This window comes from Mycobacterium sp. (assembly GCF_044223235.1).
In the GTDB taxonomy this organism is placed as follows: domain Bacteria; phylum Actinomycetota; class Actinomycetes; order Mycobacteriales; family Mycobacteriaceae; genus Mycobacterium.
Genome location: NZ_JBGAME010000015.1, coordinates 1 through 56,140, shown reverse-complemented (window position 1 = coordinate 56,140; position 56,140 = coordinate 1). Strand labels below are relative to the sequence as shown.

Sequence of the window (56,140 nt, the reverse complement as noted above, 5' to 3'; positions counted from 1 at the left end):
GAGTTCAGCAGTCCCTTCGTGTACGGATGCTTGGGGTTGGCGAAAACCTCGGCCACCGTGCCCGTTTCGACGATGTTGCCGGCGTACATGATCGCGACCCGGTCGGCCTCCTCGGCGACCAGCGCGAGGTCGTGGGTGATCAGAACGACCGCCATGTCGTACTCCGCCCGCAGGTCGCGCAGCAGCGCCATGATCTGCGCCTGCACCGTCACGTCCAGTGCCGTCGTGGGTTCGTCGGCGATCAGCACACTGGGGTTGAGCGCAACCGCCATCGCGATCAGGAGCCGCTGCCGCATACCGCCGGAGAACTGGTGCGGGTAGGAGTTCATGCGGCTCTCGGGCTGCGGGATCCCCACGCGGGCCATGAGTTCCACCGCCTTGCGTTTGGCCTTACTCGCCTTCATGCCCTGGTGGATCCGGAACGGTTCGGCGAGCTGGGTGCCCACGGTGTAGAGCGGGTTGAGGGCGGTCAGCGCATCCTGGAACACGATGGCCAGTTCCGTTCCCGCCAACTCCCTCCGCTTCTTGCGGCCGGCGGCGACGAGGTCGGTGTCGGCCAGCACCGCCGAGCCGCCGGAGATGTGCGCGATCGGTTCGAGCAACCCGACCAGCGCTGTTGCGGTCATGGACTTGCCGCACCCGGATTCGCCGAGCAGGGCCAGAGTTTCACCGCGGTGCGCCTCGAACGACACCCCGTTGACGGCACGCACGGTGCCTTTGATGGTGCGGATGTCGACGGTCAGGCCGTCGACCCGAAGCGCGGGATCGCAGGCGACGTTGACGTCCGTCGGGTCGCTTGCGGGCGTGTGATCGGCGAGAACAGTCATCGGAGGGCCTTCATGGTCTTGGTGAAACGGGACAGGCGCTTTTGCGGGATGGTCAGCCGCCATCGCTGCGCGGGATCGGTGGCGATCCGGGCCCAGGCCGCCAGGATGGTGGCCGAGACCGTGGTGATGACGATGGCGAGTCCCGGGAAGAACGACAGCCACCACGCCGTGTTCAGGTAGGTACGGCCCTGGGACACCATCAGACCCCAGCTGATGTCCGGCGGCTGGATGCCGATGCCGAGAAAACTCAGCGAGCTCTCCGCCAGCATGACGTAGCAGAAGTCCAGCGTGGCGACGGTGAGCAGGGTCGGAAGAACCACTGGGACGACATGGCGCATGATGATCGACGTCGAGCTGGCACCGAAAGTGCGCGCGGCGTCGACGAACACCCGGGTGGACAGCTCCGCCGATTCGGCGCGGGCGGTGCGCAAGTAGACCGGGATACGCGTGATTGCAAGCACCGCAACGATATTGGCCGCACTCGGGGAGAACACATAGAGCACCACCACCGCCAACAGCAGCGAAGGGAAGCTCATGATCACGTCGGCGACGCGCATCGCCAGCGTCTCGCGCCAGCCGCGGTAATAGCCGGCCCACATCCCGATCAGGGATCCGACGACCGCGCTGATCACCACCGCGGGGATGGCGACCGACAGCGTCGTGGCGCTGGCGACGATCAACCGGGCAAGCATGCTGCGGCCGAGCGGATCGGTGCCGAGCACGTTGACCCAGCCGTGGGCGAGGGTGAACGGGGGCTGATTGGAATTGTTGAGGTCGATGTGGGTGGCGAGGTTGCCCACCAGCATCGGACCGACGAGGGCGGTGAGGAATACCAGCCCGAGGATCGCGGCCGCCACCGCTGCCACCCGGTCGTTGACCAGGAGGCGGAACCACACGGCGCGGTCGCGCCGTCTGGCGGTGGCGGTCTCGGCCGCGCCCACGACGGCGGTCGTCGGCTTGGCCGGGACCAGATCGATTTGCGTGCTCATTGCTTCGCTCCTGTCAGACTCGTGCCGGTTCCCGCACCCGCGCGTCGAGCAGCGCGTAGCAGGCGTCGATGAAGATGTTGAGCACGAAGATCGACACCGCGGTGAGCAGAACCGCAGCCTGCAGTACCGCGAAATCGCGCTGCAGGATGGCGTCGATCATCAGTTTGCCGATGCCGGGCCAGCCGAAGATGGCCTCGACCACGACGGCGCCGTTGATCAATCCGACGGCCAGGTCGCCTGCGACGGTGAGGGCCGGGGCGGCTGCGTTGCGCAGCGCGTGGTGGGTGACGACGCGGACGTCGCCGGCCCCCTTGCTCCGTGCCAGCCGGACGTAGGGCGCCGACAGCGCGGAAACCATGGCACCCCTGACCACCTGGGTCAGGACTCCCAGTGGGCGGATCATCAGTGTGGCGATGGGCAGTATCCAGGACAGCGCACCGTCGACGCCAGAGGTCGGCAGGATGCCCAGCAGCACCGAGAACAGCCAGACGCCGGTGATCGCGAACCAGAAGTCCGGAATGCTGGCCGCGGTCATCGACAGCAGGCTGGAGAATCGGTCGGCCAGCGAGTTCGGCCGGTAGGCCGCCCAGCAGCCGATGACAACCGCCCCGATGATCGCCAGAAGCATTGTGGTGAATGCCAATTGGAGCGTGGCCGGGAAGGCGCGCAACGCCATCTCGGCGGCCGACTCACCCGTGCGCAGCGATGTGCCGAAGTCCAGATGCACGACGCCCTTGAAATAATCGACCAGCTGGGAGAACAGCGGCTGGTCGAGACCGTTGGCCCTGGCGAACTCCGCACGCTGGGCCTCGGTCGCCGATTCGGGCAGATACAGGTTGGTGGGGTCGCCGGTGAGCCGGGCGAGGAAGAACACGCCGAGCAGCACGATGATCAACGGCACTGCGCTGGTGTACATCCGGCGCCGGACGAATGAGAACATGACGGTCGGTCTCCTCTGAACAGGCTGGTGGTCAGGAGTGGTCGGTCGGGGCTGCGCTGTCGCCGGCCGGCGTCATCTCGGCCAGCCGCATCTCGTCACCGGTCGCCGAGTTGGGTTCGTAGCTCACCCTGGACGACTTGCCGAGAATGCCTTTCATGTGGGCGAGGTAGACCATCTGCATGATCTCCTGCGGTTCCGCGGCGAACAGCTTGGCGAACGCATCCTGGCGGGGTTGTCCGGTCAGCGCCTCGGCCGCTCTGATCTTGCGGTCGAATTCGGGCGTGCCATAGGCATTCTGGGGACCGTCGCTGAGCATGTACTGATCCATCGAGAATGCGGCGTCACCGGCCTGATTGCCGTGCTGGATCATCAGCAGGTAGGGACCGGGGTTCTGCGGGAACGGTCGCAGCTGGTACTGCAACTGGGCAGCGGTGTCCATCATCTCGATCTTGACGTTCAGGCCGATATCGGCGAGTTCACTCTGGATGACCTCGATGGTTTCGCTGATCTTCGGAAACTGCGCGGTGCGGCCGATCAGCCTGATCTGCGCGTCCACCGGGACCCCGTCGGCCCTGGCGTCGTCGATCAACTGCCTGGCGCGGTCGGGGTCATAGGGCCACAACGGCAACTCGGCGTAATAACCAACCACCCCGGACGGGATCAGTTGCGCCGCAGGTTCTCCCAGCCCCCGGAACAGCGCCTTGACGATGCCGGGCCGGTTCACCGCGTAGTTGATGGCCTGACGGACCCGCATATCGTCCAGCGGCGGTTCGGTCGCCTGCAGGCGTAGTGCCGTGGTCTCGTTGTTCTGGAACGGCACCCCGAGATCGCCCGCACCGTCTTCGGGCCCCAGCGAGATCGCGATGTCGGTCTCGTCGTTGGTGATCATCGCGGCTCGCACGCTGCCCTCGCTTCGCCACTGATACTCGGCGCGGGCGAATGCGGGGGCTGGACCCCAGTAGGTGTCGTTGCGCTGCAGCAGCAGCTTCTGGCCGTACTCCCAGTCGGCGATGGCGTAGGGGCCGGTGCCGATGGGCTCGCGCACCTTCTCGGTGGAACTGGTGCTGCGCGGCACGATTTCGACGAATGAGATTCGCAGCGGCAGAATGGGATCCGGATTGGTCGTGCCGACGACAAGGGTGCGGTCGTCGGGGGTGGCGATGGCCAGCTTCTCGTCGCCGAACACATAACCGTCGACGTTGCACTGCAGGTCGGAGTTGACCGCCCTGTCGACGGAGAACGCCGCATCCGCCGCGGTGAACGGGGCGCCGTCGGAGAAGGTGACGCCGTCGCGGATGTCGAACGTCCACTCGGTGGGCGAGGTCTGACGCCAACCGGTCGACAGCAGGGGCAGCAGATCGCCGGTGTTGGGGTCACGCTCGACCAGCGGCTCGGTGATGTTGGACCGCACCACGATTCCGGTCGAGGTCAGCGAGCTCTCGCACGGTTCGAGGGTGGGCGGTTCCTGCGACAAGACGATCCGCAGCGTGTCGGGGTCGTAGCCGCCGTGGCCGGAATTGGCGACGGTGCAGCCCGTGGCGGATACGCACACGGCGGACAGGGCCACGGCCAGCACCCGGAACATCGGCGGCGGTAGGTGGCTCATGATGATTCCTCCAGGACAGAAGATCTGTGTGACGTCCACATATGTAGATGCAGTTTGTGATCGCAGACACACGGTACGAGCGGTCAAAATCAGCCGTCAACTCGAAAAATGGCCACAGAAGGCCCATTTCGGGCGAGGCGCCCGAAGCCGAAGGCGCGCACGAGAATCGTTCGCATCGTCCTGAACTGGGACTTTCCGCGAGAACGGCGACCAGCGCCGGGGAATCCAGATCCGGATTTCCCTACTGATTCGCATTGAGCATGAACCGATGCTATTTCCGTGTTGGACAGGTACCTCCGATCACACTTACCGTGCGTGTATGACCGCCATTTCCCGTGTCCTCCAGGTCGGCCCGCTCAAGCAGTCGCTGACCGACACACTGGCCGGCACGTATGACGCACTCCTGCTGCCGACCGACCAGCCGGAGCGGGACGCCTTCCTTTCCGAGCACGGCACGGCGGTCACCGTCGCGGTCACGTCCGGCCGCACCGGTGTCGACGCGGCGTTGATGGCCGCGCTGCCCCGGCTCGCGGCGATCGTGCACTTCGGCGTCGGCTACGACACCACCGACATCGATGCGGCAGCGGCCCGCGGTATCGCCGTGAGCAACACCCCCGACGTCCTGACGGACTGTGTGGCCGATACCGCCGTCGGGCTGATGATCGATACGCTGCGCCAGTTCTCGGCGTCCGACCGCTACGTGCGGGCGGGGCAGTGGCCGACGGCGGGCAACTATCCACTGACCCGCCAGGTCTCCGGCTGCCGAGTTGGCATCCTCGGCCTTGGCCGCATCGGCGGCGCGATCGCCAGCCGCCTGACGGCGTTCGGGTGCCCGATCTGGTATCACAACCGCAGGCCCGTGGCGGGCTCGCCGTTCACCTACGTCGCCTCACCCGCCGAATTGGCCAGGGCTGTAGACGTTCTCGTTGTCGCCGCCGCTGGGGGCAGCGGCACCCGGCACCTCATCGACTCCGACGTGATCGCCGCGCTGGGCCCGGACGGTTACCTCATCAACGTCGCCCGCGGCAGCGTGGTGGACGAGGCGGCCCTCGTCGACGCATTGGCCGGCGGCAGGCTCGCCGGGGCGGGCCTGGACGTGTTCGTCGACGAGCCCAATGTGCCCGAGGCGCTGCTCAGCCTGGACAACGTCGTGCTGCTGCCCCATGTGGCCAGCGGAACGGTGCAGACACGGGCGGCGATGGAGGCCCTCACGCTGAGCAACCTGGACGCCTTCCTGGCCTCCGGCGAGCTGGTCACCGCTATCCCGATGCCGATACCGGCCTCGGGATAGCGGGTCGGCCGCGGTTTCACCTCACGTTGCAGCCGCTACCCATGTTGTGACAATGGCCACCGGCGTTGCAGCCTCCGCAATGGCATCCGCACGCGACTTTGGCCTGCGGCCGCGGCCGCGGCGGTGGCTGTGCGATGTACACGTCGTGGTCATGGTCTCGCTCGGGACGGTCACGGCGGGGCATGTCGACTCCCTAGAACGATTCAATCTGTATCCCTGCAGCGTAATCCCGTCGGAGCCGTGGAAATTCGGAACCGGCGAACCGATGCCGGTTACCCGACGACCTCTTCCACCAGGTCGTCGGTGGTCCACTCGCGAGTGGGCAGTACGTCGCGAAGTAGCCGCAGCAACGCGGGATTGGTGCTGTCGGGGCGCCACACGGCATCGAGCTCGACGGGCCGCTCCCGGAAGGCGCCGATCGTGCGGAACACCACGCCCTCGGGATGCAGCGTCGCCGCCGAGGCGGGTACCAGGGCGATCCCCATCCCCGACCGCACCAGCACGAGCATGGTGTGCACCTGTGTCACGTACTGGACGTAGCGCGGGGTTGCGCCCGCGATGGTGAACGTGCTGATCAGCAGTTCGTAGAAATAGCGGGCCTCCACCCGCGAATACATCACGATGTCCTGGTCGTCCAGGTCGGTCAGCGTCAGCTGGCGGCCCAGCTCGGTCAGCGGGTGCGCCACGGGCAGCGCGGCGACCAACTGCTCGTGCAGTAGCGGCCTGGACACCAGGCCCGGTCGCTTCAGCGGGGGACGCGCCATGCCCAGGTCCAGCTCACCGGTCATCAACCGTTCGATCTGTGCCGCCGTCACCATCTCGCGCAGTTCGAGCCTCACGTCGGGCAGCTGTTCACGGGCACGATCGAGCAACCTGGGCAGCACGGCATGCGCGGAGGCCGCGGTGAATCCGACCGCGACGGTCCCCATCTCCCCGGCGGGCACCCGTTTCACCGTCAGCGCCGCGCCCTCCGCAAGCTGCAGGATGCGACGGGCGTCGGGCAGAAACGCCACACCGGCCGGGGTGAGGGTGACCATGCGGGTCGTGCGGTCGATGAGCTGCACACCGAGTTCGGTCTCCAGCTGCTGGATCTGGCGCGACAGCGGCGGCTGCGTCATGTGAAGACGCTCGGCCGCGCGACCGAAGTGCAGCTCTTCGGCCACCGCGATGAAGCATGACAACCGTGAGAGCGAGAACACCGATGCACTCCTTGCATCGCCGGGCACCTGTGGTGCCCATGAGGCATGAGTCTAGCTACCAGCGGGGGCTGAGAGCCTCGAAGTCGGGATTGATGCTCTGCATATACCCGGTGTCGTCGCGGTCACGGATCCCGCAACGCAGGTACTGCTCATGCAACTCCGACAGCGCGTCGTCGTCGATTTCGACACCCAGTCCCGGTGTGGTCGGCACTGCCACCGAGCCGCCGTGGATCTCGAGGACACCCGGCTTGACGATCTCCTCAGTCTTCCACGGCCAATGTGTGTCGCAGGCGTAGGTGAGATTCGGGGTAGCCGAGGCCAGGTGGACCATCGCGGCCAGGCTGATGCCCAGATGCGAATTTGAATGCATCGACAGGCCCAGACCGAAGGTGTCGCAGATCCCCGCGAGCAGGCGAGAACGCTGCAGCCCTCCCCAGTAATGGTGGTCGGACAACACCACCCGCACCGCCTGCGCGGCGATGGCGGGTGCGAGGTGGTCGAACGCCACCACGCACATGTTGGTGGCCAGCGGCATGGGCGCCTGCTGGGCGACCTCGGCCATCCCGTCGATGTCGGGGGTCGGGTCTTCGAGGTACTCGAGGACACCGGCCAGTCCCGACGCCACCTTGATCGAGGTCTGCGGGGTCCACGCGGCGTTCGGGTCCAGTCGGAGCGGATGATCGGGGAACGCTGCGCGCAGCGCCTCGATCGCGGCCATCTCCTCCTCGGGAGGGAACACACCGCCCTTGAGTTTGATTGCGGTGAAACCGTATTCGGAGATCATCCGCTGCGCCTGCGCGACGATTCCCGTTGGGTCCAGCGCCTCGCCCCAGGAGTCGGGTTGCCCGCCGGGATGCTCGGCCCACTTGTAGAAGAGGTAGGCGCTGAACGGCACGGCGTCGCGGACCTTGCCGCCGAGCAGATCGGACACCGGCCGGCCGGTGGCGTGTCCCTGGACATCCAGGCAGGCCACCTCGAACGGGGAGAACACCCGGTCGACGACGCTGGCCGAGGTGATCATGCCCGCCAGCCCCGATCCGTCACCGGTCGTGTCACCGCCAAGTCGCTGGAGGATGGCGGCACGAATCTCGTTGAGCGCGAACACATCCAGCCCCGTGATAGCCTCCGCGGCGGCGCGTAGTCGCTCGAGGTGCACGTCGTCGGCGTAGGTCTCCCCCAGACCCACCAGCCCCGCGTCGGTGTCGAGCTGGATGATGGCGCGCAGTGCGAACGGCTGATGGACACCGACGGTGTTCAGCAGCGGCGGGTCGACGAAGGCGACCGGGGTGATGCGGGCGCCGGCGATCCGGATTCGCCCGGTCATCAGTGCACCGCCTCCACTGCCAACTCGTTGGCGACGACGGCGCGGCCGGCCTTGATGATCGCGGCGAGCTGGGCCAGATCCCGCTCCGAAGGCATCACCAGCGGGGGCCGCACCGGGCCCGCGTCGATGCCTTCCAACGTCACGCCCGCCTTGATGAGCGCCACCGCGTAACCGGGGACGGTGTCGCGCAATCGCACCAGCGGGTGGAAGAATTCCCGCAGCAGCGCGGCGACCACCGCGTCGTCCTCACGCTCGAGCGCGTTGTAGAACGCCAGTGCCAGTTCGGGGGCAAACGCGAAGGTCGCCGACGAGTACAGCGGGACGCCGATCGCACGGTAGGCCTGCTGGGAGACCTCTGCGGTCGGCAGACCGTTGAAGAACTGGAAGGGCTTGCCCTCGGCGGCAAGCTCATCGGTCACGGCGCGCACGATCCGGGCGACCTGGTCCACGTCGCCGGTGCCGTCCTTGAAGCCCACCACGTTCGGGATCCGGGCCACGGCGACGGCGGAGGCCTCCGTGAAGCGGGCATTGGCCCGGTTGTACACGATCACCGGCAGGGTGGTGGCCTCGGCAACGGCGCGGGTGTAAGCGATCAGGCCGTCCTGCGGCATGCCGACGAGGTATGGCGGAAGGAGCAGCAACCCGTCGGCGCCGGCATCCTCGGCCCCCTTGGCGAAGATCTTCGCCTGCGCCACCGCGCCGCCTGCGCCCGCGTACACGGGTACCCGGCCCGCCACCGCTTCGACGGCCCTGCGCACGACCCGGGTGAACTCGCCGGGTTCCAGGGCGTGGAACTCGCCGGTGCCGCAGGCGACGAAGACGCCACCGGGGCCGGCGTCCACCCCCTTGGCGATGTGGGCGGCGAGGAGGTCGAGGTCGACCTCGCCGGCCGCGGTGAACGGGGTTACCGGGAAGAACAGAACGCCGTCAAGCATGGTGGCTCCTTGAGATCGTTGCGGGTGGTCAGTCTTGGGTGAGGTGGCCATCGACACGGCGCCACAGGTGACCGGGATTTCCGTCGGCAATCGCACTGGGAAGTAGCGACTTCGGTACGTCCTGATAGGCGACGGGACGCAGGAAGCGTTCGATCGCGCGCGCTCCGACGGAGGTCGTGCGGGAATCGGATGTCGCCGGGTACGGCCCGCCGTGCACCATCGCGTATCCGACCTCGACACCGGTCGGCCAGCCGTTGAACAGGATGCGCCCGGCCTTGAGTTCCAGCACCGGTAGCAGTCGGGCGGCCTGGTCGAGGTCGGCGTCCGTGGCGTGCACAGTCGCCGTCAGCTGGCCTTCCAGACGGCCCGCGACGGACAGCAGTTCGTCGATGTCGGCGCAGCGGACCACCAGGCTCGAGGCACCGAACACCTCGGACTGCAGTACTTCGGAGGAGACGAAGCTGGCCGCCTCGGCGCTGAAGAGCGCGGCACGGCAGCTGGTCGGATTCTCGTCGGCGACGCCCCGCGCAACGACCTCGGCCTCCGCGCCGAGCGCGGTGACGCCGTCACCGTAGGCGGCCGCGATGTTCGGGGTGAGCATGGGCGTGGCCGCGGCCCCTTCAAGGGCCTGGCGCGCGGATGCGACGAACGCGTCGAGCAGGGGTCCGTCGACCGCGATGACAAGGCCGGGATTGGTGCAGAACTGGCCCGATCCCATCGTCAGCGAACCGACGAAGGCGGTGCCGAGTTCGGCGGCGCTTTCGGCCAGCGCACCGTCCAGCAGGAACACCGGGTTGATCGAGCTCATCTCGGCGTAGACGGGGATGGGTTCGGGGCGAGACGCCGCGGCGGCGACCAGAGCCGTTCCACCTGACCGTGACCCGGTGAAGCCGACGGCCTTGATCCGCGGGTCGGTCACCAGTGCGGTACCAAGGACGCGGCCAGAGCCGAAGAGCAGGGAGAAGGTCCCGGCCGGCATTCCCGCGGAAGCGACCGCATCGGCGATTGCGCGGCCGACGATCTCCGAAGTGCCCGGGTGTGCGTCGTGTGCCTTCACGACGACCGGGCAGCCGGCGGCCAGTGCGGAGGCGGTGTCGCCTCCGGCCACCGAGAACGCGAGCGGGAAGTTGCTGGCACCGAACACCACAACGGGCCCCAGCGGAATCGATCGCTGACGGATATCGGCCCGCGGCAACGGCTTTCGCTCGGGTTGCGGGGGGTCGATGCGGGCTTCGTTCCAACTGCCCTCGCGCAGGACTGCGGCGAACAACCGCAGCTGACCCGTCGTGCGGCCGACCTCTCCGGCGATCCGGGCTGCCGGGAGTCCCGTTTCGGCGACCACACGGGGTATCAGGGTGTCGGCGACGGCTTCGATGTTGGCGGCGATCGCCTCCAGGAACGTCGCACGCTGCTCCGACGTCGTGGCGCGGTACGCACCGAAGGCCCCGGCAGCGGCGGCGCACGCCGCCTCGACGTGGCTCTCGTCGCCGTGCCGGTAGGCCGGTTCCAGTACGGTTCCTGCGGACGGATCGAATCCGCGGATCTCGGTACCGGTGCCTGCCGCCGGCGTTCCGGCGATGATCATCTGTCCGGTCAGCACCGTACTGCTCGTGGAATGAATCGCGGTTACTGTCACGCCGATCACGTTATGGCGCGCCATCAATTCATGTCCAAGACCGATTTGCACTTCTGCAATTCAACAATTGAATCGCTACCCGGTGCCGGACGTGAGCTGCGCCATCCGATCGAGTCAGGGGCGCACGACGGGCTCAGAACACGACGGTCTGGTTTCCGTACCGGATGACGCGATCCTCGCAGTGCCAGAGCACCGCGCGCGAGAGCACCACCCGCTCGACGTCGGCGCCCAGCCGCATCAGGTCCTCGACGGCGTGCCGATGATCGACCCGCACGACGTCCTGCTCGATGATGGGACCGTCATCGAGCTCCTCGGTGACATAGTGCGCGGTCGCGCCGACCAGCTTGACCCCGCGCTCCTTTGCCCTTCGATAGGGCGCGGCACCGATGAAGGCGGGGAGGAACGAATGGTGGATGTTGATCATCGGGCAGCCGACTTCGTCGAGGAACCGCGAGGTCAGAATCTGCATGTAGCGCGCCAGCACCACCAGGTCCACATTCCCCCGCAGCAGGTCCAGCTGACGCTGTTCGGCGTCGGCGCGATTGTGCTTGCTCGCCGGAACGTGCAGAAACGGCACACCGAATGCACGCACCTGGTCGGCGAGATCCGGATGATTCGACACCACCATCGCGACGGACATGTCGAGCTCACCGCGGCGATTCCGCCACAGCAGGTCGAGAAGACAGTGGTCTTCCTTCGACGCCATGATCGCAACGCGTTTGGGCTTTGCCGCCTCGGTCAACCGGAAGTCGATGTCGAACGGCGTCGCCACGCGCTCGCGGAACTCGCGCTCGAGGTCGTCGCGGGCCGCCGTCAGACCTGCCAGATGGAAGATCGTGCGCTGCATAAAGATGCCGCCGGACTGCTCGGTCGAATGTTGATCCAGCGACACGATGTTGGCACCGGCGCCGGCAAGGAACGTGCTGACCGCCGCTACCAGCCCGGGACGATCCGCGCATCGCAACAGTAGCCGCCCGACGTCCCTGACCGGCAGCTTTCCGGAGCTGGCCCGGGGATATTCGTCCTCCACGGTTGTTCAGATTCTCATCTCGGCGGACCGCCCGCGGCAGGAACACCTGTTGCCGACTGCGATCAGATCCCTACAGCAAACCATCTCGACGTCGCCGGGCAACGCCCTTCCTGGTGCAGAAACCGCCAAAACGGACCCCCCGGACGTCCGTCAGGAGCCGCTCGCTTAGGCCGCCCAGGCGGTTGCCGCGGCGTCGTCGTCGTGCGCCTTGGACCCTCCCGTGGACCGCGGGTCGGCACCCACACAGGCGCAATCATGCTCATCCTCGCACACGCATTCGACATTCGCGGCGGTGTTCGCGCCTCACTCGGGCGGTGACCAGCAAAAGCCCCCGTCGCCCACCCGCGGACCGACGGGAACGGCGGCTCGTAGCGCCCAGAGTTAGCTAGTTGGTCAAATAATCGGCACAAACAGGTAAGACAATCGTTGGCACGATAGCCAACTTCCGAGGTCGGCTGTGTCGGACATCACTTGACAACGCAAGCGATGGGTGCCGTCGGCGCAAACCTGGAGAAGATTCTTCAGCTAGCTGGAATTACTGGGAGCTCGGGCGTGATACTCGTCCTAGGTCAGGCACTCCCCCGCCTAAATGCATGCCAAGGAGCCGTGACAACCCCCGTTGTCCGGCTCCCCCGACGAATGGACAAGTATGACGGTTCCCCAGCTCCACGCCCCCACAACGACGACTCTCTGCCTAGAGGATAACCCCAGTTGGTGGGATCCCGACAGCGGCTGCACGATCGTCATCGCGCGACCGAAGACCGAACCCACGCTGTGGGAGGACTATGTTCGCGGCGCAGAACATAGCTACCGCAGACACGGAGTTGAATCCGCGCTTGACGTTGACGCTCTGCGCCGGGGAGATGACACTCTCCTGTTCTGTGCGGGGGTGAACCAGGCTGGACGAGTCGTGGGTGGCCTGCGCGCAAAAGGCCCCTACCGCTCCGCCGAGGAGTGCCATGCCATCAGGGAGTGGGCCGGGCAACCCGGTGAAAGCGCGGTGCGCAAGATGGTCACAGACCGAATACCGTTCGGCGTGATCGAGATGAAAACTGCGTGGGTGAACTCGGAGCTCGATGAGAGTGGGGCGTTGACCGACACCATGGCGCGCTCCTCCTTTCATTCGATGGCGCTGCTCGATATCAACTTCATCGTCGCTACCGCGGCGTCTTACGTCCTGAACCGCTGGCTGAGCTCCGGTGGCGTGATGGCGAAAATTCCGGCCACACCGTATCCGGACCACCGCTATCAGACGAAGATGATGTGGTGGGATCGGCAGACCATTGCCAAGAATGCCGACCCAAAGCAGCTTTCGAAGTTTTTGGCCGAGCTTGAAAGAATAAAGCCGCGTCGCCCCTTGACCACCGTTCCCGATCTGGCTCTAGAAATGGCGTAGTGGCGTCGATTCCCACCATTCCAATGCGATGATCCCCGCATCAGCGGGCCGCACGAGGGACACGCGGGAAAGGAATATGACCCGCGAGAAGGAGCGCGGTCACCCGAGACTGCCACACCTCCCCGGTCACCGGTTCGTCTGCCCAGCTCAGGCGTCTCCCCGTCGGCCGCCGGCCCCGCTTACCAACGCGGGTTCACGGTGCGCGATCGCCACGCCAGCGGCCTTCCATCACGCCGGCAGCGTAGCCTTCGCTGACCCCGAGCTCAGCAGCGGCCTGTGTGATCGCGCCGTCGGTATCCCGGTAGAGCGCGACCGCGTCACGTGAACTCACCTGAAAAATTGTTCTTTGCTGTCGGGGCGGATCATTTCGCTTCCCCAGGGAGATGCCGGGATTGAGCGTGTCCAACACACGGGGGCAAGGTCCGACCCAACCCGGGTCTACCTCAAACGTGTTGCACGATCTGCAATACAATCTTCGCAAGTTCACTCGCACTTTCACCGGAATATCCACCTCGCTGGTGCTAAACCTGTCGATGGCACCGCCGCCGTCTGTGCGCAGCCAACGCCGAGCATTCGAGACTGCAATGTCGCGACAATCGCGAGGCATGAACGGGAGGGACCTGTGGCCCGAAGCCTTGAACTCGTCGTGACATCCGTCGCGACGCAGCTGATGGCGGTCAATGCGGCCACGTCGGTCGAGGTGAGTCAGCGGGTGCTCGCCGAGCTGGTGTCGTACTTCGACGTCGACGTCAGCTTCCTGCGCCACAACGACCACCGCATCCGCGCCACCAGGCTGGTCGCGGAGTGGCCGCCGCGACCAGAGACAGCCGAGCCCGATCCGCTTGCCCTGATCTACTTCGCGGACGCCGATCCGGTGTTCGCAATGGCCGAGCACGGCAAGGAGCCCGTGGTTTTCCGTCCCGAGCCGGCGACCGATGACTATCAGCGGACGATCAGCGAGGGACGTCACGTCCCGACCACCTCGATGGCCTGCGTGCCATTGTTGTCGGGGCACCTCACCACGGGCGTCCTGGGCTTCGTGAAGTTCGGTGACCGCGAATGGAACCGCGCCGAACTCAACGCGCTGAAGGCGATCGCCTCGCTGTTCGCCCAGGTGCAGGCTCGCATCGCCGCCGAGGACCAGCTGCGCTATCTGGCCGAGCACGACGACCTCACCGGACTGCACAACCGGCGGGCATTGCTCGCGCACCTCGACGCGCGACTGGCTCCGGGCCAACCGGGCCCGGTGTCGGTACTGTTCTTCGATCTCGACCGCCTGAAGGCGATCAACGACTACCTCGGGCACACGGCTGGAGACTGGTTCATCCGGATCCTGGCCGAACGCCTGCAGCAGGGGCAGGAACGCCCCGATGTGATTGCCCGGCTGGGCGGAGACGAATTCGTCGTCGTCCCACCTGCGCCTCTGACCAGCGCCGCAGCCGAGGAACTCGCGCAACGACTGCAGGCGATTCTGCGCGAGCGGGTGTCGATCGACGGCGAGAACCTGACCCGGACGGTCAGCATCGGTGTTGCGCATGGGCTTCCCGGCCGCGACACCACGTCCGATCTGCTCAGCCGCGCCGACCAGGCCGTCCTTGCCGCTAAGGCCGCAGGCGGAAACCAGGTGGCGGTGTTCTCCGACGAGATGGCCATGGAGAGCGAGTTTCGCAACGATATCGAGCTGCACCTGCAGAGCGTCATCGAGACCGGTTCGCTCATCCTGCACTATCTGCCCGAGGTCGACATGCGGACGGGCGAGGTGCTGGCCTGCGAAGCTCTGGTGCGCTGGCAGCACCCGACGCGGGGGCTGCTGTCACCGGATTCCTTCATCGGCGTGGCCGAGTCCATCAACTTGGCCGGCGAACTCGGTCGGTGGGTGATGAGAACGGCGTGCGGAGAGTTCGCCCGGTGGCGGTCGAACGGTGTGGGCCGTGACACCGTGCTGCGGATCAATGTGTCGCCGGTTCAACTGGTGACCGACGGGTTTGTCAGCTCGGTCGCCGACATCATCAACGAGTTCGGGCTCGAGGGCGGGTCGGTATGCCTGGAGATCACCGAAAGCGTTGTGGTGCAAGATATCGAAACCACCCGCATCACGCTGGCCGGCCTACACGAGGCGGGCGTGCAGGTCGCCATCGACGATTTCGGCACAGGTTACAGCGTGCTATCCCTGTTGAAGTCGCTGCCCGTGGATACGCTGAAGATCGACAGGGGTTTCGTGCGCGATCTCGGTTCCAGTCCCGGCGATCTGGCGATCGTGCGTGCCATCATTGCCCTGGCCGAGGCGTTCGGCCTCAGCCTGGTCGCCGAGGGTGTCGAAACTGAGGAAGCCGCGATCACGCTGTTGCACCACGGATGTCATCGTGCGCAGGGTTTCCTGCTGTCCCGGCCCATTCCCAGTGCCGAGATGGAGGCATTACTGACGGTAGGGCGGGTACCCGTGCACTTCTCGACTGCGCCGCGCCTTTAGCCTGGCGGGCTGCTTGGTCTCGTGGAGTGAATCGTGCAGTTGGCGATTTGTCGCGCAGTACGCGGGTTTGGGAAGCGCTTCGACAGCCTCTCGGGTGAGCAGTTCGACGCGGCCGAACCGACTGGCGTTCTGGCTGACGAGACAGACGTCGATCGGACCCTCGCCGATGCGCAACGGCCCGGGAATTATGGAGGAGTCCACCGGTAGTCCGATGGTGACCGCGATTCCCCGGCGCGCCCGCACGGCGAAGGGGCCATCGGGCGTCGCGAACACGGCGCCCACCGCCTCGCCCTCCTCGAACACGATTCGCTGGAGAGGGCTGTCGTCACGGATGTCGATCGCCCGGCAGCGGGCTTGAGTCCGAAGCCATTCGATGAGAGCGCCGCGGGCATCCCGTCCGGTTTCGAACTGAAAGGATCCGATGACAGTGACCTCGATCGCCTCGCCCGTCCGCGTCCGCATGGTGGTCGTATCCGGTCCGGCGACACGGGTGTGCATGAATCCGTAGGGCGAGACGAGGCACCGCGCCGCCCAGTCGCGAAGGCGCGCACCGAAGAACGGCTCGACACGCTCTTTTCGCTTCCTTTCGGCCGCTGGCTGATCGCGGACCACCCGAACCGAGACCTCCGCGTCGCGTGCGGACGCGCGAAGGAGTCCGACGTCACCGGTCACCGCGCTGAAATACTCATTCGTTTCCGGATCCGGCACCTCGGCGTCGAGCCACGCATGCGTCCGTTCCGCGGGCACACCGCCCGTCTCCACCAGCTCCTGCGCCCGGGTGCCGGTCACAAAGACTTCCCACCCGGCATCCACGGCTGCGATCGCACTGGCCAGCCCGCCCGCGCCCGCCCCGACGCAAACGACGTCAACCTCAACGTTCCACATGTGCTAATTACCTATGAATTGCTTGATATGCACATCAGCCGACGAAATTAGCTGAAGCCGACCGACATGCCAGGCAGCCCTCAACGCGTTATCCACAGCGAAACCCCCACATCCCTAATGACTTATTGCCAGCCGACGCGCAGTACTTCGAAATATAATCCGGGTCGCCATAGCCTGGGGCGGAAATACGAGGGGTTTGCCAGCGCAGGCTATGGCAACGCTGCGACAATACCACTGCGCCGGCCCAATCGGGCGTGCGCCCTCGCGCGGCGCGCTTTTGCCACCCCGACCCTCACCTCCCTTGGCGTCCTCCCCGACCCAAAACCAAGAGTTATCACGGTAGGAACCTTACATACCTTTTGAATGATCGGGACGCAGTCGAATGACTTCGAGTATCCACCACGCGATCATGTTGCCTGCCGCGGCGTTCGTCAATGCGACCTGTTACGACTGCGCTGGGAGTAAACGGATGGGACAATCTCCCGGTCGATTTCCGGCACCGCGAGCGCGTTGCACACCTTGCGCCACGCCGGCGCACAGATCCGAGGTTCATCGGTGACCGAACAGCTCGACCGAAAAGCCGACACCACACGGCAGCAGATCCTGCGCGCGGCATCGCACCAATTCGCTCGCCGGCCGTACAGCCTGGTCAGCCTCGACGACATCCTGGCCGACGCTGCGGTCACCAAGGGTGCAATGTACTTCCATTTCCGGTCCAAACATGCCCTGGCCTCCGAGATCATCGAGCAGAACGCCCGTGACGGCCGAGCGAGGGTCGACGAAGTCCTCGCGCGTGGCCTGTCAGGGATGGAGACTCTCATCGATGCCATCTACGGTCTCGCGATCGAGGACCTTTCCGACGACGTCGCCAGGGCGGGCTTCAACCTGCTCGAATCGATCGGACGGAGCGAGGGGCTTCATGCTCGGGTGGTCGGCGCCATGGTCTCGGACTTCACGTCGATCGCCGCGCGGGCAATCCATGAGAAAGATGTGATCGAGGGTCTCGATCCCGAGGATGTCGCCAGGCTGCTGGTGGCGCTGTATCTGGGCATTCGCCAGGCGAGCGATATCGACGCCCCCGAACGGTTGCTCCACGACCTCGAGAAGGCATGGAGCCTCGCACTGCCCGGGTTCGCCAACCCGGACCGGCTGGGCTACCTGACGCAGTTCCTCCGACGAAGGACCGGCCTGGCCATCCGCAGGACGACCGCGCGGAAGGCCGAATGATCTATGATCCGCGTTCGGGACAGTCGTCAACCCGCCCGGCAGCACGCAACCCCGGAGGAACGCGGACATGGTGCGCCAAGCCCGATCCGAACTCACCCGGCGCAGGATCCTCCACTCCGCTGTCGAGGTGTTCAGCGAAATCGGTTATCCCGCTGCAGGTCTGGGTGACATCATCGACCGCGCCGAGATGACCAAGGGCGCCCTCTACTATCATTTCGAATCCAAGGAGGCGCTGGCGACCGCCATCATCGCCGAAAGTAGCGCCAACCTGGTGAACGTGTTCCGCACTATCAGCGAATCATCCTCGCCCGCAATGGAGAGCGTCATCCACGGCACCCTCGCTATCGCCGATGTCCTCGAGACCGACCAGCAGGCGCGTGTCGGCGTACAGCTCCTACGGGCGCTGGCTGGGTCCAACAAGGCGGCCGACGACACCTATGCCTCATGGCTCGAGTCGATCGTCGAGATCCTCCGCCAGGCGGGCGCCGAGGAGGATACCCGCCCCGACCTCGATTCCGTCGCCGCCGCCGAAGTGGTCCTCGGGACCCTGCTGGGCGCCGAGCTGCTCTCCGATGCAACATCGGGAGACCTACGGCAGCTGATTACCCACGCCTGGGAGATGCTGCTGCCTTCGGTCGTCAGTGAACAGTCCCTCGACTATTTCCGCGAGTTCCTCTCCCGGGAGGCCCTGCGGCGTCCCCCGCCGGCCGGTGAGGGCTGATCACACTTCGTCTCCGACCGACTCACACCTCTTCGACTCAAACCTCGTCGACCCACAACTGCTCGGTCAGATCCTGGAATGTCGCCAGTGCAACCGGATCGGTACCCCGCAGGAGAGCCGACTTGCTCAACCTGGCCCGCACGATCGACGTATCGCTGTGGACGAGTTCGACGATGAGATCGGCGTTGGCGCGCACGACCGAAACCGCCGATTCATCGACGGGCATGGCGTGGAAGATCTCCGCGAACTTCAGCGACCGAACCGCGTCAGACGAATATCCGAGCATCTCGGCGAATGCCGTGTTGGCAAACACGATGGTGCCGTCCTCGGCGATGGCGAGCACGGGCACCGGCAACCGCTCGAGCACCACCAGCGCAGGCAATTGACTGAGCAAGGCCATCGGGTTCAGTTCATCCTGGCTGTTCTGGCGCCGGTCCACGTGAGCAATTATCGCCCCTTGGCGGCAAACCGGCGCCAAGTTCATGTCGGATCCTCGTAGGTGTTGACCCGACGTCATGTCAGCGCGGTCGATCCCCGAGTCACCGCACCCTCATCACGACACCCGCGGAGCCCCGCGGGCGAACAACCGGCAGCGATATCGCCGCCCCGGCGGCTGACCGCCTACGCTGATCGGAGCATAATTCGCACCCTCGGGAGGTCGCCGATGACGAACCTCGACGCATTGCGCCAGCGCGTGCCGCCTGGCATCTTGCTCACCGATCCCGAGCTGGTCGAGCCGTATCGCCGGGACATGACCGACCTCGTCGACGCGGGCAAGCCCGCAGCCGTCCTGAGGCCTACAAGCACGGCGGAGGTGTCGGCAATCCTGGCCTGGGCCAACGACTCCCGCACCGTCGTCGTTCCCCGCGGAGCTGGTACCGGTTTGTCGGGCGGTGCCGCGGCGCTCGACGGCTGCGTCATCGTGTCCATGGAACGGATGCGCGAAATTCGCGAGATCGACTCCGCCAACCACACCGCTGTCGTGGAGGCCGGCGTGATCAACGCCGACGTCAGCAGGGCCGTCGCCGACACGGGGCTGTTCTATCCCCCGGATCCGGGAAGTTACGAAATATCAACCATCGGTGGGAATCTCGCGACCAACGCCGGCGGTATGCGGTGCGTCAAGTATGGTGTCACCCGCAACAGCGTCCTCGGCCTCGAAGTCGTGCTGGCCGGCGGGCGGATCCTGCACACAGGTGGCACGACGATCAAAGACGTCGCAGGCCTCGACCTGACCCAGCTGTTCGTCGGCTCGGAGGGCACCCTCGGCATCATCACCGCTGCCACATTGCGGCTGCGCCCCTTGCCCGTGGCCACGGCGACATTCGCCGCGACGTTCTCGTCCCTCGACGCGGGCGGACGCGCGCTGGACGCGATACGCGCGACCCGCGTCACGCCGAGCATGCTCGAGATCATGGACAACACTACGATCAACGCGGTGGAGGACTACAAGCGAATGGACCTCGACCGATCCACCGCGCTGCTGCTGATTGGGCAGGCCGACGGACCCGACGCCGGCGGACAGGTCGATCAAATGCTGGCGGCGTGCACGTCGGCGGGCGCCGACCTGGCTGTCGCCGCCGAGGATCCGGAAGAGGCCGATCTCCTCCTGGAGTCCCGCCGTGCCGCCGGATGGGCCCTCACCCAACAGGGAGCCACGGTCGTCGAGGACGTCGCGGTGCCGCGCAGCGCGCTCGGACAGATGATCGCTGCGGTGCCGCGCATCGGCGCTGAGCTCGGCGTCCGCATCGCGACGGTCGGCCACGCCGGCGACGGCAACATCCACCCGATCCTGCTCCTGCCCGACCTGACCGACGGCACCCGAAAGCGCGCCATGCAGGCCGCCGACCGGATCTGTGCGACGGCGATCGCCCTCGGCGGCAGCATCACCGGTGAGCACGGCATCGGTGAGCTCAAGCGTCACTGGCTCCCCGATCAGCTCGACCAGACGGCGCTGGATGTGCAGACGGCCATCAAATGCGCACTCGACCCGAACACGATCCTCAATCCCGGCCGCGGGTTCTGACGGTACCGGCCATGTTGTTCGACAGAATCCACCATGCTGCCATCATCTGTTCGGATTACGCTGTCTCCAAACGGTTTTACACAGAGATCCTGGGATTGACCGTGGTGCGCGAAGTTCACCGTCGCGAACGGGGTTCCTACAAGCTGGATTTGGCGCTGCCCGACGGTGCCCAGATCGAGCTGTTCTCATTCCCCGAGCCGCCCCCGAGGCCGAGCTATCCCGAGGCCTGCGGCCTGCGTCATCTGGCGTTCGTGACTCCTGATCTGGACGCCGCCGTCCGCGACCTGCAGGACAAAGGGGTCTCGGTCGAACCGGTTCGCGTCGACGAACACACCGGACGGCGTTTCACCTTCTTCGCCGACCCCGACGGCCTGCCGCTGGAACTGTACGAGGACTAGCACTCACGCAAGCCACCGGCTTGCGACGGTCAAACCACCAGCACCACCACGGTTCTCGAAACCGATAGCTCGTCACACCCAGGCCGACCTCTCGTCGGCCGTCAGTGCGGGCGCCATAGCGGCGGCCGTGCGCGCGGACTGCAGTCCCGCTTCGATGACAGCCATGACGCCGAGCGCCTCATGCGGCGGCACCGGATTGGGCCCTCCCTCGGCGATCGCCCTCTGCAGGTGCACGTAGTACTGGAGCTGATCGCCCGCCGGTGTCGGCAGGACGCGCGTTTCGCCGGAGCCGTCGAAGAGGACCATGTCATCGGGATCGTCTCCCCACCCCGCACTGCCCGGGGCGATCCCCTCCCGCAGCCGCGCTTCCTGCAGATCACTGCCGCACTTGACCAGCGTTCCCGCGTCGCCGTGCACGATGAACCGGGTGTGGGCGCCCGCCGCGACCATGCTGGCGTGCAGAATCACCCGGCGGCGCTCGTAATCGAGAACGACATGTGCCCAGTCGTCTGTCTGCGATCCGTCGCGCAGCCGGGCCAGGTCGGCGGTGACGCGTGAGGGCAGGCCGAACAACTGCAACACCTGATCGACCAGGTGAGGCCCCAGATCGAACCATAGGCCGCCACCCGGTCCCGCGTTCTCGCGCCAGCGATTCTGTGGGGTCGGCCGAAACCGGTCGATATGGGATTCGAAGTGTTTGACCTCGCCGATCAGACCCGCTCCGATGACCTGCTTGACGCCGAGGTAATCGCTGTCCCAGCGACGGTTCTGGAATACCGAGACGAGCCGTCCGCAGCGTTCGGCCGTCGCGACGATCGACCTGGCGTCGTCCAGCGACAGGGCGAACGGCTTGTCGACTACGACGTGCCGCCCGGCGTTCAAGGCGGCCTCGGCAAGTGGGCGGTGCGTGTCGTTCGGCGAGGCGACGACGACCAGGTCCACTCCGTCGCGCTGCACCAGCTCGTAGGGATCGGCCACGACATCCACATCGGGGTGGTCGGCATGCACATCGGAGGCGCGACGTGAGGCAACGGCGACAAGCCGGAGGCCCGGAGTCGCTGTGATCATCGGGGCGTGAAATACCTTGCCGACGAATCCATATCCGATCAGTCCGACGGTGACCGGTGAGTCAAACGACGACATGCTCATCCCTTCAGTCGGTCTCGGCACGCGCCTGTCAGCCGCGATCTGGTCAACAAGCGGGCCCGACACATTATGGTTAGACGCGCAATCGATGGTGACATGAATGCCCACCCGGATGAGGTTTGCTCAGCACGCACCCGCCGCCCCGACGCTGTCGGCGGTGGACGGTGAAGTGCGCATCGATCACATGTTCTGGGCGTGTCCGGGAGCATCGATGCTTGCTGCGACTCGATCCGGGCTGTGCCCTGCCGTCGGCCCGTCGGTCCGGGCCGGCACCAATCCACCCAGGAGGAGCACCCGATGACGAAGTACGTATTCGATTTCACCGAGGGCGACAAGGATCAGAAGGACCTGCTGGGCGGCAAGGGAGCCAACCTGGCCGAGATGACAAAACTCGGTTTGCCGGTGCCGCCCGGGTTCACCATTTCGACGGTGGCCTGCCGAGAGTACCTGGCACAGGGCAGCGAGCCCGGTGAACTGCGGGTGCAGGTAACGATGGCCTTGCGCCACTTGGAGGACACCATCGGCCGGCGGCTGGGTGACCGCCACGACCCGTTGCTGGTCAGTGTTCGCTCCGGCGCGGCGTTCTCCATGCCGGGAATGATGGAGACGGTGCTCAACATCGGGCTCAACGACGCCAGCGTGAAGGGACTGGCGGAGGAGTCCGGCGACGAGCGCTTCGCCTGGGATTCCTATCGGCGGCTGGTGCAGATGTTCGGCAAGACAGTGCTGGAGATGCCCGGCGAGGTGTTCTCCGATGCGCTGGACAAGGCGAAGTCGACCAAGGGGGTGTCCAGCGACGTCGACCTCGACGTCGAGGATCTCAAGGCGCTGGTCGGCACGTTCAAGGATGCCGTGCGCGAGCATTCCGGGCAGGAGTTCCCGCAGCATCCCCGCGAGCAACTGGATATGGCCATCAACGCGGTCTTCAACTCCTGGAATACCGAGCGGGCGCGGTTGTACCGGCGCCGCGAGCGAATCCCGCAGCACCTGGGGACCGCCGTGAACATCTGCACGATGGTGTTCGGCAACCTGGGCGAGTCCAGCGGCACCGGCGTCGCGTTCACCCGTGACCCCGCCTCCGGCCGGACGGGCGCATACGGGGATTACCTGTCCAACGCCCAGGGCGAGGACGTCGTCGCCGGTATCCGCAACACCCTGTCGCTGGACGATCTGCAGATATTGGACCCGTCCTCGCACCGTCACCTGACGAAGGTGATGCGCCGGCTCGAGACGCACTACCGCGACCTGTGCGACATCGAGTTCACCATCGAACGCGGCAAGCTGTGGATGCTGCAGACCCGCGTCGGCAAACGCACCGCGGCGGCGGCGTTCCGGATCGCCGCGCAGCTGGTCGACGAGGGCATGATCACCATGGACGAGGCGCTCGGCCGGGTGTCCGGGTCTCAGCTGGCCCTGCTGATGTTCCCGCAGTTCGACCGGTCCGCCCCTCGCGAACTGCTGACACGGGGAATGGCCGCCTCCCCCGGGGCGGCGGTGGGTCGAGCGGTATTCGATTCGCCCACCGCCAGGGCCTGGTCCGAGCGCGGCGAGCAGGTCGTGCTGGTGCGCAAGGAAACCAACCCCGACGACCTCGAGGGCATGCTCGCGGCGGCCGGCATCCTCACCGCACGGGGAGGGAAGACTTCGCACGCCGCAGTGGTCGCCCGCGGGATGGGCAAGACCTGCGTGTGCGGTGCCGAGGCACTCGATGTCGACTCCTCGGCCCGCACCGCGCGAGTCGGTGGCATGCTCATCGCCGAGGGTGACGAGATCAGCATCGATGGATCGACCGGTGAGATCTTCCTCGGAGCCATGCCCGTCGTGGCGTCTCCGGTGCAGACCTACATCGAGTCGGGTCTGGCCGCCGCCCTCGACGGAACTGACGACGAGACAGCGGCGCTGGTCGAGGCCGTGGATCGGTTACTGACCCATGCCGACGCCCGGCGGCGCCTCGCGGTTCGCGCGAATGCCGACACCACCGAGGATGCGGCGCGGGCGAAATCCTTTGGTGCACAGGGTATTGGACTGTGTCGCACGGAGCACATGTTCCTCGGCGATCGCAGGGTGCTGATCGAACGGGTGATCCTGGCAGGCACACCCGAGGAACGCGACGACGCGCTGGGTGCACTGTTGACGTTGCAGCGCAAGGACTTCGTCGAACTGCTGGACGCGATGGACGGCCTGCCGGTGAACATCCGGCTGCTGGACCCGCCGCTGCACGAATTCCTGCCGGACCGTACCGAATTGGCCGTCCGGGTGTCTGTCGCGGACGCGAGGGGTGAAACGGGTGCGCAGGTGGACGCGGACCGCAAGGTGCTGGCCGCCGTGGAGAATCTGCACGAGTCGAACCCGATGCTGGGGTTGCGCGGTGTCCGCCTGGGCCTGGTGACGCCTGGGCTGTTCGCGTTGCAGGTCCGCGCGATCGGCGAGGCGGCGTGCGCTCAGATCGCTGCGGGGAAGGATCCGAAGGTCGAGATCATGGTCCCGCTGGTGGGTTCGGTGATGGAGCTGCACCTGGTGCGTGACGAGGCCGAACAGATTCTCGCCGATGTGGCCGCGGACCACGGCGTCACACTGCAGATACCCATCGGCACGATGATCGAGTTGCCGCGCGCGGCGCTGACTGCGCATCGCATCGCCGAGGCAGCGGAGTTCTTCTCCTTCGGCACCAACGACCTGACCCAGACGACATGGGGGTTCTCCCGCGACGACGTCGAATCCTCGTTGTTCGCCACCTACCTGGACAAGGGGGTGTTCACCATCTCCCCGTTCGAGACCATCGACGCCGACGGTGTGGGGCGCCTGGTGCAGATCGCGGCCGAGGAGGGCCGTAGGACCAAACCGGGCCTGAAGCTGGGGGTCTGCGGCGAACACGGCGGCGATCCGGAATCCATCCACTTCTTCCACTCGGTGGGGCTGGACTACGTGTCCTGTTCACCGTTCCGGCTTCCGGTAGCCCGCCTCGAAGCCGGCCGGGCCGCACTGCGCTGACTTAACCGGGTTCCGCCGAGGTCGGCGTGGTGGTGATCTCCGGCGTTGCGACGGGCACGCTCGGTTCAGGCGGCGCCGCGCAACTCGTCGTGGGCGTTTCCTCAGCCGGCGCCATCCCCGGAGTTGTGGTTCCCTCCGCTATCACGCACTCCGTCGACGTCTGTCCCGTGGTGATGTCGGGAGTCGTCGGCGACGGCACAGGTTCGGGCTGTGCACTGCCGACTCCGCTGAACGCCACGCCGAGACCGCCCATCGCGATGGCGGCAGTCGCACCGATACCGGCCGACACCAACTTGATCTTCATCGGTTTCACTGTCACTCTCCATTCCCGCTGCTGCTCAGCCGCCACACCGGTCACGGTCACACCCCGCCGCGCCTCGGATGGACCGACCTGACACGGGCGCCAAGGCTTCAGCCTCCATCGACTGCGATAGCTCCAACCCTCGGGTAACCGGCACGGCGCGCTGCCAAACACCTCGCACCGCAACATGGTCAACCCGCCCGGGTGGGCACACCGCTGAGCTGCGATAACGCTTGCTCACCTGGCAACGGTGGTGGCGGGGGCGTGACGACCGCGTTCGCCCTCCACCCGCGCACCCGCGACTTCTGCGCTGCGGCTGTGCCCGCCCCGCGGCAGCACGACCCTGCGGCAGAAATCGACGCGCTCGGCGCAAGCGGTAACGTGCCAGCGACGCTGTGCAAATCTCCGCTGACCGGTGCACGGCGCGGAGTACCGTTTGGTGGCCCGCGACGCCGAGGAACATCGCAGTTGGGGGACCCGCCTGACCGATCCGTGCGAAACGTGGACATAGAACAGGTTGGCTCCGCCCCCTCGCATCGGAGTCGCATCCTGCCGTTTGCCACGGCTATTCGCCCCGCAAGATCGGAACAACCGTGAGGGCGCGCGCCAATGCATGCGTAAGCGCCCGGATGTCGAGATGGCGCTCAAAGAAGTAGACGAGGTAGATCGCCAGGTTCGCGACAATGGCGTCTCCGACGTTGCAGCGAACGTCGAGCCGTTGTGCGGCCGACGGCTTGATCAACTGGGTCGACATGATGCGCTACGTTCGGCGGCTCACTACCACGCGGCCGCCGAGTTTCGGGTATGGCTCATCGACCCGGTGAACCTCGCCACGACTCGCTCGGGGTGGGGCCCGCTGAAGGCGGATCCCGCGGTGGACCATCGCACCCTGGCGATCGCCGTGAACGCCCGGAATCGTTGTGGCCTGGATCCGATGCTTGTGGGCAACATCATCACGACGCTGAACCTGGACCTGCGGCGCGGGGAGGCTGTCGGTACGATCGCCGAACGCATTCGCCAGAAGGTGGACCACTCTTCGAAGGCGCCTTCCCGTCCTACTGCACGCCGTTGATTAATCTCCCCGATGCCGGACTCGGTGCCCTGATGGAAGGTGCCGACGGCCGCGGCCTGGTCTTTCGGATGGCATTGCCGCCCAAGGAATTCATAGCCATGTCGAACCCCGAGATTCAGCGGCACATGCACCGGTTCCGGCGCGCGGGCGACAACATTCCACGACTGCACCGTGAGGTTGACGGCTGACGGATGGGTGTCGTGCTCTCGGCGCACTGGCCTTAGCACTCAGGCATCGATCGCGATGGCGACCTCGTTGCGGCGTCGGAACGGGATGGTCCACGGAGGGTCGTACAGCCATGTGGTGGGCTCGCCGACAGGGGCGAATCCGGTCGCGCGCAGCGTCTCGAGGAGCTGCTCGGTGCGCTTGGCGACGGCGCCGGGCCTGCGGTCCCCGCTGAATCGCAGAACGGCCACTGACTCGGCCGGCAGTCTGACGAGGCGGATTCGCTCGTCGTCCGGCGCAGGCAACGTGTCCATCGTCCATTCCGCCGGCATGTGGAAACGAATCAGCCAGCCTTCCTCTCCGCGAGACGTTTGGGCGACGGGCGCGGTCATCGCGATCCTCTGACCGGTCCGGCGGTCCACCTGTTCTGCGACCGGTGCGGTCATCGCGATCCGGCGGTTTTGGTGGTTGCCCCCGAAGATGTAGCCGGCCAGCCGCCGGAACCCCGCATTGCGCGCCGCCTCTTCGGTTGCCGTGACGGTGGTTTCGGCGGCGATTCGCGGGCCGTATCGACGGATCTCCACCCCGTCGATCAGCGGCTTGACGGTGTAACCGGGTTCTTCGATGCCAACACGAACGCCCACCACCATCATCGCTGACTCGACGAGTTGGCTGACCACCGTTCGGAATCGGTACAACATGCTGCAGACCCTTTCGTGTGTCGCGGCCAAGCACCGCGACGTGCCGGCATAGCCCGTCGGCGATGCGCAGAGCGCAGGCGGCGAGCGTCCTCTACGCCGGTTATTCGGAGCCATCGCCACTGCGGATGGGTGCGGGCCACACAACGAACCCGGCAGATTTCACCCGCTGCGTGTCCCATCCGGAACCGTCCGGGCAACGAATACCGCTTGACCGATTGGTCGAGGGCCGGCCCCACTGCCGGTCGAGAAGGAACAGAAGGGAAGCAGGTCATGAGAAACACGAAACGTGCCGCCATTGCGGCGGGTGCGGTGGCGGTCGCAGCGTCGGGGTTGCTGTCGTTGACTTCGGCGACCGCCCTGGCCGCTCCGGTCGGCCCGGGATGCGCCGCCTACGTCGCACAGGTGCCCATGGGGCCCGGTTCGGTGGCGGGCATGGCCGCGGAACCGGTGGCGGTCGCGGCGTCGAACAATCCGTTGCTGACGACCCTTACCGCCGCCCTGTCGGGACAGCTCAATCCCAACGTCAATCTGGTCGACACGCTCAACGGCGGCGAGTTCACGGTGTTCGCGCCGACCAACGATGCGTTCGCCAAGATCCCGCCCGCTACCATCGATTCGCTCAAGACCGACTCGGCGACGCTGACGAAGATCCTCACCTATCACGTGGTGCCGGGTCGCGTTGACCCGCAGAAGATCAACGGGACCCACAAGACGGTGGAGGGCGGCACGGTGACGGTGACGGGGCCCCCGGACGCGCTCGAGGTCAACGGTGCATCGGTGATCTGCGGTGGCGTGAGCACGGCCAACGCGACTGTCTATCTGATCGACAGCGTGCTGATGCCACCGGCCCACTGAGCCACGATCGTGCCGGCTCGGAGATCTCGAACCCCGACGCCGCGGCCATCGCCGAACGCCCGGCACGCGAGATCTTCGAAGTCGGCATCGTGCGGTGCACCACCGGCTGGATGTCGCCATCTCTACGTCAGCGATATTGGATGAGGAGCCATGCGCGTTCTCGTACCGTCGAGGACATGACCATTCCGCGCGGCCTGGACATGGTTCGGGAGAAGACGGGACGCGGCTTGTTCGCCCTGGTTGCCGGTCCGGACGGGCCGGCGAATCGAGCGAGCGTTCACGACACCCCCGGCCCGCGCTGGTTCGCCGATGACCGGCCCATCCGGCGGGTACATGCCGACGCCGCGATGTTCGTCGGCGGACTGCGGGCGTTGCTGCTGCAGTCGCTGCACCCGTCGGCCATGGCCGCCGTGGCCGACCACTCCGACTATCGGGCCGATCCGTGGGGGCGGCTGCAGCGCACCAGCACATTCCTGGCCGTGACGACGTATGGCCCCGCCGTGGAGGCCCAGAGGGCCGTCGATCGGGTCCGCGGAATTCACCGGCGTGTGCGCGGGGTCGCACCCGACGGCACCCCGTACCATGCGGCGGATCCACACCTGCTGGAGTGGGTGCACATCGCCGAGGTGGACAGCTTCCTGCTCGCCCATCAGCGTTATGGAGCCGCTCCATTGGACCAGTCGGGCCGCGACGGGTATGTGGCCGACACCGCCCGCATCGCGACGGCGTTGGGCGTTGCCGACCCACCCCGCACCGAACGTGCACTGGCCGAACGTATTACGGCCTATCGCACGGAGCTGCGCGGCACTCCCGCCGCCCGGGACGCTGCCCGTTTCCTGCTGCTTACCCCGCCCCTGCCCCTGGTCGCGCGTGCGCCCTACGGGCTGCTGGCCACCACTGCGGCGGCGTTGCTGCCCGCTTGGGCCCGGCTGCCGTTGCTGCTGCCCTATTGTCCCCCGGTGGAAACCACCGTGATCAGAGTGGCCGGACGGGTGCTCGTCGGTGGGATTCGCTGGGCCATGAGTGAAGACCGTCAACGGTGACACGGTGCAGCCCTAGCCCATCATCGGTGACGAGCGGCCTCCTGGGCGAGCTGCACGCGTGAGGTGAGCCCGAGTTTGGCGTACACATGGGTGAGGTGCGTCGCCACCGTGCGCGGGGAGACAAAGAGGCGGGTCGCGATGTCTTTGTTGCCGATTCCTTCGCTGACGAGTCGGACCACGTCGCGCTCTGTGGGTGTCAACGAGGCCCAGCCACTGCTCGGGCGTTTCCGTTCGCCGCGGCCGCGCTGCACATAGGCGATGGCCTCGGTGACGGACAGCGCGAAGCCCTCGGCCCAGGCCGATTCAAACTCGTTGTCGGTCAGGGTATTACGAACCAGCGCGACCGACGATTGGTACCCGTCGTCGTAAACCTTGAACCGAACGATACCCATACTGCGACGCAACGCAGATGCCGCACCGAAGAGCCGGGCAGCTTCGAGGTGACTGCCGGCATCGGCGGCCAGGCCCGCCAGGCATTCCAGGGCCTCCGGTGTCGTCGGGTGGGCGTCGACCAACACTGCCACGGCGAGCGCCTCATGAGCGTCACGCTCGGCCTGACCGGGGTCGCCCTGGGCGAGTGCCACGCGGGCCCTTGTGAGCAGGGCAATCGCCTGGTTGACACCCCTCGCCACGGCCACGGTTTCATCCGCGTAGCGTCGAGCGATCATGAGATCGCCACGGGCGAGCGCGATTTCGGCGATGGGGTTCACGTTGGCGCCCGGTATGCGAATATCACCCATCTTCCGGTGGGCCCGCTCACTGGCCTCGGCTGCAGCCTCGACGTCACCCCCGGCCAACGCGGCACGGGCCAGCGGCGAAAGCCCGACACCCTCGATGAATCCGCCGAAGTCCGCACCCAGCCCAGCAGCGCCGGCGGCGGCCTCCCGTGCGGCATCGGGGTCACCGAGATACGCCAGCGCGTGGGCGAGGTGGGAAAGTGCCGCGAGCTGACCGAATGGATCGTGTGCCGCCTCCGCCTCGGTGACCAGTTCACGTAACTGTGTGACCCCTGCCGCAAACTCGCCCTGCAGGAGTCGGGCCGTGGCGATCCCCCAGAACCGACACATCCGGGAGATGAAGTGGTCCCCGATCTCGTCAGCGAGGCGGTATCCCTCCGCTCCGGCTTGCAGTGCTGCATGTGGATCGCCCGCGGTGGTCGCCACGAAAGCCAGCCACCACAACACCTGGCTCAACCTCCACTTGTCACCTGCGTCCCGGGCGACCCCGAGCGCCTCGTATAGGTATGGCCGCGCCACCTCCGAGTCGAAGACAGCGGTGCTGCCGCAGGCGATGAGCGCCCGCAACAGCAGTGCGGGCTCGCCGGTTTCGCGCGCAACGGTCAACGTTTGCTCGAGGAGATTCGCATCGTTGGGGGCCGAGATCACCGACATCAGCACCGCCTGGTCGGCGAACGCCCGGGCACGCGTCGCGCGGGTGCCACTGGCGACCGCGTGATCCATGTCGGCCTGCAGAGCGTAGAACCAGGACAACCCCTCCACGATCCGCCCACCTGACAACCACAGCGGCTGCAAGCAGGACACCAGCCACAAGCACTGATCGAAGTCCCGGTTCTCACGACTCCACGCAAAGGCGGCCCGCAGATTGTCGATATCGTCGACCAGCTTCTCCAACTGCAAGTGGCGGCCCGCGGAGACCGACTCGTCCAACGATGCCGCCATGGCGGTGTAGTGGTCGCGGTGTCGGTGTCGAATCTGGTCGGCCTCACCGGATTCGCCGAGCTTTTCCAGCGCATACTGGCGCACCGTCTCCATCAGCCGGTATCGCGTTCGGCCACTTGAATTCTCGGCCACCACGAGGGACTTGTCGGCCAGCAGTGTCAGCAGATCGAGGATCTGGTGCGGGAGTAATTCGCTGTCACCGGCCACTGCTTGGGCCGCGTGCAGGTCGAACCCGCCCAGGAATACGGAGAGTCGGCGGAACACCACCTTCTCTGGTTCCGTCAGCAGGGCATGCGACCAGTCGACGGAGGCGCGCAGCGTCTGCTGGCGACGCACCGCTGTCCGCGCTCCTCCGGTGAGCAGGCGAAAACGATCGTGGAGGCTGCCGAGGAGCTCGAGTGGTGACAGGGCGCGGACCCGTGCCGCGGCTAATTCGAGGGCCAGCGGCATGCCATCGAGGCGCTGGCAGATCTCGAGGAGAACAGCGGTGTCCTCGGTGTTGGTGGCGAAATCGCGCCTGACGTGCCGAGCGCGATCGGTGAACAACTCGATCGCTTCGTCCGCCAGTGATAGCGGTGGCACCCGCCAGACCGCTTCGCCAGGGATCCCGATCGGCTCGCGGCTGGTCGCCAGGATCGTCAATGCCGGGCATCGGTCGAGCAGCGCCGTCGTGAGCTCAGCGGTCGCGGTGATGAGATGTTCGCAGTTGTCCAGCACGATGAGCATCGTCCGGTCGCCGACGAAGCTCGCCACGGTCTCCGTTGCGGTCCAGCCCGGTTGGTCGGGCAGACCCAGCACACGCGCGGCGGCAACGGGAGTCAGCGCAGGGTCGGCGATGGGCGCCAGGTCGACGTAGCACACCCCGTCGCGGTATTCGGCCGTCACATCGGCTGCAACGTGAACGGCCAATCGGGTCTTGCCGATGCCACCGGCGCCCGTCAGGGTGATCAGCCGCTCCTGCGCGAGCAGCCCACGCACCTCGGCCAGCTGCGCCACCCGGCCGACGAAGGTTGTCAGTTGGGTCGGAAGGCCTTGAGATCCCTGGGATTCCGATGTCCGCAACGGCGGGAAATCGTTGTGCAAGTCGGAATGGCACAGCTGCAGCACATGTTCCGGGCGGGGCATATCACGAATCCGGTGGACACCCAGATCGGCCAGCCACCCGTCCCCCGGAAGTCGCTCTGCGACAAGACCTCCCGTGGTTGCCGACAGCACCGTCTGGCCGCCGTGGGCCAGGTCCCGCAGTCGCCCGGTCCGGTTGATGGTCGGCCCGATGTAGTTGCCTTCCGATCCGGATGGGTCGCGCAGCTGCACCTCGCCGGTGTGGATCCCGATGCGCAACCGGATCGGCGCCAGCGGTGCCCGCTGCAACGCCAGCGCACACGCCACCGCATCCGATGCCCGGCTGAAAGCAATGACGAAGCTGTCGCCCTCACCCTGCTCGACAGGGCGGGCACCGTGATGTGCGATCACCACTTCAGCAAGCGTCCTGTCCAACCGCTCGACGGCCGCGGTCATCTCCTGAGCGTGGGTCTGCCAGAGCCGCGTCGAGGCTTCGACGTCGGCCAGCAAGAACGTCACCGTTCCCGTCGGAACAAGCTCATTCACGTCCGGATCGCTCCACTTCAGCGGGCCAACCTCGCTCATGCTAGCCAGCGTCCATCAACTAACAGCCGCGAACATCAGCACATGGTCGTAGATCTGCCGCGATATACGACGTCGGCGAGGAATATCTACGTCCTTTGACCGACGGTCTGGGCGCCGGGACGCTCCATCCTGAACTCGCCTCGTCCACTCGCGAGAAATAGGTGGTAGATCTCATGACATTGCCTCCCCGCCGCGTCGCCTTGACCGCGATGGCCCTTCGCCGACGGCTCAATCAGCTCGCCGACGCCCTGGTACCACCCGAGGTCGCGATCAACGACATCGGCACCTTTATGGGCGCCACCCAGGTGGCCGGCGCCTTCGCCGAACTGGGCATCGCCGACGTGGTCGGTGACGGCGCGTTCACCGCTGCGCAGATCGCCGCGCGGCTCGGCATCGATGCCGATGTCACACACCGGCTGCTGCGGACCGCGTCCAGCTTCGGAGTGTGCCGGATGAATTCGCGAACTGGGGCGGTCTCGCTCACCCGCACCGGTCGTCTCCTGAGGTCCGACCATCCGCACTCCCTGCGTGGATGGGTAATGGCTCTGGGATCCCGTGTGCAGACCGAAGCGTGGACGGGTTTGGCCGACTCCGCGCGAACCGGCCAGAGCGCATTCGAAGCAGTGCACGGCATGTCGATATGGGATTGGTTCGACACACACCCCACCGATGCGCGCGTGTTCGACGAAGCGATGCGCTGCGCCACCACAATCAACGCCGACCTCGTCACGGCCGCCTACCCGTGGCCGGACAGCGGTGTGATCTGCGATGTCGGCGGCGGTGTCGGAACGCTGCTGTCGGCGGTCATCGCCTCATCCGCCGACCTGCGCGGTGTGCTCGTCGACGGCCCGGGCGTCATCGCCCGAGCCGGCACCTTCCTGACAGCATGCGGCCTCCACGACCGGATCGACGCGGTGGTCGGGGACATATTCGGCGTCATCCCGGCGACAGCGGACGTCTACCTGCTCAAGGACGTTCTGCACGATTGGGACGACGAACACTGCCGCAAGATCCTCAGCACCGTGGCGGCCGCAATGCCCAGCGGTAGCCGGGTGGTGCTCGTCGAGATCCTCCAGCAACCCAACAAGCCAAACCCGCTGGCGCCCTGGGTCGATCTATTGATGCTGACCCAGACCGATGGTGGCCGGCAGCGCTCGGTCGACGAACTCGCCACCCTGTTGACCGATGCCGGATTGCACCCCACCGACACCGTGCGTCACGCCATCCCGCACGACCTGATCGAAGCGGTCAAGCCCTAGTTCTCGACACCGAAACGGAGGCTCCATGCCACCCACACCCCTCAACCGCGACGAGATCGTCGCCCGCAACCTCGCCACGGTCGCCGACCACTTTGCCAACGAGAATCCCGATGGCATCGCACGTGTCATAGCGGGCTACGCCGACGATGCCATGTGGGAAGGACCCGCCCGCGGGATTGTGATCAAAGACAAAGCTGAAGTGTGCAAGGCATAGTTGGAGCTCTTTCCAGTCGATTCGCGCCGACAACGAGGCCTAAGGGAGGCCTAAGGGGATTCGAACCCATGACCCACAATGCCAATGTGAAAACGTCTGTGCTGCAGCGTGCCAAAGCATCGACGGTGTATCGGGCATTGCCCGCGATGCGTCTCTGTGCCGCGGTGTGTCGGACATGCATGCCGCTGACTAACAAGCACGGCGAAACCGAAGTACTTCACAAGCCAGTCCCTAGCGGATGCCCAGCAACCAATCGTGAGCGCACACAACGCATCCGCACGCGCCGCTGCCCCTTGGACGGCACGATTCTGGCTTTCGCTGACACTTCCCCGTGGCCATATTTGGTGGGATCGTATCTGTAGACCTCCGTAGTCGGGACCTACACGGGCGTCACGGCAGCCGAGGCGCAGTATCAATTGATCCACACCGGGAGAAGCGATGAACGCATCCCACACCGGCTCCAACCCCTACGCCCTGTCGACTCACGTCACCGCCGACCGCAACGCCTACCACGTCAGCGTCGACGCCGGCCCGTACCACGTTGCATATGCCGACGTCCGGCCCAGCCGGTCCGCCGTCGAACTCATCATCGACGTCGCGACCGGGAACCCGTCGCCCCGCCTACGCCGCCGCCTCATCGACGCGGTGTTCGACCTCGACGTCATGCGCACCCCTCGCACCTTGTTGGCCACCCTGCCCCTCGGTGACGTCGACCTACTCGACTACGTGGCCCAACACTGCGCCAACGTTGACACGAGGGCGGCCGGGCATAGCTGCCTGGTTGACGGGCGGCTTCTGGGATAACGATGCCGCTCATCGCGTCGTCCGTGCCGTGTCGGGCACACAGACAGTGACCGCCTGCTCCTTGATACGGACCTTCAGTTGTCTCGTCGAGCCCCGGGCGCCGCCGTCGAGTTCGTAGGGCATGCGGCGGGACAACCGGATATCGATCCGCCGGCCCGGGGTGGTGGACAGGAACCGGGACTGATCGGCATCGCCCCGTACCGCGCGGCCTGCAAGCCGTGCCCAGTCGCTGAGCCGTTCAGCATGCAGCACAGCGATATCCAAACGGCCGTCGGATGGGTCGGCCTCATGCAGCAGGGTGATACCGCCGAACAGGTCACCGACGTTGCCGACGAGGACACACGGCGTCGAGCCAGCGAACCAGAGCCGGTCATCCACGCACACCTCGGCATCCACGGCGGCGCGCTTCAGGTTCTTCAGACCCGCATAGACATAGGCGGCGCGGCCAAGGCGGTCCTTCATGCGCCGCGAGGCATCCTCGATCATCAGCGCGTCGAAACCAACCCCGGCCATCACGCCGAACCGCTCGCCGTTGAAGCTGCCCACATCGATGCGCCTGCGCACGCCACCCAGAGCCGCGTCGAGCGCACCGCTGAGGTCCTGTGGAATGTCGAGATTGCTCGCGAACAGGTTCGATGTTCCTGCCGGCAGGACTGCGATCGGCACGTCCGGCATCGTCTTGCGGGCCACGGTGTCCAGTGCGCGCTGGACGGTGCCGTCGCCACCCCACAGCAGCAACAGGTCAGGCTCGGTGGCGATGGCGGCGCGGACCGCGCCCGGCACCTGCTTGCTCTTCATCACCTCGCGCCAGACCACCTCGGCCTGCCCGCGGCGCCGCAATTCGGTGCGTAACTCCTGCAGGCCGCCGCCAAGCGATTTCTTGGCGTGAGCCACCACGGCGACCTTCACAGGCCGGGAATGCCCACATTTCAAGATCAGTACACGCCGATCTTCCTGCCGCTGCTGGCGGAACGCCCTCGGCGTCACGGCATTTGCGGGGGTGGGCCGGGTCGCCCCGAGGCGCATCGTTGTGGAGCCCACCGCTACCGCGGTCGTGGTCGGGTGGACGATACTGGCCGTTAGGGCGGCGAGGAGGTGGGTGGGTGAGCGGAATCGAGCACTGGCTCCTCACGAGGGCGCAACGGGGTAACCCCGCATCGTCACTGGCGGCCTGGTGTGCGGGCAACCGGGTGGAGCCGCTGGTGCACGGCGCCGCCTACTTCGACCGTCTGGTCACCGAGGTCGAAGCGCTGGGGCGCGACGATCACCTGTTCTTCACCGACTGGCGCGGCGACCCCGATGAGCTGATGCGGCCGGGCGGTCCGACGATCGGCAGTCTGCTCTGCACCGCGGCCGAGCGGGGTGTGGTGGTCAAGGGCCTGGTGTGGCGCTCGCACCTGGACAAGTTGCAGTTCAGCGAGGAAGAGAACCAGCATCTCGGTGAGGAGATCGAGGAGGCCGGCGGCGAAGTGCTGCTCGACCAGCGGGTCCGTCTCGGCGGCTCGCACCATCAAAAGCTGGTCGTGCTGCGGCACCCTCACGCACCGGAGCGTGATGTGGCGTTCGTCGGCGGCATCGACCTCTGCCATTCCCGCCGCGATGACGCTTCGCACGAGGGTGATCCACAGCCGATCGAGATGAGCGCGCGGTACGGCCCGAACCCGCCGTGGCACGATGTGCAGCTGGCCCTCCACGGACCGGTCGTCGGCGCAGTGGACACCACGTTTCGGGAACGGTGGAACGATCCGGCGCCACCGGCCGGCTGCCGCGGCAGCCGGCCGACCCACCATCGTGTGGACCGCATGTCGTGCAGGTGTTGCGCACCTATCCCCAGGCGCGTGGTGTCTACGATTTCGCGCCGCACGGCGAACGCAGCGTCGCGCGCGGCTACCGCAAGGCGATCAGGCGGGCCAGGCGGCTGATCTACTTGGAGGACCAGTATCTGTGGTCGACAGAGGTCGCCGAACTGTTCGCGAATGCCCTGCGCGACAATCCCGCCCTGCACGTCGTCGCCGTTGTTCCGCGCTACCCAGACGTGGACGGCCGACTGTCGTTGAGTCCCAACCTGATCGGCCGCCAGCAGGCCCTGGACGTGTGCCGGCGCGCCGGGGGTGATCGGGTGCACGTCTATGACGTCGAAAACCCGCACGGCACGCCGGTTTACGTGCACGCCAAGGTCTGCGTCATCGACGACGTTTGGGCCTGTGTCGGCAGCGACAACTTCAACCGCCGCTCGTGGACGCACGACAGCGAGCTGTCCTGTGGCGTGCTCGACGACACCTGCGACGGCCGGGAGCCCCACGACCCGGCCGGGAACGGTGATGGCGCACGGGTGTTCGCACGCGAACTGCGGCTGAGGCTGCTGCGTGAACACTTGGACCGGTGCAGCGATGACGGTCTCATCGACCCGGCGGCGGCAGTATCGACGATCGCCGCGTCGGCGCTGGCGTTGGAGCACTGGCATGTGTCGGGGAAGGCCGGACCGCGTCCGCCTGGACGGCTCCGTCCCCACCGGCCCGAGCGGTTGAGATGGCGGACGCGGCTGTGGGCGGTGCCGGCTTACCGGCTGATCTATGACCCGGACGGACGGTCATACCGGAAGCGGCTGTTCACCTGAAAATTGGCCGACCAACTTGGTGATTCGCGACGCCGGCGCGTCGGTCGTGATTCGGGCACCGGCATCGGCTGCGCAATCCAACGCCGCAACCACGTCGGCGTGGCTGTACGCACCGCCTTGACAGTTTGCGCCCTTAGGCGCTAGGAGTCGCTCCCTGGCACCCAGGGCTAATGCTTGGCTCCGGCAGGAGCTCGTCGAGCGCCTCCGCTCTGAGGTGCCCACGCCGATCCAGCAGTTCGTCGATGCGGAACATCCATAGCGCGACCCCGGCGAAATCTTCCTCGGACCGTGCCCTTTTCAGCTGCTGGTGGGCGTAGAAGATGTGGCTGTCGAGCGCGGAACCCAGGGTAATCATCTTGCGTCCTTTCGATCGTCGCGTCCGCAAGTTCGGCTGCGTTCGCCGGTGACTCCCATCCCACGCCGCCCCTGCCTCTCGAAGGGTTTTGAAGGAATCCGGCCCAATTGATGATCCAGCCGGCCAACCGCGGCGCGCGGGTGAAATGCTTCTGCTTGAGCAGAACTCATCCGTTCGATCACGATGTGGAAGCACATCTACGGAATGCCCCGCCAGCCGGCGCTTACACGTCTGGTGTGGTCTCAAACAGCGCACAGCTCTGGAGCCGCGCGATAGAACCCGGTTCAGATCGCAGGCAATGAGTTTTCCATTTCTCCGTCAGACGTGACGTGGTCCCTCTGGGCAGACGCGACCTGCGAGCACGTCCAAGCTGTCGAGCACCATCGTGGTAAGCAAATGCGAGGCTAGGCCGCCCTACGCCGCGCCGCTTGACCGTCTGCACGGCGCACTACCGAAGCGGTGCGTTTAACGCGACGTTGGTGCGGTGCGCCCGAGTATCGAGCCGGATGGACAACGGGATGATCAGCCACAGAACGGTGAAACTCAGCGCGGCACCGGCACCCGCGATGATGGCACCCGCAGTACCGGCGACTACGTCGAATATCAGTACGGTCACTCCAGTCATGGCCAGTCCAAGGAGTAGCAAACCGGCGTACGCACAGCGGTGTGCACCCGACACCAAAATTCTGAGCCGATGCTGACGGAACAGGATCCGGTGCATCGCAACCGGCGCGATCAACAGCACGGTTGATCCGACCGCGCAAGCCACCGTGGCCAGGTAGAGGGCACGCATGGCAGCGTCAAGCAGGTCGAACCGCGGTTGAAACGGCATTATCAACAGGAACCCTGTGAGCAGCTGAACGCCGGTCTGCACGACGCGTAGCTCCTGTAGCAGGCTGGCCCAATTGCGGTCCAGCCGTTCGGTTTCAGTCTCTCGCCGTTCGCGCCGATCCCAGGGCTGGTCATCCTTTAGATGATCAACATCGATGTTGACGATTTCCTCACCGTCGGACATTCCGGCAGACTGCATGGTCACTTCGGTTCACCACATATCGACTCGCAGGGGGTCGGTCAGAGACCCATCCCGACGGAACCCCAGACGCCACAGGTTCCCCGGGCAACTGCGCCGACGCTCTTCCCGTCGTGCGTGTCGGAGTTCACGCCACCCACACTCCTTAAATCGGGACTACGCCGAATACCCCGCCGGCGCTGGGACGAAACGTCTTGAGCGAAAAGCGCAGCATCGGCGGGTGGACTCAACGTGGCCAGTCGGCACCGTCCACGATGGCGGCACCCATATTCCTTTCCATCATGCGCAGGGCCGCATGGCTGAGTTCGGAGTCGATGTGAGCCACTGCATCGCATGGTACGACCACCTCGAAATGGCGGATGTAGGCGTCCAAGGCGCTATACAGAATGCACTGCTCGGTGACTTGTCCGGTCAGCACAACCCGCCGGGTGTTCAACTGACGCAACAGGTAGTCCAGCGACGTCGCGTACCCGAGGACGCACTGTTTCCGACGCTGCCCACCAAGGCGCACAACGCCGGCGTACTCAACCATCAGGTCGCCGGCCGCCGATATTGGCGCGTTTGCTCAGCGATTTGGCGCAGCGAGATATCTCAGATATCGAGGATCACCACATGGAGCGAGATCTCACCATGGAAATGGAGAACCGCATCGCGAAGAAGGCGCCATTCTCGGCCGATTTCGGCACTCAACAGCTCGGTCCGCCGTCGGGCTACACATGCCCGGATTGCAACGGCTCCCTGGTGTCGTTGAGCACCGCGGGCTTCCGGTGCCGGGTCGGGCACGCGTGGACCGGCGAGGCGCTGCTGAATGCGCGCGACACCGAGATCGAGGGTGCTTTGTGGGGCGGTCCGCAGCCTTCAGGAGAAGTCCAGGCTGGCGCGGCACCTGGCCGAAACCGTGACCTCCGGGATGTTCGCCGAGCGCTACCGGGCGACGGCCGAGGAGACCGAACACGCACTGGCCGTATTGACCGAACGGCTCGCGGTGACCGGTCCCTGGCATGGAGAGGACGATGCCTGACCCCCGCTCGATGATCCACATCGCGGAGCTACCACTGGGACCCGCGGCCCTGCTTGTCGCCGCGGGCACGCTCGACCCGGACCTACCGCGAACTTCGTGACACGATCATCAAGGCCGCCCTCGACGAGCCCATCGCAGTGGTGGTCGACGTCAGCGGCCTGGCGGTGCCGTGGCCCTCGGCATGGTCGGTGTTCACCAGTGCGCGTTGGCATGTCAGTATCTGGCCCGACGTCCCCGTCCTTCTGGTGTGCACCAACGAAACCGGGCGCGCCGCAATCTCGGCCAACGGTGTAAGCCGCTACGTCCCCGGTGTACACGTCGCGGGAGGAGGCCTTTCGTGCATTCGCCGAGAGGAACGGCCGCACCTGGCGGCGCGCCCGCGCCGAACTGCCGATGACGCCGGACAGCTCCGCACTGGCGCGCGCGCTGGTGCGCCATTGGCTCACAGCCTGGGGCCTGGAGGAGTTGACGACGACGGCCACCACTGTGGTGTCGGTCTTCGTGGACAACGTGCTCGAGCACACCGACGGCGCCCTGTCGCTGATCGTGGAGAGCAGCGGTGACACGTCCACCATCGCGGTGGAGGACCACAGCCAAGTGCCGGTCAGCCGCCACGAGGACGGCTGCTGGGGCGCCGAGGCGGTGCACGGATTGTCGCTAGTCGCCGCGCTGTGCCGGGCGTGGGGCAGCATGCCGACACCCAGCGGCAAGACGGTCTGGGCGGTGGTCGGTGCTGAGAGCGCGCTGTGAGCGCGAGTAGTGTGCAGATTCTCGTAATGCCCTGACGGACTGGACATCATGGACGACGCCACCGACGAAGCTTTCGAAGCCCTGTTGCGTTAGATGCGGGACGCCCGCAGTTCGACTTCACGGGCTACAAGCGGACGTCGTTGATGCGCCGTGTCCGTCACCGCATGGATCACGCGGGATACAACACCTTCGAGGAGTACCTCGACGTTCTGCAGGCCAGCTCCGACGAATTTGCCTCGCTGTTCAACACCATTCTGATCAATGTCACGGCCTTCTTCCGGGATAGGCGCGCACCGCGTCCTACGAGGCGCCAAGGCCGTCGAATCGGTGCCGCCCGATCTGCTGAGCCTCTACTTCGGGCAGGTCAACGGACGGTATGTGTTTCACAAGGACCTACGCCGTGGGGTGATATTCGGACGCAACGACCTGGTCAAAGACGCGCCGCTCTCGCGCGTGGACCTGCTGGTGTGCCGCAATACGCTGATGTACCTCAACGCAGAGACACAGCGAAATGTGTTGGGCCGCCTGCATTTCGGGCTCGCGGCCCATGGCACGCTGCTCCTCGGGCACGCCGAGATGCTGCTGAGCCACAGCGACCCACTCAACCTCAAGCACCGCATCTTCCGAAAGGTTGTGGGTCCCCAGAATGCAACCAACCGCTACGATCCCGCCGCCTTCTACGACCGGTATTGCGATCTGCCCGGGTTGACCACCGTGCGCGAGCTGGCATTCCGGGCCAGCCCCGTGGCGCAGATCGTTGTCACCGGTGACGACACCGTCGCCATGATCAATATGCAGGCGGAAACCGTTTTTCGGGCTCTCCGCACGTGACATCGGCCGACTTCTGCGCGACCTCGAGGTGTCATATCGGCCGGTCGAGCTGCGTGCCTTCATCGAGCAGGCCAAGGTGGAGCGCCGCCCCGCGCGCATCCAGGACGTGAAGTGGCAGCGCCCCGGCACCGACACGGTCTGGTTCGAGATCCATGTCAACCCGCTCGTCGATAGCGACAATGGGCTGCTCGGCGTGTCGATCGTGTTCTTCGACGTGACGGCCACCCGCGCACTGCTCGACAAGGTCGTGCAGACCAACCGGCGACTCGAAACGGCCTACGAGTGCTCGCGTGAACACGGTGATATGCCCTGTCCGAACGACGGGGGTTGGGTGAGTATCCGCGAAACGAAACACGCATTCACACGAGGCGAAGTGAACCGCCGGGCACGTTTGAGCAGGCACGCCCCCGGGTACAGCCCCCGTCATGTCCGAGGGGGTGAGCACCCATCCGCGTGACCGTCTCGATCTGCCGATGGCGATTGCGCTCGTGGGCGGCGACAGCGACGGAGGCGACGGGCTGGGCGCGCTGGCAGCCGCACTTGCCGTGCGCGGACATCAGGTCACGGTGTACGTACGCGGCCAGGAAGGGGCCGACGCCGGGCGGCTCGACGAACGGGACGGATACCGGGTGGTGGGGGTGTCCGCCGGTCCTTCGGCAACCCTGGCGGCCAGCGACGCTCTACCCCTGACGGCGGAGTTCGCCGGGTGTATGAGCCGTGCCTGGGAGCGGAACTCGCCCAACGTCGTGCACGGCTACGGCTGGCTGCCGGGATTGGCGGCGCAGCTGGCGGCGCGACGCCAGCAGCTCCCCACGGTTCAGACGTTCCACGGCCTTGCGGCACCGACGGGTCAGAACGCCGGCGTCCGAGTGCCCGCCGAAGCGGAGCGGGTCCGCATCGAGCCGGTCCTGGCTCGCGTCGCGACATGGGTGACGGCGGGCTGCACCGCCGACCTGAACGCACTGTCCGTGCTGCGGCGTAGCCGTGCTCGGTTGTCGCTGGTGCCCGGCGGTGTTGATGTGGAGCGGTTCAGTCCCGTCGGTCCGGCCGCCAGCCGCGCCGCCTTGATTCGCATCGGGTGCTTCGCACCGAACGCCTTGCACCTCAACGACATTGCGCACGTCGTCGGCGCAATGCCGAAGCTCGCAGAGAGCGAACTACTGGTCGCCGAGACTGGTCACGCTGAGGCGGGGTCGACGCAGGCGCGGGCTGAGCTGCAACGGCTGGCCGGGCAGCTCGGCGTGGCCAACCGGCTGCGCCTGCTGGGCGCCGTGCCGCCCGACCGATTGCCGCGGTTGTTGCGGTCGGCCGACGTGGTGGCGTGCACGCCGCGCTCGGCGCCGCGGGCGACCGCGGCTCTGCAGGCGATGGCCAGCGGTGTGGCCGTCGTCGCCACCGATGTCGGCGCGCTTTCCGACGTCGTGGTCCACGAGGTGACCGGGCTGCTGGTGCCCGTCGGCAGTCCTGCCGACCTGGCGGTGGCACTGAAAACACTGCAGGCCCAACGGTTCCAGCGCGAGGGCATGGGCGCCGCCGGGCGGGCGCGGGCCAGATCGCGTTACGCGTGGGCTCGGATCGCGGTGGATTTCGAGGCGGTCTATCGGCAGGTGGCCCTCGGGGTGGCCGTTTCCCGGTCGGGGTGTGCGCGCCGCGCCGCGCACAATTGATCTACTGATACCCGCCCTGCCGGCACGCGGCTGTGCGGGCGGCGCTGAGGCTGCCCGCAGAGCGGATGCCCTCCGGTCACTCCTGGCGATCCGGCCGATCAACGTGCGGGTGGCCTTCTCCAGCGCGGCCCGGGCGGCATCGGGCCGACGGGTCCGTTCGGCCCGGCGCACCGCTGCGGCGATTGTCATCCCCCGTTCGTAGCCTTTTACGATCCGCGGATCGACGTAGGACGATCGCGCCACGGCGGGCGTATTGCCCAACGCTTCGGAAATCTCTTTCATGACGGCCGCTTCGACCCGTTTGACGAGCTTCTTCGTCGTCGGCGGATCGGCGGCCGCGAACGCCGCCGCGGCCAGGACCGTACCGTGCCAGGTCCGCAAATCTTTCACGCTGTACTCCTCGCCGACCATTTTCTTGAACCGGGCGTTGAGGTCCTCGGCCCGGATAGGCGTCCAGTCACCGGCGTCGCGGCACACCAGCAGCCGTTCGGTGCGGCCGGGACGGCGCATCAACGCCCGAACCGCGCGGATCACCTGGGGGTCGTCCACCTCGACGCGGCGGCGCACACCGCTCTTTGCCGGGTAGTCGAACGCCACGGTGTCATGACGGACCGTGACGTGCTCACAGAGCAGGGTCGCGATGCCGTAGGACTCGTTCTCCTCGGCGTATTGTTCGCCACCTGGCCGGAAGTAACCGCGATCGAGGAGACGCAGCGCCAGGGCGAGCACGCGGTCGCGGTGTAGCCCCCTGCCGTCGAGGTCGTCGCCGATACCGGCGCGCCATGCTGGCAGCCGGGCCGACATCACTAGCACCCGGTCGAATTTCTCCTCTGCCCGTTCCTGCTGCCACGTCTGGTGGTAGAGGTACTGACGGCGGCCGGCGGCGTCGGTCCCGACCGCCTGGATGTGCCCATTGGGATAGGGGCAGATCCAGACCCGCTTCCACGCCGGCGGAATGACGAGGTCGTCGATCCTCTGCCGCGTCGCCGGGTCGGACACCGGCCCGCCGTCCGGACCGTAGTAGGTGAACCCCTTGCCTCGACGTGCCCGGGTGATGCCCGGACCGCCCAGCGCACTACGCCGCAACCGCATGCCCGCGTCTCCTCACACTCTTCCGCGACACTCTTCCGCGCTGGCTGAGGAGTTGCCGGACGGGGCCCGAATCACACCTGCCGAAGGGCGCGAATACACAGGCTTGCTCGTCACGGGTTACGGCCTGCGCCGCGGCGCCCGAGTCGGCGGCATGGAGGGCCGCAAGCCGGTCGACGCCGGGAAGTGCGGAACTGACTGTGCCGCAGTTATTTTGGTGATCGGCACCCACCGTGCCGGGGACGCCTTTGTCGGAAAGCGCCACGTCAGCCGGCGGGCGCGGGTCTATCATCGAAGTAGGTTGAGTTCACAGCCTGCGAATCGCCGCCGGCGGGGTGTTTTCGTGGGTAGGGCCTGGCTGGGCGGCATGTCCGAGAACACATCGGACATTCTTCGGCCGGGAGTGTTCATGACCGTGTATAGGCCAACAGTCTTAATATCGTTTCGGAAATCCCTCTCGCTGTTCGGTGAGCCGTCCGGCCATGGTGCGACGATCACCGTACGTACCGAGGCCACGGTGTCGGTGCTGACCGTGAGCGGCGAAATCGACGCGGCAAATGCCGGTGACTTCAGCGCCACCCTGAACCGCTTCACCGCGGCGGGGTGCCGGTTGGTCGTCGACCTGCGCGGGCTCGAATTCCTGGGCGTCCAAGGCCTTCGGACCCTGATTCAGTTCGACGAGCAGTGCCGTTCCAGCGCGGCGTCGGTGCTGGTGGACGGGCCCACGGTGCACCGACTGCTAGATGTCATCGGTTGCGAACATCGTCTTCGCACCGCGGACTCCGTCGCCGAAGCGACCCGCAGGCTTCGATCGGCGACACCGCAGGCGCCGCTTCTCTGGTAGCGCTCCCACTGATCCCCCGTTCCACGGGACCACATACGGGGTCGGTCGCCACCGTGATTCGGTGTGGGCGCGGGAGTTTGATCTGTCGCCCGCCGGGTAACTGCACGCCATGCCCTCGCTGTGGACCGCCGACCGCGTCGAATCCGTCGCGTCCGCCGAGCGAGCCGACGAGGTGCGCACGGCCGATGTCGTGGTGGTGGGTGCCGGAATCACGGGACTCACCACCGCCGTACTGCTGGCTCGCGCCGGAAAGCGGGTGGTGGTCGTCGAGGCGCGGCATGTGGGCGGCGCGGGCACGACGGGCAACACCACGCGAAAAGTGAGCCTTTTGCAGGGCACCAAGCTGTCGCGCATCGCCGCCAAACACGGACATGAGGTGCTGCGTGACTACGTCACCGGAAACACCGAGGGGCGTGACTGGTTAACTGCGGCATTGCGAGCGGCATCGAGTGAGCGTGCAGCGGGAGGACGACCACGCCTTCGCCCAGCACGCAGGCGGAATCGACGCCGCGCGGTCGACGCTAGCGGCCTGCCGGGAAGCGGGACTCGACGCACAGTGGCTCGAGGAGGCCGACGTTCCCTTCCCCTTCCACGGAGGGGTCTGTCTGCGCAACCAGGCGCAGTTTGATCCCATGCCGGTTCTCGGCAGCCTGATCGTGGAACTCGAGACGCACGGCGGGACATTGCTGCAGGGTGTGCGAGCGACGTCGATCTCGCGCGCCGGCCCGCCGGTGGTCGCGGTGCGGACATCAACAGTTGCCGAGGACGGCCACAACGACCAGTTCAGGATCGCCGGCCAGCACTGCGTGCTGGCGACGGGGACACCGATCCTGGATCGCGGCCTGTTCTTCGCACGGCTGGTGCCGCACCGCTCCTACTGCATGGCCTTCGACGTACCCGGCGACATCATCCGAGCGATGTTCATCTCCGTCGACTCGCCCACCCGGTCGGTCCGCTACACGCCGGCTCCGACGGGAGTCAAACTGATCGGCGGCGGCGCCGGCCACCCGGTTGGACGCGCGGACACACCGTCGCGCGCGATCACGGAACTGGCCCACTGGACCGCGCTGCACTATCCGGGCGCGGTCCGAACCCACTTCTGGTCGGCGCAGGACTACACACCGGTGGGCGAACTGCCCTACGTCGGCCCGTTGCTGCCCAGGTGCGAAAAGATACTCTTTGCAACGGGTTTCGACAAATGGGGGATGTCGAACGGCGTTGCCGCGGCACTGGTTTTGGCCGCGCGGGTGCTCGGCGGCCACGTGGAGTGGGCGCGCGCGTTCGCCAGCTGGCATGCGCATGACCTTGCCGGTGTGTCGACCGCAGCTCAGGCCAACCTCATGGTCGGGCTGCACCTCGCCAAGGGCTGGCTGGCGCCGCTGGCGTCGGCATCGGACCCGCCGTCCGACGGCGAAGGGGTCGTCAGCGGACCGCCGTGGCGACTGCTGCGGCGACAGCGTGGTCGGCGGCGTCCATCGCGCACCGTCTCACCGGTCTGCCCGCATCTCGGGGGCATCGTCGCGTGGAATGACGCCGACCACGCGTGGGAGTGCCTGTTGCACGGCTCCCGGCTCGCACCGGACGGCAGCGTGCTGGAGGGCCCCGCGACCAGGGGTCTGTCCTGCCGTGCTCAGACCGGCTGACGGGGCGAACGATGGACGGCACCGCCGATGCGGAGGGCGGTGAGCCAACCGTGAAAGCAGTTCCATTGCTTCCGCCGAAACGTGCCGCAGGAACAAGGTGAAAGACACGCTGCTCGGCGAACCGGACGGGGAGCGCATCCATCGCGTCAGCCTGCGGCACGGTCTCGATCCCGGCGGCGACCGTTGACGGAACTGACGCGGATCCCAACCCACCTGCGAAATTCATCATCGATCGACGGTTTCAACTCCAGGCAAGGGGTACGTGCGAGCTATGCCAAATCCGATTGATGTGCAGAAATCGCTGTCCGGTGTGAATTACCCCGCCACCAAGACAGTCCTGATCGAACGCGCCCGCTACAACGGCGCGGATGAAGACGTCCTTGACGATCTCGGGAAGCTGCCCGAGCAGCAGTACGGCGGTCCCGACGAGGTGCAGAAGGCGATGTTCTGAGCCTGAGCCCGACCCTGGTCAGCTTCGCAGCGAATCTGCATGCGGGTTGGGGTCCGCCGCGTGCGCACAAACCTGCGCAGACTTCGGCCCGGGACGGAACGCACGACACAAAGCGGGATTAATCCGCCCGGTTTGGGGGTACCCCCACCGTCGCAGCGGTGTGGGCGCCCGGTGATGCATGCAGTCCGGCCCTTCTCCGACGACGAATAGAGTGAGGAATGCGCGTCGAATTCCATCGCCAGCTGGAGGAATTGACCGCCGATCTGGCCGCGATGTGTGAACTGGCCTGCGTCGGTATGGACCACGCGACCCGCGGGCTACTGAACAGCGACCTGGAGGCGACGGACCAGGCGATCGCCGTTCCCGGCAAGCTGCGGCGCTGCTACGTCGATGTCGAAGGCCGGGCGTTGCTGCTGCTGGCCCGTCAGGCCCCGGTCGCCGGTGACCTGCGAACCGTGTTGGCGGCCGTGCAGATCGCGGCCGATGCTGACCGGATGGGAGGGCTGGCGGCGCATGTCGCCCGCCTGGCTCGGCGCCATCACCCCTCGCCGGCCATTCCAGACGATATGCGTCACCTCTTCGCAGAGATGGGCCGGATCGCCTGTGGTCTGGCCGAGGCCGCCGGTGAGGCGATCGTTCTCGATGATCCCGTGCGGGCCGACCGACTCGGCCAGGCCGACGAGGCGATGGACGAACTGCACAGAGCCCTGTTCGAGCGGGTCATGCAACACGGGTGCCGCTACGACGCGGCAACTGCGGCGGACCTGGTCCTGCTCGGCCGGTTCTACGAACGCTTCGGCGACCATGCCGTCGAGATCGCACGCAGGGTGATCTTCCGGTCGACAGGAACGTTGCGCGTTTGAGCGCCGTTTCCGGAGGCGGTCGCGTCCGGCAGCGCCGCCTTGGGCCGCATTGGGTGTCAGTGCCGCGGCGGATACAGCAAGGGCAGGAGCCATCGAAGTTTGCTTGCCGACGAATCGTCGCGCTCCTCCAGTGCAGCCAGCGCCGCTTCCAGGTCGACCAAGGCGTTGACGAGACCGCCGTCGGCTAAATACGCCGCGACATCGTCCGACATGTCGGTGGGATAGGCACCGTGGCGGTACTCGTAGATCACCGCCCTGCGCACATCACGGATGAGCTGACTGGTTGGGCGAACCGGGGACGGCGCTGCGAAAGGAGACGCCATGTCTGAACTCCTTTGGCTTCGAATGGATTCCGATGACCGAGGACACCACCGTCTGGCGTCGCTTTCGCCTACCCCTCTACAGACGAACGAGACGCCACCGACGGACCGGATCTGAGTGGACGCACCATGGCCACCACCTCAACACCGGGGATCGATCAACTTGGGCGCAATCACAGCCCATTGCAACGACCGTGACACTCGGCCAAAGTGGCCGAGTAACGATTGATGAGCGCCCACTGGCCGAATTCTACGTATCGCACCCCCAATCGTTGGTTTGCGGGCTCCGAGGAACCCGGACCACCAACTGGCTTGGGTGGACTGGCGTCGTGACCAACAGAACCTAGCATCCGCTCTGGCGGGTCGCAATGAAGGCAACCCTATTACAAGAACGGAAAGGGTTGCGGCGCAGCTCGCATTGGTGCCGGCACGCGGTGCAGTCACCGCGTTTGGGTCGGCCATCCAGGTCGTCGGGAGCCAGCCAGAGCCGGGCCCTCACCCAGCCGCACACGCAGGCTCGAGCCCGCGGAATGGGGACAAACCACACAATAACCGAGCTAAAGTGATCAAAACAACAACAAACAACATGGTGCCCCCCTCGGTCTGCGGCGGAAAGGAGTAGCTATGCCGTGTGAACAACCAAGCGTGTGGCCGAGCATCTCCAAACCGCAGCCGGAGTGGTCCGACGAGCGCCGTCGCATCTATCAGGTCGTCGAACTTGTGGACGCCATGCAGCATCGGGTGGCGGGCGACTTCGAGTCGGTGTTACGGGAGATCAACGCCGCCACCGTCGCGTCGGTGCCGGGAACCCAATACGCCAGCGTCACCCTCATCGAGGGCGACCACGGTGTCGCATCGCTGGCCGCCACCCATCCGTACGCCGGCTTGCTCGACGACATCCAGCGTGAGGTCGGCGAAGGACCCTGTCTGTCGGCGGCGTGGCACCAGCACGTCATCAGCATCGACGACCTCAGCACTGACACCCGTTGGCCGCGATACCGGGATGCGGTGATCAGCCGGACCCCGGTGCGCTCCGTCGTCTCGTTCCGGTTGTTCGGCGACCCACAGAATCTCGCCGCGCTCAACCTCCTTGCCGAACCGGCGCACGCGTTCGATGAGGAGTCGATCGAGCTGGGCCTGATCTTCGCGGCACACACCACGGTTGCGTGGAACATGATGCGGCGCCACGAACAGTTCCGCAGTGCGCTTGCCAGCCGAGATATCATCGGCCAGGCCAAAGGCATCCTGATGGAACGGTTCGATCTCAACGCCGTCGCGGCATTCGATCTGTTGCGCAAACTGTCCCAGGAGTCCAATACCAAACTCGTCGACGTCGCCGACAGACTCGTCAACCTCGGCCGTCGCATCAAGCTCGACCGTCGCAGGGGCAGGTAACCGCCGCGAGATCCCACGGCACCCCTGGCAGCGCGTCGAACCCACTTTCGCGAGATCACCGCTCGACGCCGACGTCGACAACCAGTGGACGGTGATCGGAGATCGGCATCTGCGGTGTCGCCCAGCCTCGCACCGCCACGCCGGCGTGGTCGGTGACGATGTGGTCGAGCTGTATACGGGGCCGATCGGCGGGAAAGGTGGCCGCCGACACCACACTTCGCATCCCCGTCCAGCGCGCGACGGCCTCCGGCTCCATGTTGAGATCGCCGAGCAGGAGCCGGGGTCCCGGGAAACCACGCACGTCGCGGACGAGGTGCCGCAACTGGACCCGGTTCCAGCCGGGCACGAAAGACAGGTGTGTGTTGGCCACGGTCAGCGCGCCCAACGGCGTGTCCAGGCGGGCGATCACCGCGGTGCGGGGCTCCTCGTCCACGACCATCACCCGGTTGGGACCGGCCAGGTACATCGGAAACCGGAACGGAATGCGCGGCAGTCGCAGTACCTGCCAGCTGGCGACCGGGAACCGCGACAGCAGCGCGATTCCATAGGCAGACGTCCTGGGCTGCTCGGCGCTGGTGGCCGCCATCCACGTCGCGCCGGGTGTGCCCGAGATGGCCGCGACGAACCGGTGCGCCACCGCACCCATCGCCTCGGCCGCCACCGCGGTCAGATCCGCCGATCCCGACCGCGGCTGATCCAGATCGACCTCCTGCAGCGCCAGTATGTCGGCGTCGAGATGCCCTACGCATGCCCGCAGCCGATCCACGTCCACACCGGCGCCCGGGGCGTGCCCGTGCAAAATGTTGAATGTCGCGACCCGCATGGGTATCACTTACCCACCATGGTCCGATCCGCACCACCGAATGACGCGTCATGAGCACCCGTCAGCATCGACTGCGTGAGGCGCTGCGGATATCTGCGTCTGCGCTGAAGGAAGACGGCCCCGACTTCGCGCTGGCGGGCAGCTATGCGCTGTGGGTGTACGGCGGTCCGGAACCCACCCACGACGTGGACTTGGTCGTGGCCGAGTCGGAGGCCGAAGCGGCCGCGCAGACGTTGGCCAAGGCCGGGTTCGACATCGAACGTCCGGTCGAGGATTGGCTGCTGAAGGCCCGCCTCGGTGATGCGGTCGTCGACGTACTCCACCGGCTGAACGGTGTGGCGGTGAACGCCGCCGCGCTGGCAGTCGTCGGCGAGCGGCCAGTGCTGGCGTTGCGCATCAAGGTGTTAACGCCGACGATGGTGTTGACCCAGAAGCTGCGCGCGCTGGATGAGCACTACTGCGATTTCACACTGCTGTTGCCTGCGGCGCGCGCGGTGCGTGAGCGGGTCGACTGGGCTGCCCTACGAGCCGACACCGCCGACAACGACTACGCCGCAGCCTTTCTCGTGCTTGCCGACCGCCTCGGTCTCACGGATCGATGATCACTTCCCGCACAACTGGTTAGCCCGCCGCGCTGACGGGTACTTAAAACCGATGAGCCGCTGTTCTCGGCGGTGCCGGCCGGTGGTGCGCGTCGCATCAATCGTGGGTGTGATTGCGGCCGTAGTGGTTTTCATCCTGACCAGCTGCCCGGCCAATCGCGACGGCATGCCCGGGCAGTTGGCCGCCGCCAAGGAGGAGACGCAGTCAGCCGCGCGATCGGCGGCACTGTCGCTGGAGTTGTGGTCACAAGGGCGGACGACGCGAAATCTCGCGTGCGTGCAGCTGTCCGATGCCCGTGACGAAGTGGTGAAGACGTACCGTGGCGTCGCGGTGCTCAAGGCGGTGGATCCCATCGACGCCGCTCGGCAGCGATTGCTGACCCGGTCCACGGCTGGGCTCGTCGACATGCTCAATTCCGCCAGCGCCGCTGTCCGTGCGCTTCCCGGCCAGCCGGACCCGGACGTCCTCCGGCGCCAAATCCTTGACACCGCCGACGGCCTGGAGCGCGAGTACCGCTGATGAAGAAGATCTTCGCGATGGCGCTGGGCGTCCTGACCGCCATCGGCGGATTCCTCGACATCGGGGATATGGTCACCAATGCGGTGGTCGGGTCGCGATTCGGGTTGGCGCTGATCTGGGTGATCCCCGTCGGTGTGCTCGGCATCTGTCTGTACGCCCAGATGGCCGGCCGAGTGGCCGCCGTCAGCGGGCGAGCTACCTTCGAGATCATTCGCGAACGGCTGGGTCCGCGAGCGGCCGCCGCCAACCTGGGCGCCTCGTTCTTCATCAATCTGATGACCGTCACCGCCGAAATCGGTGGCGTGGCACTGGCTTTGCAACTGGCCACCGACGTCGGCCCGACGCTGTGGTTCCCGGTCGCCGCGTTCGCGGTCTGGGTCGTGATCTGGCGGGTGAAGTTCTCGGTGATGGAAAACGTCACCGGCGTGCTGGGGTTGTTCTTGATCGTGTTCGCAGTCAGTGTGTTCTTGCTACAACCCGACTGGGCGAACCTGTCGCACCAAGCACTGGTGCCGACGATCCCCGAATCCGAATCCGCGGCGACCTACTGGTACTTCGCGATCGCGCTCTTCGGCGCGGCCATGACACCCTATGAGGTGTTCTTCTTCTCCTCCGGCGCGGTCGAAGAGCACTGGACCACCAAAGATTTAGGAACATCCCGACTCAACGTGCTGGCTGGCTTCCCGCTCGGCGGGCTGCTCTCGGTGGCGATCGCCACCTGCGCGGCGGTGGTGCTGCTGCCCGCGCAGATCGAGGTGACAACGCTGTCCCAGATCACCATGCCCGTGGTGGCGGCGGGCGGCCAACTGGCGTTGGCCTTCGTCATCATCGGCATCGCGGCGGCCACCTTCGGGGCCGCCCTGGAGACCACCCTGTCCTCGGGGTACACCGTCGCCCAATTCTTCGGATGGACGTGGGGCAAGTTCCGCAGGCCCGCCGAGGCGGCCCGCTTCCACACCGTCATGCTCGTCGTCGTAATAGCATGCACCGCAGTCCTTTTCACCGGCACAGATCCCATCCTCGTGACCGAGTACTCAGTGGTGTTCTCGGCGATCGCACTGCCGCTGACCTATCTGCCGATCCTCATCGTGGCCAACGATCCCGGTTACATGGGCACCCACGTCAACGGACGACTCACCAATGCGGCGGCGTCGGTATATCTCGTCATCATCCTGGCGGCCTCACTGGCCGCCATTCCGCTCATGATCGTTACGGGAGCAGGTCAATGACATCATCGCATCATCGACTATCCGACGCGCCGCGCGAGGACGGCACCGTGCTGGACGCCCGACTGCATTTGCTGGACCGCCAGCTCATCGACGCGCAGGACGATCCCGTCGGCATCGTCGACGATCTCGAGCTGGACGGCATCGAACCCGACCACGACATCCCCCCGGGAACAACTCCGGCGCGCGTCAGCGCCATCATCACCGGACGCGTCGTACTCACTCGCACGCTGGGGGGCAAGCCACCCCCCGCCCAGCTACAAGCCCTGCCGTGGGGGCTCGTCACGAAGGTCGGCACCACTGTGCAACTAAGCAGCCGCGACGTGTCAATCGACACGCAGTGGCTGGAGAAATGGTTGCGCGACAACGTAATCAGCCGCATCCCTGGGGGTTGTCATGCGACTGAGTGACATCCTCGGGTCGGAGGTGCGCGATTCGCACGATCACCGCGTCGGCACCGTGATCGATGTCCGGCTCGTTCTCTCCGGTGACCTCGAGGACCGGCCTGCGGCACCGACACTGGTCGGGCTCGTCATCAGTCCACGGTCCCGGTCATCCTACCTCGGCTATGAACGCACCGATGCCCGCAGTCCACTGCTGCTGGCTGCGGGCGCACGCTGGCTACATCGCGGCACCTTCCTCGCCCGATGGGACGACGTCGCCCGCATCGGACCCGACACCGTGACGCTGCACGACCGATACGCGCGGTACAGCCCGCTGCTACGCGACGACGACTGAGCGGCCGCGGGTCAATTGGCGTCCCCGGCTATCGACGATGCGGTGCGCCGAGCAGCGACGCGGCGAACCGCAGATCGCTGACCAGACTGTCGTACGCCGCGGCGCGGTCCTCGGTCGACATCCGCAGCACCGCCGACGGATGTATCGATACCACCACGTCTGGATTCACCGCAGCCGGTCTGGCGTCCGGCGGAAGCCGCAAAACCTCGCCGCGGTGAGCGGTCAACCGAAAACTACTGCCGAGCAACGATTTCGCTGCGGTAGCACCGAGCATAACCACTACCTCAGGCCGAATGGCGCCCAGTTCGGCGAACAGCCACGGACGGCACGCCACCACCTCGGTCCGGCTCGGAGTCTTGTGTATTCGACGTTTCCCGCCGGCAACGCGGCTGAACTTGAAGTGTTTGACGGCGTTGGTGAGGTACACCCGGCCGCGGTCGATGTCCGCGTCCCCCAGTGCGTCGTCGAGAACCCGCCCGGCGGGCCCGACGAACGGGCTGCCCGCGCGGTCTTCACGGTCCCCTGGCTGCTCGCCCACCAGCATCATGGCAGCGCTCGAAGGACCCGCGCCGAACACCGCCTGCGTCGCATCGCGGTACAGCTCGCAGCCGCGACATCGACGTACCGCCTCGGCGAGGTGATCCAGATCCGTGGAGTCCGGGACGAACCGCGCCGCCCCTTGCGTCTTGCGCGCCGCGGCAGTCACCTCCGGCGCATCCACACCAGCACCCCAACCGCGGCAAGCAGCCCCACCGCGGCTGATCCGTACAGCACTCGATGGCTGTCGAGTTGCCGCCCAAATTGATGGGTCCGTTGCACCACGGCGGTTTTGGCCTCCGCCGCACTCCGCTGGGCGCGGCCCTTGACGTCCAACTTGTCGCCGAGTGCCGACACGGTCTCGCCGAGTTGTTCCCTGGTCCGTTCGATGTCGGCAGTCAGCTCGCCGACACCTGCGTCGGTCCCCGGCTCTGGGCCGAGGGATCCGTCACCTGCAACCATCATGCGTTGGCCTCCTTGATCACCTCGACGTCACGCCTCACTCTGTCGATGGATTCCTCTGCCGGCGCGGGTATCTCCTTCATCTGTCGTCGGCCGAGCACTGCCGCGACACCGGCGAGCACGAACAGCACCGCCGCCGCGATCGCGGCCGCCAGCCACACGGCCAGCACCAGCGACAGCGCGGCCACCACAGACGCGACCGCTGTCCCCAAGCCGAGCACGGCCAGCAAACTGGCGGCACCCGCCAGACCCGCGCCACGTCCTGCGTGCCGGGCGCTGAGCTGCAGTTCCTTTTGCGCCAAACGTATCTCGTCCCGCACGAGTCGAGATGTCTGGCGTGACAAGTCATTGAGCAACGCGGCTGTCGACTGTGCGGCGACGTGCGTGGCCGGCGTCGACGATCCGGAAGTCGACATGGTTGCGCTCCTTCCCGGGCGGCTCCTTGCGCAGCATGCCCACCGAGGCGGAAGCTAAACCACCATCCATTGCTGGCCGTTTGAGTGCTGGACGCCCGGGCAGTCCTGACCCGTGCCTGGCAACACACCGCGTCTGACCGGAGCGCACGCAGTGGGGCGCTGACTGATCCGGGGCTCGCGTCCGTGGCCGCCGGACCAATCGCGCGACGCCGAACGGTCGTATGGGTGCTCGGCGCGGTACAAGCCGACGCCCGGCGCCGGCCCGGTTGGAACAACTGCGGTGCCGCTTCGGCCGCGGCACCGTTGCCTGGCGGCGGCAGATGGTCGAGCAGGGTCACGAATTACTCGGCGCCGCATTGGAACTCGCCCGGGATGTGCGCCAGCGAGTGGCTCAGATTCCCGACATCGACGTGATGGAGGAGGAGTTGCTCGGCGTGCAAGGATCGCACGACCTGGACCGGTTGCAGGTGCTCATGGACATCGCCGCCACGGGGACTTCGGGCTACCAGGGGGTGGACTGGATCCGGGAGAACTGTCAGCTCGACCTGGGTGAGCCCGATCACAGCCGGAAGATGGCGAAGTTTTCGTTCGCCGACGCCAACCACACCGCCGATTGGTTGCTCAACGCGTTGACGGCGTGGCGGCAAGCGGCGCGCGAAATTCGATCGCCCGCCCCGGATCGACTTGCCATCACCGCGTGAGCTCGAGTTGGAGACGGTCATTCTGCCCCGGGACGCCTTTTTCGGCCGACCGAGATCGTCCCCGTAGAGCGGGCACCCGGGCGGGTAGCCGCAGAACAAATCACGCCCTATCCACCCGGCATCCCCGCCGTGATTCCCGGCGAGAGGCTTGACGACGCTGTTGTCGACTACCTCGTTTCAGGCTCGACTGCGGGGATGACGCTGCCCGACGCCGCGGATCCTGACATGCGGCACATCAAGGTCGTCGCTTAGCTTCTCCCCGAGCCAGATTTGTCGGACCCTCGAACTAGTGTTCGATGTATGGAGTTGGTGGCGGCGACCGCAGCGTTGGACGCGCTGGATGCGGCGTTCGACACGCTGGGCGCGTTGCCGCTGCAATCCCTGACCCACCCCGAGCAACTCACGGTGCTCGACCGGCTGGAAACCCTGCGCCGGCGTCAACCCGCGCTGGACCACCGGCTG

At 66.3% G+C, this 56,140-nt stretch carries 49 protein-coding genes and 7 pseudogenes (1 of these 56 cut by a window edge); 31 read left to right on the top strand and 25 right to left on the bottom strand.

Annotated features, from left to right (window positions below):
• The 4 genes in view from ADBZ6K_RS17645 to ADBZ6K_RS17630 are tightly spaced (at most 31 nt apart) and all read right to left on the bottom strand, a layout consistent with a single transcriptional unit that may run on beyond the window.
• Positions 1-827: the 5' portion of an ABC transporter ATP-binding protein gene (locus ADBZ6K_RS17645; protein ID WP_526348978.1), read on the bottom strand. 208 nt of this gene lie to the left of the window's left edge; the window shows 827 of its 1,035 coding nt (coding positions 1-827); its start codon is at positions 825-827; its stop codon lies off the left edge, out of view.
• Positions 824-1,816: an ABC transporter permease gene (locus ADBZ6K_RS17640; protein WP_526348976.1), complete on the bottom strand. Its 993-nt coding sequence runs from the start codon at positions 1,814-1,816 to the stop codon at positions 824-826. Before ADBZ6K_RS17640 ends, ADBZ6K_RS17645 begins: the two co-directional genes overlap by 4 nt.
• A gap of 13 nt (positions 1,817-1,829) precedes the next feature.
• Positions 1,830-2,756, bottom strand: a complete 927-nt coding sequence (locus ADBZ6K_RS17635; RefSeq protein ID WP_526348974.1) for an ABC transporter permease — start codon at positions 2,754-2,756, stop codon at positions 1,830-1,832.
• Between the two features lie 31 nt (positions 2,757-2,787).
• On the bottom strand, positions 2,788-4,341 hold the full coding sequence (locus ADBZ6K_RS17630) for an ABC transporter substrate-binding protein (protein WP_526349093.1): 1,554 nt from the start codon (positions 4,339-4,341) through the stop codon (positions 2,788-2,790).
• Between the two features lie 340 nt (positions 4,342-4,681).
• Between ADBZ6K_RS17630 and ADBZ6K_RS17625 the strand changes: the two genes are divergently transcribed.
• Complete coding sequence (locus ADBZ6K_RS17625) at positions 4,682-5,653, top strand: 2-hydroxyacid dehydrogenase (protein ID WP_526348972.1); 972 nt, start codon at positions 4,682-4,684, stop codon at positions 5,651-5,653.
• Positions 5,654-5,925: 272 nt separating this feature from the next.
• Here ADBZ6K_RS17625 and ADBZ6K_RS17620 read toward each other — a convergent pair whose 3' ends face one another.
• From ADBZ6K_RS17620 to purU, 5 genes are all read right to left on the bottom strand, one after another.
• Positions 5,926-6,852 carry a LysR substrate-binding domain-containing protein gene (locus ADBZ6K_RS17620; RefSeq protein ID WP_526348970.1) on the bottom strand — a complete coding sequence of 309 codons (927 nt, stop codon included), beginning with the start codon at positions 6,850-6,852 and terminating at the stop codon, positions 5,926-5,928.
• A 55-nt stretch (positions 6,853-6,907) separates the two neighbouring features.
• Positions 6,908-8,176 carry a glucarate dehydratase family protein gene (locus ADBZ6K_RS17615; protein ID WP_526348968.1) on the bottom strand — a complete coding sequence of 423 codons (1,269 nt, stop codon included), beginning with the start codon at positions 8,174-8,176 and terminating at the stop codon, positions 6,908-6,910.
• Positions 8,176-9,111: a 5-dehydro-4-deoxyglucarate dehydratase gene (locus ADBZ6K_RS17610; RefSeq protein ID WP_526348966.1), complete on the bottom strand. Its 936-nt coding sequence runs from the start codon at positions 9,109-9,111 to the stop codon at positions 8,176-8,178. The genes ADBZ6K_RS17615 and ADBZ6K_RS17610 overlap by 1 nt, the downstream gene beginning before the upstream one ends.
• Positions 9,112-9,139: 28 nt before the next feature.
• Positions 9,140-10,771 carry an aldehyde dehydrogenase (NADP(+)) gene (locus ADBZ6K_RS17605; protein ID WP_526348964.1) on the bottom strand — a complete coding sequence of 544 codons (1,632 nt, stop codon included), beginning with the start codon at positions 10,769-10,771 and terminating at the stop codon, positions 9,140-9,142.
• Positions 10,772-10,880: 109 nt separating this feature from the next.
• Complete coding sequence (gene purU / locus ADBZ6K_RS17600; protein WP_526348962.1) at positions 10,881-11,777, bottom strand: formyltetrahydrofolate deformylase; 897 nt, start codon at positions 11,775-11,777, stop codon at positions 10,881-10,883.
• A gap of 649 nt (positions 11,778-12,426) precedes the next feature.
• Here purU and ADBZ6K_RS17595 point away from each other — a divergent pair.
• A complete protein-coding gene (locus ADBZ6K_RS17595) occupies positions 12,427-13,173 on the top strand; it encodes a hypothetical protein (RefSeq protein WP_526348960.1) in 747 nt (248 codons plus the stop codon).
• A gap of 193 nt (positions 13,174-13,366) precedes the next feature.
• Here the strand turns inward: ADBZ6K_RS17595 and ADBZ6K_RS17590 are convergent, their stop codons facing one another.
• The gene (locus ADBZ6K_RS17590; protein ID WP_526348958.1) at positions 13,367-13,504 is read right to left on the bottom strand and encodes a hypothetical protein; all 138 of its coding nucleotides are present in this window, start codon (positions 13,502-13,504) and stop codon (positions 13,367-13,369) included.
• Between the two features lie 339 nt (positions 13,505-13,843).
• Here ADBZ6K_RS17590 and ADBZ6K_RS17585 point away from each other — a divergent pair, with 339 nt between their 5' ends.
• Positions 13,844-15,643 (top strand): putative bifunctional diguanylate cyclase/phosphodiesterase, encoded by a 1,800-nt coding sequence (locus ADBZ6K_RS17585; protein ID WP_526349091.1) that lies wholly within the window; start codon positions 13,844-13,846, stop codon positions 15,641-15,643.
• Here the strand turns inward: ADBZ6K_RS17585 and ADBZ6K_RS17580 are convergent.
• Positions 15,590-16,528 carry a hypothetical protein gene (locus ADBZ6K_RS17580; protein WP_526348956.1) on the bottom strand — a complete coding sequence of 313 codons (939 nt, stop codon included), beginning with the start codon at positions 16,526-16,528 and terminating at the stop codon, positions 15,590-15,592. The genes ADBZ6K_RS17585 and ADBZ6K_RS17580 overlap by 54 nt on opposite strands.
• Positions 16,529-17,083: 555 nt before the next feature.
• Between ADBZ6K_RS17580 and ADBZ6K_RS17575 the strand changes: the two genes are divergently transcribed.
• Together ADBZ6K_RS17575 and ADBZ6K_RS17570 are read left to right on the top strand one after the other, a co-directional pair.
• Complete coding sequence (locus ADBZ6K_RS17575) at positions 17,084-17,755, top strand: TetR family transcriptional regulator (protein WP_526348954.1); 672 nt, start codon at positions 17,084-17,086, stop codon at positions 17,753-17,755.
• A gap of 67 nt (positions 17,756-17,822) precedes the next feature.
• Positions 17,823-18,476: a ScbR family autoregulator-binding transcription factor gene (locus ADBZ6K_RS17570; protein WP_526348952.1), complete on the top strand. Its 654-nt coding sequence runs from the start codon at positions 17,823-17,825 to the stop codon at positions 18,474-18,476.
• 37 nt (positions 18,477-18,513) lie between these two features.
• Here the strand turns inward: ADBZ6K_RS17570 and ADBZ6K_RS17565 are convergent, their stop codons facing one another.
• On the bottom strand, positions 18,514-18,915 hold the full coding sequence (locus ADBZ6K_RS17565; protein ID WP_526348950.1) for a PAS domain S-box protein: 402 nt from the start codon (positions 18,913-18,915) through the stop codon (positions 18,514-18,516).
• A 225-nt stretch (positions 18,916-19,140) separates the two neighbouring features.
• Here ADBZ6K_RS17565 and ADBZ6K_RS17560 point away from each other — a divergent pair, with 225 nt between their 5' ends.
• Entirely contained in the window at positions 19,141-20,502 is a 1,362-nt protein-coding gene (locus ADBZ6K_RS17560; protein ID WP_526348948.1) for an FAD-binding oxidoreductase, read from the top strand.
• An 11-nt stretch (positions 20,503-20,513) separates the two neighbouring features.
• The gene (gene gloA2, locus ADBZ6K_RS17555) at positions 20,514-20,900 is read left to right on the top strand and encodes an SMU1112c/YaeR family gloxylase I-like metalloprotein (protein ID WP_526348946.1); all 387 of its coding nucleotides are present in this window, start codon (positions 20,514-20,516) and stop codon (positions 20,898-20,900) included.
• Positions 20,901-20,972: 72 nt separating this feature from the next.
• Here gloA2 and ADBZ6K_RS17550 read toward each other — a convergent pair whose 3' ends face one another.
• Complete coding sequence (locus tag ADBZ6K_RS17550; protein ID WP_526348944.1) at positions 20,973-22,043, bottom strand: Gfo/Idh/MocA family protein; 1,071 nt, start codon at positions 22,041-22,043, stop codon at positions 20,973-20,975.
• A gap of 300 nt (positions 22,044-22,343) precedes the next feature.
• Between ADBZ6K_RS17550 and ppdK the strand changes: the two genes are divergently transcribed.
• Positions 22,344-25,037 carry a pyruvate, phosphate dikinase gene (gene ppdK, locus ADBZ6K_RS17545; protein WP_526348942.1) on the top strand — a complete coding sequence of 898 codons (2,694 nt, stop codon included), beginning with the start codon at positions 22,344-22,346 and terminating at the stop codon, positions 25,035-25,037.
• Position 25,038: 1 nt separating this feature from the next.
• Here the strand turns inward: ppdK and ADBZ6K_RS17540 are convergent, their stop codons facing one another.
• Positions 25,039-25,341, bottom strand: a complete 303-nt coding sequence (locus tag ADBZ6K_RS17540; protein WP_526348940.1) for a hypothetical protein — start codon at positions 25,339-25,341, stop codon at positions 25,039-25,041.
• A gap of 634 nt (positions 25,342-25,975) precedes the next feature.
• On the opposite strand from ADBZ6K_RS17540, the gene ADBZ6K_RS17535 reads away from it, so the two are divergent.
• Entirely contained in the window at positions 25,976-26,410 is a 435-nt protein-coding gene (locus tag ADBZ6K_RS17535) for a hypothetical protein (RefSeq protein WP_526348938.1), read from the top strand.
• Positions 26,407-26,598: a hypothetical protein gene (locus tag ADBZ6K_RS17530; RefSeq protein WP_526348936.1), complete on the top strand. Its 192-nt coding sequence runs from the start codon at positions 26,407-26,409 to the stop codon at positions 26,596-26,598. The genes ADBZ6K_RS17535 and ADBZ6K_RS17530 overlap by 4 nt, the downstream gene beginning before the upstream one ends.
• 39 nt (positions 26,599-26,637) lie before the next feature.
• Here ADBZ6K_RS17530 and ADBZ6K_RS17525 read toward each other — a convergent pair whose 3' ends face one another.
• Positions 26,638-27,276 (bottom strand): heme-binding protein, encoded by a 639-nt coding sequence (locus ADBZ6K_RS17525; protein ID WP_526348934.1) that lies wholly within the window; start codon positions 27,274-27,276, stop codon positions 26,638-26,640.
• Between the two features lie 270 nt (positions 27,277-27,546).
• Here ADBZ6K_RS17525 and ADBZ6K_RS17520 point away from each other — a divergent pair, with 270 nt between their 5' ends.
• Both ADBZ6K_RS17520 and ADBZ6K_RS17515 read left to right on the top strand, forming a co-directional pair.
• Positions 27,547-28,131, top strand: a complete 585-nt coding sequence (locus ADBZ6K_RS17520) for a fasciclin domain-containing protein (RefSeq protein ID WP_526348932.1) — start codon at positions 27,547-27,549, stop codon at positions 28,129-28,131.
• Positions 28,132-28,307: 176 nt separating this feature from the next.
• On the top strand, positions 28,308-29,174 hold the full coding sequence (locus tag ADBZ6K_RS17515) for an oxygenase MpaB family protein (RefSeq protein WP_526348930.1): 867 nt from the start codon (positions 28,308-28,310) through the stop codon (positions 29,172-29,174).
• 20 nt (positions 29,175-29,194) lie between these two features.
• On the opposite strand, the gene ADBZ6K_RS17510 is transcribed toward ADBZ6K_RS17515, so the two are convergent.
• The gene (locus ADBZ6K_RS17510; RefSeq protein WP_526348928.1) at positions 29,195-32,500 is read right to left on the bottom strand and encodes a LuxR C-terminal-related transcriptional regulator; all 3,306 of its coding nucleotides are present in this window, start codon (positions 32,498-32,500) and stop codon (positions 29,195-29,197) included.
• A 173-nt stretch (positions 32,501-32,673) separates the two neighbouring features.
• On the opposite strand from ADBZ6K_RS17510, the gene ADBZ6K_RS17505 reads away from it, so the two are divergent.
• The 3 genes from ADBZ6K_RS17505 to ADBZ6K_RS17495 all read left to right on the top strand — a co-directional run bounded on the left by ADBZ6K_RS17505 (position 32,674) and on the right by ADBZ6K_RS17495 (position 34,777).
• Positions 32,674-33,759, top strand: a complete 1,086-nt coding sequence (locus ADBZ6K_RS17505; RefSeq protein ID WP_526348926.1) for a methyltransferase — start codon at positions 32,674-32,676, stop codon at positions 33,757-33,759.
• A gap of 25 nt (positions 33,760-33,784) precedes the next feature.
• Positions 33,785-33,973, top strand: a complete 189-nt coding sequence (locus ADBZ6K_RS17500; protein ID WP_526348924.1) for a hypothetical protein — start codon at positions 33,785-33,787, stop codon at positions 33,971-33,973.
• Between the two features lie 438 nt (positions 33,974-34,411).
• On the top strand, positions 34,412-34,777 hold the full coding sequence (locus ADBZ6K_RS17495) for a hypothetical protein (protein WP_526348922.1): 366 nt from the start codon (positions 34,412-34,414) through the stop codon (positions 34,775-34,777).
• Positions 34,778-34,786: 9 nt separating this feature from the next.
• On the opposite strand, the gene ADBZ6K_RS17490 is transcribed toward ADBZ6K_RS17495, so the two are convergent.
• Positions 34,787-35,686 (bottom strand): diacylglycerol/lipid kinase family protein, encoded by a 900-nt coding sequence (locus ADBZ6K_RS17490; protein ID WP_526348920.1) that lies wholly within the window; start codon positions 35,684-35,686, stop codon positions 34,787-34,789.
• 194 nt (positions 35,687-35,880) lie between these two features.
• On the opposite strand from ADBZ6K_RS17490, the pseudogene ADBZ6K_RS17485 reads away from it, so the two are divergent.
• Positions 35,881-37,394, top strand: a pseudogene (locus ADBZ6K_RS17485) (phospholipase D family protein).
• A gap of 803 nt (positions 37,395-38,197) precedes the next feature.
• Here ADBZ6K_RS17485 and ADBZ6K_RS17480 read toward each other — a convergent pair.
• Together ADBZ6K_RS17480 and ADBZ6K_RS17475 are read right to left on the bottom strand one after the other, a co-directional pair.
• On the bottom strand, positions 38,198-38,737 hold the full coding sequence (locus tag ADBZ6K_RS17480) for a DUF6328 family protein (RefSeq protein WP_526349089.1): 540 nt from the start codon (positions 38,735-38,737) through the stop codon (positions 38,198-38,200).
• 268 nt (positions 38,738-39,005) lie between these two features.
• Positions 39,006-39,248 (bottom strand): annotated as a pseudogene (locus tag ADBZ6K_RS17475) (cysteine hydrolase family protein); the annotation flags it as partial.
• Positions 39,249-39,611: 363 nt separating this feature from the next.
• On the opposite strand from ADBZ6K_RS17475, the gene ADBZ6K_RS17470 reads away from it, so the two are divergent.
• The 4 genes and pseudogenes from ADBZ6K_RS17470 to ADBZ6K_RS17455 all read left to right on the top strand — a co-directional run bounded on the left by ADBZ6K_RS17470 (position 39,612) and on the right by ADBZ6K_RS17455 (position 43,048).
• Positions 39,612-39,800, top strand: coding sequence for a hypothetical protein (locus tag ADBZ6K_RS17470; RefSeq protein ID WP_526348918.1), 189 nt, complete (start codon positions 39,612-39,614; stop codon positions 39,798-39,800).
• 642 nt (positions 39,801-40,442) lie between these two features.
• Positions 40,443-40,550: pseudogene (locus ADBZ6K_RS17465) on the top strand (sulfate transporter); the annotation flags it as partial.
• 93 nt (positions 40,551-40,643) lie between these two features.
• Positions 40,644-41,664, top strand: a pseudogene (locus ADBZ6K_RS17460) (CheR family methyltransferase); the annotation flags it as partial.
• A gap of 142 nt (positions 41,665-41,806) precedes the next feature.
• Positions 41,807-43,048, top strand: a complete 1,242-nt coding sequence (locus ADBZ6K_RS17455; protein ID WP_526348916.1) for a glycosyltransferase — start codon at positions 41,807-41,809, stop codon at positions 43,046-43,048.
• Positions 43,049-43,123: 75 nt separating this feature from the next.
• Here the strand turns inward: ADBZ6K_RS17455 and ADBZ6K_RS17450 are convergent.
• Positions 43,124-44,140, bottom strand: a pseudogene (locus ADBZ6K_RS17450) (DNA topoisomerase IB); the annotation flags it as partial.
• A gap of 406 nt (positions 44,141-44,546) precedes the next feature.
• Between ADBZ6K_RS17450 and ADBZ6K_RS17445 the strand changes: the two are divergent.
• The 4 genes and pseudogenes from ADBZ6K_RS17445 to phoU all read left to right on the top strand — a co-directional run bounded on the left by ADBZ6K_RS17445 (position 44,547) and on the right by phoU (position 47,938).
• Positions 44,547-44,981: an STAS domain-containing protein gene (locus tag ADBZ6K_RS17445; protein ID WP_526348914.1), complete on the top strand. Its 435-nt coding sequence runs from the start codon at positions 44,547-44,549 to the stop codon at positions 44,979-44,981.
• Positions 44,982-45,090: 109 nt separating this feature from the next.
• Positions 45,091-46,624: pseudogene (locus ADBZ6K_RS17440) on the top strand (FAD-dependent oxidoreductase).
• A 271-nt stretch (positions 46,625-46,895) separates the two neighbouring features.
• Positions 46,896-47,075, top strand: a complete 180-nt coding sequence (locus ADBZ6K_RS17435; RefSeq protein ID WP_526348912.1) for a DUF2795 domain-containing protein — start codon at positions 46,896-46,898, stop codon at positions 47,073-47,075.
• A gap of 218 nt (positions 47,076-47,293) precedes the next feature.
• Positions 47,294-47,938 carry a phosphate signaling complex protein PhoU gene (phoU, locus tag ADBZ6K_RS17430; protein WP_526348910.1) on the top strand — a complete coding sequence of 215 codons (645 nt, stop codon included), beginning with the start codon at positions 47,294-47,296 and terminating at the stop codon, positions 47,936-47,938.
• Between the two features lie 56 nt (positions 47,939-47,994).
• Here phoU and ADBZ6K_RS17425 read toward each other — a convergent pair whose 3' ends face one another.
• The gene (locus ADBZ6K_RS17425; protein ID WP_526348908.1) at positions 47,995-48,261 is read right to left on the bottom strand and encodes a hypothetical protein; all 267 of its coding nucleotides are present in this window, start codon (positions 48,259-48,261) and stop codon (positions 47,995-47,997) included.
• A 726-nt stretch (positions 48,262-48,987) separates the two neighbouring features.
• Here ADBZ6K_RS17425 and ADBZ6K_RS17420 point away from each other — a divergent pair.
• Positions 48,988-49,653, top strand: coding sequence for an ANTAR domain-containing protein (locus ADBZ6K_RS17420; protein ID WP_526349087.1), 666 nt, complete (start codon positions 48,988-48,990; stop codon positions 49,651-49,653).
• Between the two features lie 55 nt (positions 49,654-49,708).
• On the opposite strand, the gene ADBZ6K_RS17415 is transcribed toward ADBZ6K_RS17420, so the two are convergent.
• Positions 49,709-50,476, bottom strand: coding sequence for an endonuclease/exonuclease/phosphatase family protein (locus ADBZ6K_RS17415; protein WP_526348906.1), 768 nt, complete (start codon positions 50,474-50,476; stop codon positions 49,709-49,711).
• 50 nt (positions 50,477-50,526) lie between these two features.
• On the opposite strand from ADBZ6K_RS17415, the gene ADBZ6K_RS17410 reads away from it, so the two are divergent.
• The 5 genes from ADBZ6K_RS17410 to ADBZ6K_RS17390 all read left to right on the top strand — a co-directional run bounded on the left by ADBZ6K_RS17410 (position 50,527) and on the right by ADBZ6K_RS17390 (position 53,562).
• The gene (locus ADBZ6K_RS17410; RefSeq protein ID WP_526348904.1) at positions 50,527-51,078 is read left to right on the top strand and encodes a hypothetical protein; all 552 of its coding nucleotides are present in this window, start codon (positions 50,527-50,529) and stop codon (positions 51,076-51,078) included.
• Between the two features lie 103 nt (positions 51,079-51,181).
• On the top strand, positions 51,182-51,598 hold the full coding sequence (locus ADBZ6K_RS17405) for a hypothetical protein (RefSeq protein ID WP_526348902.1): 417 nt from the start codon (positions 51,182-51,184) through the stop codon (positions 51,596-51,598).
• On the top strand, positions 51,598-52,827 hold the full coding sequence (locus tag ADBZ6K_RS17400; protein WP_526348900.1) for an NRAMP family divalent metal transporter: 1,230 nt from the start codon (positions 51,598-51,600) through the stop codon (positions 52,825-52,827). The genes ADBZ6K_RS17405 and ADBZ6K_RS17400 overlap by 1 nt, the downstream gene beginning before the upstream one ends.
• Positions 52,824-53,234, top strand: a complete 411-nt coding sequence (locus ADBZ6K_RS17395) for a PRC-barrel domain-containing protein (protein WP_526348898.1) — start codon at positions 52,824-52,826, stop codon at positions 53,232-53,234. Before ADBZ6K_RS17400 ends, ADBZ6K_RS17395 begins: the two co-directional genes overlap by 4 nt.
• Positions 53,221-53,562 (top strand): PRC-barrel domain-containing protein, encoded by a 342-nt coding sequence (locus tag ADBZ6K_RS17390; RefSeq protein ID WP_526348896.1) that lies wholly within the window; start codon positions 53,221-53,223, stop codon positions 53,560-53,562. Before ADBZ6K_RS17395 ends, ADBZ6K_RS17390 begins: the two co-directional genes overlap by 14 nt.
• Before the next feature lie 28 nt (positions 53,563-53,590).
• On the opposite strand, the gene ADBZ6K_RS17385 is transcribed toward ADBZ6K_RS17390, so the two are convergent.
• From ADBZ6K_RS17385 to ADBZ6K_RS17375, 3 genes are read right to left on the bottom strand one after another with little or no spacing between them, the layout of a single operon-like run.
• Positions 53,591-54,283, bottom strand: coding sequence for a UdgX family uracil-DNA binding protein (locus ADBZ6K_RS17385; RefSeq protein WP_526348894.1), 693 nt, complete (start codon positions 54,281-54,283; stop codon positions 53,591-53,593).
• Positions 54,265-54,564, bottom strand: a complete 300-nt coding sequence (locus ADBZ6K_RS17380) for a DUF3618 domain-containing protein (protein ID WP_526348892.1) — start codon at positions 54,562-54,564, stop codon at positions 54,265-54,267. Before ADBZ6K_RS17380 ends, ADBZ6K_RS17385 begins: the two co-directional genes overlap by 19 nt.
• Complete coding sequence (locus tag ADBZ6K_RS17375) at positions 54,561-54,977, bottom strand: phage holin family protein (protein ID WP_526348890.1); 417 nt, start codon at positions 54,975-54,977, stop codon at positions 54,561-54,563. The genes ADBZ6K_RS17380 and ADBZ6K_RS17375 overlap by 4 nt, the downstream gene beginning before the upstream one ends.
• A 308-nt stretch (positions 54,978-55,285) precedes the next feature.
• Here ADBZ6K_RS17375 and ADBZ6K_RS17370 point away from each other — a divergent pair.
• Positions 55,286-55,930, top strand: a pseudogene (locus ADBZ6K_RS17370) (Orn/Lys/Arg family decarboxylase); the annotation flags it as partial.
• Between the last annotated feature and the right edge of the window lie 210 nt (positions 55,931-56,140).

What these genes read in the sequence shown, in the direction of transcription:
- ADBZ6K_RS17570 (WP_526348952.1), top strand. Translation starts at nt 17,823, where the DNA reads ATGGTGCGCCAAGCCCGATCCGAACTCACCCGGCGCAGGATCCTCCAC.
- ADBZ6K_RS17400 (WP_526348900.1), top strand. Translation starts at nt 51,598, where the DNA reads ATGAAGAAGATCTTCGCGATGGCGCTGGGCGTCCTGACCGCCATCGGC.
- ADBZ6K_RS17585 (WP_526349091.1), top strand. Translation starts at nt 13,844, where the DNA reads ATGGCGGTCAATGCGGCCACGTCGGTCGAGGTGAGTCAGCGGGTGCTC.
- ADBZ6K_RS17410 (WP_526348904.1), top strand. Translation starts at nt 50,527, where the DNA reads ATGAGCACCCGTCAGCATCGACTGCGTGAGGCGCTGCGGATATCTGCG.
- phoU (WP_526348910.1), top strand. Translation starts at nt 47,294, where the DNA reads ATGCGCGTCGAATTCCATCGCCAGCTGGAGGAATTGACCGCCGATCTG.
- ADBZ6K_RS17505 (WP_526348926.1), top strand. Translation starts at nt 32,674, where the DNA reads ATGACATTGCCTCCCCGCCGCGTCGCCTTGACCGCGATGGCCCTTCGC.
- ADBZ6K_RS17510 (WP_526348928.1), bottom strand. Translation starts at nt 32,500, where the DNA reads ATGAGCGAGGTTGGCCCGCTGAAGTGGAGCGATCCGGACGTGAATGAG.
- ADBZ6K_RS17595 (WP_526348960.1), top strand. Translation starts at nt 12,427, where the DNA reads ATGACGGTTCCCCAGCTCCACGCCCCCACAACGACGACTCTCTGCCTA.
- ADBZ6K_RS17390 (WP_526348896.1), top strand. Translation starts at nt 53,221, where the DNA reads ATGCGACTGAGTGACATCCTCGGGTCGGAGGTGCGCGATTCGCACGAT.
- ADBZ6K_RS17415 (WP_526348906.1), bottom strand. Translation starts at nt 50,476, where the DNA reads ATGCGGGTCGCGACATTCAACATTTTGCACGGGCACGCCCCGGGCGCC.
- ADBZ6K_RS17630 (WP_526349093.1), bottom strand. Translation starts at nt 4,341, where the DNA reads ATGTTCCGGGTGCTGGCCGTGGCCCTGTCCGCCGTGTGCGTATCCGCC.
- ADBZ6K_RS17580 (WP_526348956.1), bottom strand. Translation starts at nt 16,528, where the DNA reads ATGTGGAACGTTGAGGTTGACGTCGTTTGCGTCGGGGCGGGCGCGGGC.
- ADBZ6K_RS17395 (WP_526348898.1), top strand. Translation starts at nt 52,824, where the DNA reads ATGACATCATCGCATCATCGACTATCCGACGCGCCGCGCGAGGACGGC.
- ppdK (WP_526348942.1), top strand. Translation starts at nt 22,344, where the DNA reads ATGACGAAGTACGTATTCGATTTCACCGAGGGCGACAAGGATCAGAAG.
- ADBZ6K_RS17535 (WP_526348938.1), top strand. Translation starts at nt 25,976, where the DNA reads ATGGCGCTCAAAGAAGTAGACGAGGTAGATCGCCAGGTTCGCGACAAT.
- ADBZ6K_RS17425 (WP_526348908.1), bottom strand. Translation starts at nt 48,261, where the DNA reads ATGGCGTCTCCTTTCGCAGCGCCGTCCCCGGTTCGCCCAACCAGTCAG.
- ADBZ6K_RS17625 (WP_526348972.1), top strand. Translation starts at nt 4,682, where the DNA reads ATGACCGCCATTTCCCGTGTCCTCCAGGTCGGCCCGCTCAAGCAGTCG.
- ADBZ6K_RS17515 (WP_526348930.1), top strand. Translation starts at nt 28,308, where the DNA reads ATGACCATTCCGCGCGGCCTGGACATGGTTCGGGAGAAGACGGGACGC.
- ADBZ6K_RS17435 (WP_526348912.1), top strand. Translation starts at nt 46,896, where the DNA reads ATGCCAAATCCGATTGATGTGCAGAAATCGCTGTCCGGTGTGAATTAC.
- ADBZ6K_RS17615 (WP_526348968.1), bottom strand. Translation starts at nt 8,176, where the DNA reads ATGACCGGGCGAATCCGGATCGCCGGCGCCCGCATCACCCCGGTCGCC.
- ADBZ6K_RS17455 (WP_526348916.1), top strand. Translation starts at nt 41,807, where the DNA reads ATGTCCGAGGGGGTGAGCACCCATCCGCGTGACCGTCTCGATCTGCCG.
- ADBZ6K_RS17610 (WP_526348966.1), bottom strand. Translation starts at nt 9,111, where the DNA reads ATGCTTGACGGCGTTCTGTTCTTCCCGGTAACCCCGTTCACCGCGGCC.
- ADBZ6K_RS17375 (WP_526348890.1), bottom strand. Translation starts at nt 54,977, where the DNA reads ATGTCGACTTCCGGATCGTCGACGCCGGCCACGCACGTCGCCGCACAG.
- ADBZ6K_RS17560 (WP_526348948.1), top strand. Translation starts at nt 19,141, where the DNA reads ATGACGAACCTCGACGCATTGCGCCAGCGCGTGCCGCCTGGCATCTTG.
- gloA2 (WP_526348946.1), top strand. Translation starts at nt 20,514, where the DNA reads ATGTTGTTCGACAGAATCCACCATGCTGCCATCATCTGTTCGGATTAC.
- ADBZ6K_RS17525 (WP_526348934.1), bottom strand. Translation starts at nt 27,276, where the DNA reads ATGTTGTACCGATTCCGAACGGTGGTCAGCCAACTCGTCGAGTCAGCG.
- ADBZ6K_RS17420 (WP_526349087.1), top strand. Translation starts at nt 48,988, where the DNA reads ATGCAGCATCGGGTGGCGGGCGACTTCGAGTCGGTGTTACGGGAGATC.
- ADBZ6K_RS17540 (WP_526348940.1), bottom strand. Translation starts at nt 25,341, where the DNA reads ATGAAGATCAAGTTGGTGTCGGCCGGTATCGGTGCGACTGCCGCCATC.
- ADBZ6K_RS17495 (WP_526348922.1), top strand. Translation starts at nt 34,412, where the DNA reads ATGAACGCATCCCACACCGGCTCCAACCCCTACGCCCTGTCGACTCAC.
- ADBZ6K_RS17640 (WP_526348976.1), bottom strand. Translation starts at nt 1,816, where the DNA reads ATGAGCACGCAAATCGATCTGGTCCCGGCCAAGCCGACGACCGCCGTC.
- ADBZ6K_RS17520 (WP_526348932.1), top strand. Translation starts at nt 27,547, where the DNA reads ATGAGAAACACGAAACGTGCCGCCATTGCGGCGGGTGCGGTGGCGGTC.
- ADBZ6K_RS17500 (WP_526348924.1), top strand. Translation starts at nt 33,785, where the DNA reads ATGCCACCCACACCCCTCAACCGCGACGAGATCGTCGCCCGCAACCTC.
- ADBZ6K_RS17550 (WP_526348944.1), bottom strand. Translation starts at nt 22,043, where the DNA reads ATGTCGTCGTTTGACTCACCGGTCACCGTCGGACTGATCGGATATGGA.
- ADBZ6K_RS17445 (WP_526348914.1), top strand. Translation starts at nt 44,547, where the DNA reads ATGACCGTGTATAGGCCAACAGTCTTAATATCGTTTCGGAAATCCCTC.
- ADBZ6K_RS17380 (WP_526348892.1), bottom strand. Translation starts at nt 54,564, where the DNA reads ATGATGGTTGCAGGTGACGGATCCCTCGGCCCAGAGCCGGGGACCGAC.
- ADBZ6K_RS17605 (WP_526348964.1), bottom strand. Translation starts at nt 10,771, where the DNA reads ATGGCGCGCCATAACGTGATCGGCGTGACAGTAACCGCGATTCATTCC.
- ADBZ6K_RS17635 (WP_526348974.1), bottom strand. Translation starts at nt 2,756, where the DNA reads ATGTTCTCATTCGTCCGGCGCCGGATGTACACCAGCGCAGTGCCGTTG.